This window comes from Escherichia sp. E2586 (genome assembly GCF_005781105.1).
In the GTDB taxonomy this organism is placed as follows: Bacteria; Pseudomonadota; Gammaproteobacteria; order Enterobacterales; family Enterobacteriaceae; genus Escherichia.
Genome location: NZ_VATN01000019.1, coordinates 1 through 56,055, shown reverse-complemented (window position 1 = coordinate 56,055; position 56,055 = coordinate 1). Strand labels below are relative to the sequence as shown.

The 56,055-nt window shown below is 50.2% G+C and carries 63 protein-coding genes and 1 tRNA gene (1 of these 64 only partly in view); 26 read left to right on the top strand and 38 right to left on the bottom strand.

Annotated features, from left to right (window positions below):
• The 8 genes from fabF to yceD form a co-directional block, all read right to left on the bottom strand.
• On the bottom strand, positions 1-680 hold the 5' portion of the coding sequence (gene fabF, locus FEK50_RS17570) for a beta-ketoacyl-ACP synthase II (RefSeq protein WP_130205545.1). It extends 562 nt beyond the left edge of the window; 680 of the gene's 1,242 nt are visible here — the first part of the coding sequence; it begins with the start codon at positions 678-680; its stop codon lies off the left edge, out of view.
• 89 nt (positions 681-769) lie between these two features.
• Positions 770-1,006, bottom strand: a complete 237-nt coding sequence (acpP, locus tag FEK50_RS17565) for an acyl carrier protein (RefSeq protein WP_000103754.1) — start codon at positions 1,004-1,006, stop codon at positions 770-772.
• Between the two features lie 210 nt (positions 1,007-1,216).
• Positions 1,217-1,951, bottom strand: coding sequence for a 3-oxoacyl-ACP reductase FabG (gene fabG, locus FEK50_RS17560; RefSeq protein WP_001008542.1), 735 nt, complete (start codon positions 1,949-1,951; stop codon positions 1,217-1,219).
• 12 nt (positions 1,952-1,963) lie between these two features.
• Complete coding sequence (gene fabD / locus FEK50_RS17555) at positions 1,964-2,893, bottom strand: ACP S-malonyltransferase (RefSeq protein ID WP_131162243.1); 930 nt, start codon at positions 2,891-2,893, stop codon at positions 1,964-1,966.
• Positions 2,894-2,908: 15 nt separating this feature from the next.
• Complete coding sequence (gene fabH, locus FEK50_RS17550; RefSeq protein ID WP_130205541.1) at positions 2,909-3,862, bottom strand: beta-ketoacyl-ACP synthase III; 954 nt, start codon at positions 3,860-3,862, stop codon at positions 2,909-2,911.
• Positions 3,863-3,929: 67 nt separating this feature from the next.
• Entirely contained in the window at positions 3,930-5,000 is a 1,071-nt protein-coding gene (gene plsX, locus FEK50_RS17545) for a phosphate acyltransferase PlsX (protein ID WP_074399521.1), read from the bottom strand.
• Between the two features lie 80 nt (positions 5,001-5,080).
• Positions 5,081-5,254: a 50S ribosomal protein L32 gene (gene rpmF, locus FEK50_RS17540; protein WP_000290727.1), complete on the bottom strand. Its 174-nt coding sequence runs from the start codon at positions 5,252-5,254 to the stop codon at positions 5,081-5,083.
• Positions 5,255-5,305: 51 nt separating this feature from the next.
• Positions 5,306-5,827, bottom strand: coding sequence for a 23S rRNA accumulation protein YceD (gene yceD / locus FEK50_RS17535; protein WP_001174481.1), 522 nt, complete (start codon positions 5,825-5,827; stop codon positions 5,306-5,308).
• A 198-nt stretch (positions 5,828-6,025) separates the two neighbouring features.
• Here yceD and yceF point away from each other — a divergent pair, with 198 nt between their 5' ends.
• Positions 6,026-6,610 carry a 7-methyl-GTP pyrophosphatase gene (gene yceF / locus FEK50_RS17530; protein WP_064528833.1) on the top strand — a complete coding sequence of 195 codons (585 nt, stop codon included), beginning with the start codon at positions 6,026-6,028 and terminating at the stop codon, positions 6,608-6,610.
• 111 nt (positions 6,611-6,721) lie between these two features.
• Here yceF and rluC read toward each other — a convergent pair whose 3' ends face one another.
• Entirely contained in the window at positions 6,722-7,681 is a 960-nt protein-coding gene (gene rluC / locus FEK50_RS17525; protein ID WP_024191859.1) for a 23S rRNA pseudouridine(955/2504/2580) synthase RluC, read from the bottom strand.
• Between the two features lie 572 nt (positions 7,682-8,253).
• Here rluC and rne point away from each other — a divergent pair.
• The 3 genes from rne to FEK50_RS17510 all read left to right on the top strand — a co-directional run bounded on the left by rne (position 8,254) and on the right by FEK50_RS17510 (position 12,354).
• Complete coding sequence (rne, locus tag FEK50_RS17520; protein WP_131162244.1) at positions 8,254-11,439, top strand: ribonuclease E; 3,186 nt, start codon at positions 8,254-8,256, stop codon at positions 11,437-11,439.
• Between the two features lie 133 nt (positions 11,440-11,572).
• A complete protein-coding gene (locus FEK50_RS17515; protein ID WP_130205535.1) occupies positions 11,573-11,866 on the top strand; it encodes a DUF1778 domain-containing protein in 294 nt (97 codons plus the stop codon).
• Positions 11,863-12,354 (top strand): GNAT family N-acetyltransferase, encoded by a 492-nt coding sequence (locus tag FEK50_RS17510; protein WP_131162245.1) that lies wholly within the window; start codon positions 11,863-11,865, stop codon positions 12,352-12,354. Before FEK50_RS17515 ends, FEK50_RS17510 begins: the two co-directional genes overlap by 4 nt.
• A 98-nt stretch (positions 12,355-12,452) precedes the next feature.
• Here the strand turns inward: FEK50_RS17510 and flgL are convergent, their stop codons facing one another.
• The 11 genes from flgL to flgB form a co-directional block, all read right to left on the bottom strand.
• On the bottom strand, positions 12,453-13,406 hold the full coding sequence (flgL, locus tag FEK50_RS17505; RefSeq protein WP_131162246.1) for a flagellar hook-associated protein FlgL: 954 nt from the start codon (positions 13,404-13,406) through the stop codon (positions 12,453-12,455).
• An 11-nt stretch (positions 13,407-13,417) separates the two neighbouring features.
• On the bottom strand, positions 13,418-15,061 hold the full coding sequence (flgK, locus tag FEK50_RS17500) for a flagellar hook-associated protein FlgK (RefSeq protein ID WP_131162247.1): 1,644 nt from the start codon (positions 15,059-15,061) through the stop codon (positions 13,418-13,420).
• A 65-nt stretch (positions 15,062-15,126) separates the two neighbouring features.
• On the bottom strand, positions 15,127-16,068 hold the full coding sequence (gene flgJ / locus FEK50_RS17495; RefSeq protein WP_131162248.1) for a flagellar assembly peptidoglycan hydrolase FlgJ: 942 nt from the start codon (positions 16,066-16,068) through the stop codon (positions 15,127-15,129).
• Positions 16,068-17,165 (bottom strand): flagellar basal body P-ring protein FlgI, encoded by a 1,098-nt coding sequence (gene flgI, locus FEK50_RS17490; RefSeq protein ID WP_130205525.1) that lies wholly within the window; start codon positions 17,163-17,165, stop codon positions 16,068-16,070. Before flgI ends, flgJ begins: the two co-directional genes overlap by 1 nt.
• 11 nt (positions 17,166-17,176) lie before the next feature.
• Positions 17,177-17,872 (bottom strand): flagellar basal body L-ring protein FlgH, encoded by a 696-nt coding sequence (gene flgH / locus FEK50_RS17485; protein WP_130222889.1) that lies wholly within the window; start codon positions 17,870-17,872, stop codon positions 17,177-17,179.
• 43 nt (positions 17,873-17,915) lie between these two features.
• Positions 17,916-18,698 carry a flagellar basal-body rod protein FlgG gene (flgG, locus tag FEK50_RS17480; RefSeq protein WP_096854329.1) on the bottom strand — a complete coding sequence of 261 codons (783 nt, stop codon included), beginning with the start codon at positions 18,696-18,698 and terminating at the stop codon, positions 17,916-17,918.
• Positions 18,699-18,869: 171 nt separating this feature from the next.
• Positions 18,870-19,625: a flagellar basal-body rod protein FlgF gene (gene flgF / locus FEK50_RS17475; protein WP_131162249.1), complete on the bottom strand. Its 756-nt coding sequence runs from the start codon at positions 19,623-19,625 to the stop codon at positions 18,870-18,872.
• A gap of 19 nt (positions 19,626-19,644) precedes the next feature.
• Entirely contained in the window at positions 19,645-20,850 is a 1,206-nt protein-coding gene (flgE, locus tag FEK50_RS17470; protein ID WP_131162250.1) for a flagellar hook protein FlgE, read from the bottom strand.
• 24 nt (positions 20,851-20,874) lie between these two features.
• Complete coding sequence (flgD, locus tag FEK50_RS17465) at positions 20,875-21,570, bottom strand: flagellar hook assembly protein FlgD (RefSeq protein ID WP_064528545.1); 696 nt, start codon at positions 21,568-21,570, stop codon at positions 20,875-20,877.
• 11 nt (positions 21,571-21,581) lie between these two features.
• Positions 21,582-21,986 carry a flagellar basal body rod protein FlgC gene (flgC, locus tag FEK50_RS17460; protein ID WP_131162251.1) on the bottom strand — a complete coding sequence of 135 codons (405 nt, stop codon included), beginning with the start codon at positions 21,984-21,986 and terminating at the stop codon, positions 21,582-21,584.
• Positions 21,987-21,989: 3 nt separating this feature from the next.
• On the bottom strand, positions 21,990-22,406 hold the full coding sequence (gene flgB, locus FEK50_RS17455) for a flagellar basal body rod protein FlgB (protein ID WP_130216143.1): 417 nt from the start codon (positions 22,404-22,406) through the stop codon (positions 21,990-21,992).
• A 153-nt stretch (positions 22,407-22,559) separates the two neighbouring features.
• Here flgB and flgA point away from each other — a divergent pair, with 153 nt between their 5' ends.
• From flgA to flgN, 3 genes are all read left to right on the top strand, one after another.
• A complete protein-coding gene (gene flgA / locus FEK50_RS17450) occupies positions 22,560-23,219 on the top strand; it encodes a flagellar basal body P-ring formation chaperone FlgA (protein ID WP_130259668.1) in 660 nt (219 codons plus the stop codon).
• Between the two features lie 74 nt (positions 23,220-23,293).
• On the top strand, positions 23,294-23,587 hold the full coding sequence (flgM, locus tag FEK50_RS17445; RefSeq protein WP_130205511.1) for a flagellar biosynthesis anti-sigma factor FlgM: 294 nt from the start codon (positions 23,294-23,296) through the stop codon (positions 23,585-23,587).
• 4 nt (positions 23,588-23,591) lie between these two features.
• Positions 23,592-24,008 carry a flagella biosynthesis chaperone FlgN gene (gene flgN, locus FEK50_RS17440; RefSeq protein ID WP_130205509.1) on the top strand — a complete coding sequence of 139 codons (417 nt, stop codon included), beginning with the start codon at positions 23,592-23,594 and terminating at the stop codon, positions 24,006-24,008.
• A gap of 39 nt (positions 24,009-24,047) precedes the next feature.
• On the opposite strand, the gene murJ is transcribed toward flgN, so the two are convergent.
• The 4 genes from murJ to rimJ form a co-directional block, all read right to left on the bottom strand.
• On the bottom strand, positions 24,048-25,583 hold the full coding sequence (murJ, locus tag FEK50_RS17435; protein WP_130205507.1) for a murein biosynthesis integral membrane protein MurJ: 1,536 nt from the start codon (positions 25,581-25,583) through the stop codon (positions 24,048-24,050).
• A 108-nt stretch (positions 25,584-25,691) separates the two neighbouring features.
• Positions 25,692-26,615, bottom strand: coding sequence for a Gfo/Idh/MocA family oxidoreductase (locus FEK50_RS17430; RefSeq protein WP_130205505.1), 924 nt, complete (start codon positions 26,613-26,615; stop codon positions 25,692-25,694).
• Between the two features lies 1 nt (position 26,616).
• The gene (locus FEK50_RS17425; RefSeq protein WP_064528533.1) at positions 26,617-27,264 is read right to left on the bottom strand and encodes a YceH family protein; all 648 of its coding nucleotides are present in this window, start codon (positions 27,262-27,264) and stop codon (positions 26,617-26,619) included.
• 10 nt (positions 27,265-27,274) lie between these two features.
• Positions 27,275-27,859 (bottom strand): ribosomal protein S5-alanine N-acetyltransferase, encoded by a 585-nt coding sequence (gene rimJ, locus FEK50_RS17420; RefSeq protein WP_130205501.1) that lies wholly within the window; start codon positions 27,857-27,859, stop codon positions 27,275-27,277.
• Positions 27,860-28,094: 235 nt separating this feature from the next.
• On the opposite strand from rimJ, the gene mdtH reads away from it, so the two are divergent.
• The 10 genes from mdtH to FEK50_RS17370 all read left to right on the top strand — a co-directional run bounded on the left by mdtH (position 28,095) and on the right by FEK50_RS17370 (position 35,519).
• Positions 28,095-29,303: a multidrug efflux MFS transporter MdtH gene (gene mdtH, locus FEK50_RS17415; RefSeq protein WP_131162252.1), complete on the top strand. Its 1,209-nt coding sequence runs from the start codon at positions 28,095-28,097 to the stop codon at positions 29,301-29,303.
• A gap of 63 nt (positions 29,304-29,366) precedes the next feature.
• On the top strand, positions 29,367-30,014 hold the full coding sequence (grxB, locus tag FEK50_RS17410) for a glutaredoxin 2 (RefSeq protein ID WP_130259666.1): 648 nt from the start codon (positions 29,367-29,369) through the stop codon (positions 30,012-30,014).
• Positions 30,015-30,147: 133 nt separating this feature from the next.
• On the top strand, positions 30,148-30,708 hold the full coding sequence (locus FEK50_RS17405; protein ID WP_032183927.1) for a lipoprotein: 561 nt from the start codon (positions 30,148-30,150) through the stop codon (positions 30,706-30,708).
• A gap of 105 nt (positions 30,709-30,813) precedes the next feature.
• Positions 30,814-31,860, top strand: a complete 1,047-nt coding sequence (gene pyrC / locus FEK50_RS17400; protein ID WP_131162253.1) for a dihydroorotase — start codon at positions 30,814-30,816, stop codon at positions 31,858-31,860.
• 73 nt (positions 31,861-31,933) lie between these two features.
• Positions 31,934-32,179, top strand: coding sequence for a DNA damage-inducible protein I (gene dinI, locus FEK50_RS17395; RefSeq protein ID WP_001217771.1), 246 nt, complete (start codon positions 31,934-31,936; stop codon positions 32,177-32,179).
• Positions 32,180-32,463: 284 nt separating this feature from the next.
• On the top strand, positions 32,464-32,718 hold the full coding sequence (bssS, locus tag FEK50_RS17390; protein ID WP_000414435.1) for a biofilm formation regulator BssS: 255 nt from the start codon (positions 32,464-32,466) through the stop codon (positions 32,716-32,718).
• A 114-nt stretch (positions 32,719-32,832) separates the two neighbouring features.
• Positions 32,833-33,951 (top strand): N-methyl-L-tryptophan oxidase, encoded by a 1,119-nt coding sequence (gene solA / locus FEK50_RS17385; protein WP_131162254.1) that lies wholly within the window; start codon positions 32,833-32,835, stop codon positions 33,949-33,951.
• Positions 33,952-33,998: 47 nt separating this feature from the next.
• The gene (locus tag FEK50_RS17380; protein WP_001253741.1) at positions 33,999-34,112 is read left to right on the top strand and encodes a YceO family protein; all 114 of its coding nucleotides are present in this window, start codon (positions 33,999-34,001) and stop codon (positions 34,110-34,112) included.
• A gap of 261 nt (positions 34,113-34,373) precedes the next feature.
• Positions 34,374-34,940 (top strand): cytochrome b, encoded by a 567-nt coding sequence (locus tag FEK50_RS17375; RefSeq protein WP_131162255.1) that lies wholly within the window; start codon positions 34,374-34,376, stop codon positions 34,938-34,940.
• Between the two features lie 3 nt (positions 34,941-34,943).
• Positions 34,944-35,519, top strand: coding sequence for a YceI family protein (locus FEK50_RS17370; protein WP_064528519.1), 576 nt, complete (start codon positions 34,944-34,946; stop codon positions 35,517-35,519).
• Positions 35,520-35,560: 41 nt separating this feature from the next.
• Here the strand turns inward: FEK50_RS17370 and FEK50_RS17365 are convergent, their stop codons facing one another.
• Entirely contained in the window at positions 35,561-36,613 is a 1,053-nt protein-coding gene (locus FEK50_RS17365) for a rhodanese-related sulfurtransferase (RefSeq protein ID WP_131162256.1), read from the bottom strand.
• Positions 36,614-36,836: 223 nt separating this feature from the next.
• On the opposite strand from FEK50_RS17365, the gene lpxL reads away from it, so the two are divergent.
• The 3 genes from lpxL (at position 36,837) to FEK50_RS17350 (ending at position 39,612) form a co-directional block, all read left to right on the top strand.
• Positions 36,837-37,757, top strand: a complete 921-nt coding sequence (gene lpxL / locus FEK50_RS17360; RefSeq protein WP_130205487.1) for a kdo(2)-lipid IV(A) lauroyltransferase — start codon at positions 36,837-36,839, stop codon at positions 37,755-37,757.
• Positions 37,758-37,928: 171 nt separating this feature from the next.
• A complete protein-coding gene (gene mdtG, locus FEK50_RS17355; RefSeq protein WP_130205485.1) occupies positions 37,929-39,155 on the top strand; it encodes a multidrug efflux MFS transporter MdtG in 1,227 nt (408 codons plus the stop codon).
• Between the two features lie 82 nt (positions 39,156-39,237).
• On the top strand, positions 39,238-39,612 hold the full coding sequence (locus FEK50_RS17350; protein ID WP_130205483.1) for a MysB family protein: 375 nt from the start codon (positions 39,238-39,240) through the stop codon (positions 39,610-39,612).
• On the opposite strand, the gene FEK50_RS17345 is transcribed toward FEK50_RS17350, so the two are convergent.
• From FEK50_RS17345 to mdoG, 3 genes are all read right to left on the bottom strand, one after another.
• On the bottom strand, positions 39,613-39,840 hold the full coding sequence (locus tag FEK50_RS17345; protein ID WP_130205481.1) for a YceK/YidQ family lipoprotein: 228 nt from the start codon (positions 39,838-39,840) through the stop codon (positions 39,613-39,615). It lies immediately after the preceding gene.
• 172 nt (positions 39,841-40,012) lie between these two features.
• Entirely contained in the window at positions 40,013-42,556 is a 2,544-nt protein-coding gene (mdoH, locus tag FEK50_RS17340) for a glucans biosynthesis glucosyltransferase MdoH (protein WP_130205479.1), read from the bottom strand.
• Positions 42,549-44,084: a glucans biosynthesis protein MdoG gene (gene mdoG, locus FEK50_RS17335; protein ID WP_130258319.1), complete on the bottom strand. Its 1,536-nt coding sequence runs from the start codon at positions 44,082-44,084 to the stop codon at positions 42,549-42,551. Before mdoG ends, mdoH begins: the two co-directional genes overlap by 8 nt.
• Before the next feature lie 393 nt (positions 44,085-44,477).
• On the opposite strand from mdoG, the gene mdoC reads away from it, so the two are divergent.
• Positions 44,478-45,635, top strand: a complete 1,158-nt coding sequence (gene mdoC, locus FEK50_RS17330) for a glucans biosynthesis protein MdoC (RefSeq protein WP_131162257.1) — start codon at positions 44,478-44,480, stop codon at positions 45,633-45,635.
• 7 nt (positions 45,636-45,642) lie between these two features.
• Here the strand turns inward: mdoC and clsC are convergent, their stop codons facing one another.
• The 6 genes from clsC to csgB all read right to left on the bottom strand — a co-directional run bounded on the left by clsC (position 45,643) and on the right by csgB (position 49,468).
• Positions 45,643-47,124: a cardiolipin synthase ClsC gene (gene clsC, locus FEK50_RS17325; protein WP_131162258.1), complete on the bottom strand. Its 1,482-nt coding sequence runs from the start codon at positions 47,122-47,124 to the stop codon at positions 45,643-45,645.
• Positions 47,066-47,599, bottom strand: coding sequence for an O-acetyl-ADP-ribose deacetylase (ymdB, locus tag FEK50_RS17320; protein WP_131162259.1), 534 nt, complete (start codon positions 47,597-47,599; stop codon positions 47,066-47,068). The genes clsC and ymdB overlap by 59 nt, the downstream gene beginning before the upstream one ends.
• 94 nt (positions 47,600-47,693) lie before the next feature.
• Positions 47,694-48,005 carry a type 1 fimbrial protein gene (locus FEK50_RS17315; protein WP_131162260.1) on the bottom strand — a complete coding sequence of 104 codons (312 nt, stop codon included), beginning with the start codon at positions 48,003-48,005 and terminating at the stop codon, positions 47,694-47,696.
• Between the two features lie 117 nt (positions 48,006-48,122).
• Positions 48,123-48,455 (bottom strand): curli assembly chaperone CsgC, encoded by a 333-nt coding sequence (gene csgC / locus FEK50_RS17310; protein ID WP_000992819.1) that lies wholly within the window; start codon positions 48,453-48,455, stop codon positions 48,123-48,125.
• 58 nt (positions 48,456-48,513) lie between these two features.
• Positions 48,514-48,972, bottom strand: coding sequence for a curli major subunit CsgA (csgA, locus tag FEK50_RS17305; protein ID WP_000771421.1), 459 nt, complete (start codon positions 48,970-48,972; stop codon positions 48,514-48,516).
• 40 nt (positions 48,973-49,012) lie between these two features.
• Complete coding sequence (gene csgB, locus FEK50_RS17300; protein WP_130205467.1) at positions 49,013-49,468, bottom strand: curli minor subunit CsgB; 456 nt, start codon at positions 49,466-49,468, stop codon at positions 49,013-49,015.
• A 757-nt stretch (positions 49,469-50,225) separates the two neighbouring features.
• Here csgB and csgD point away from each other — a divergent pair.
• Genes csgD through csgG form a run of 4 tightly spaced genes read left to right on the top strand, consistent with a single transcriptional unit; the run spans position 50,226 to position 52,568 of the window.
• A complete protein-coding gene (gene csgD / locus FEK50_RS17295) occupies positions 50,226-50,876 on the top strand; it encodes a biofilm master transcriptional regulator CsgD (RefSeq protein ID WP_064528493.1) in 651 nt (216 codons plus the stop codon).
• A gap of 4 nt (positions 50,877-50,880) precedes the next feature.
• A complete protein-coding gene (csgE, locus tag FEK50_RS17290) occupies positions 50,881-51,270 on the top strand; it encodes a curli production assembly/transport protein CsgE (protein ID WP_130205465.1) in 390 nt (129 codons plus the stop codon).
• 22 nt (positions 51,271-51,292) lie between these two features.
• A complete protein-coding gene (gene csgF / locus FEK50_RS17285; RefSeq protein ID WP_130205464.1) occupies positions 51,293-51,709 on the top strand; it encodes a curli production assembly/transport protein CsgF in 417 nt (138 codons plus the stop codon).
• A gap of 25 nt (positions 51,710-51,734) precedes the next feature.
• A complete protein-coding gene (gene csgG, locus FEK50_RS17280; RefSeq protein ID WP_130205462.1) occupies positions 51,735-52,568 on the top strand; it encodes a curli production assembly/transport protein CsgG in 834 nt (277 codons plus the stop codon).
• Between the two features lie 61 nt (positions 52,569-52,629).
• On the opposite strand, the gene FEK50_RS17275 is transcribed toward csgG, so the two are convergent.
• From FEK50_RS17275 to ghrA, 4 genes are all read right to left on the bottom strand, one after another.
• Positions 52,630-53,121 carry a DUF1097 domain-containing protein gene (locus FEK50_RS17275; protein ID WP_130205460.1) on the bottom strand — a complete coding sequence of 164 codons (492 nt, stop codon included), beginning with the start codon at positions 53,119-53,121 and terminating at the stop codon, positions 52,630-52,632.
• 101 nt (positions 53,122-53,222) lie between these two features.
• Positions 53,223-53,777 carry a molecular chaperone YcdY gene (gene ycdY, locus FEK50_RS17270; RefSeq protein WP_130205458.1) on the bottom strand — a complete coding sequence of 185 codons (555 nt, stop codon included), beginning with the start codon at positions 53,775-53,777 and terminating at the stop codon, positions 53,223-53,225.
• Between the two features lie 22 nt (positions 53,778-53,799).
• On the bottom strand, positions 53,800-54,537 hold the full coding sequence (ycdX, locus tag FEK50_RS17265; protein WP_130205456.1) for a zinc-binding phosphatase: 738 nt from the start codon (positions 54,535-54,537) through the stop codon (positions 53,800-53,802).
• Between the two features lie 54 nt (positions 54,538-54,591).
• On the bottom strand, positions 54,592-55,530 hold the full coding sequence (gene ghrA, locus FEK50_RS17260; RefSeq protein ID WP_130205454.1) for a glyoxylate/hydroxypyruvate reductase GhrA: 939 nt from the start codon (positions 55,528-55,530) through the stop codon (positions 54,592-54,594).
• 233 nt (positions 55,531-55,763) lie between these two features.
• On the opposite strand from ghrA, the gene FEK50_RS17255 reads away from it, so the two are divergent.
• Positions 55,764-55,851 (top strand) — tRNA-Ser (locus FEK50_RS17255).
• The last annotated feature ends 204 nt before the right edge of the window (positions 55,852-56,055 follow it).

Genomic DNA, 56,055 nt, shown 5'->3' with positions numbered 1-56,055 from the left:
CGCTCTTTATCCCACGGACGGCTAGCCGCTTGCGGGTTATCATTGCGGGTAGATAATGCACGTGCCGCGCCAAAACCACCAACGCCCAGCGGCGTACTGGCTTTCTCTGCGCCACCTGCAACCATCACGTCAGCATCGCCATACGCGATAATACGCGCAGCTTGACCGATGTTGTGCACGCCAGAAGTACAGGCGGTCGCGATAGAGATGCTTGGGCCACGCAGGCCATACATGATAGTCAGGTGACCTGCCACCATGTTCACAATCGTTGACGGAACGAAGAATGGGCTGATCTTACGCGGACCACCGTTCATCAGAGATGTGTGGTTTTCTTCGATCAGTCCGAGGCCGCCAATCCCGGAGCCAATTGCGGCACCAATGCGGGTTGCGTTCTCTTCCGTTATTTCAAGGCCAGAATCCTGCATGGCCTGAACGCCAGCGACAATTCCATATTGAATGAAGGCATCCATCTTGCGCTGTTCTTTGCGCGAGATAATGTCCTCACAGTTAAAATCCTTTACTAAGCCAGCAAATTTCGTTGCATAGGCGCTAGTATCGAAATGGTCGATTAGGCTGATGCCACTCTGACCGGCAAGCAGAGCTTTCCAGGTAGACTCTACGGTATTGCCGACAGGAGACAACATGCCCAGTCCGGTCACAACTACACGACGCTTAGACACGTTTGTCCTCCAGGGAGGGAAAAAAATGATTCTAGTGGGACAAAAAAGAAAAAACTCAGGCGGTCGAACGACCGCCTGGAGATGTTCACTTACGCCTGGTGGCCGTTGATGTAATCAATGGCAGCCTGAACGGTGGTGATTTTCTCAGCTTCTTCGTCCGGAATCTCAGTATCAAACTCTTCTTCCAGAGCCATTACCAGCTCAACGGTGTCAAGAGAATCCGCGCCCAGGTCTTCAACGAAAGAAGCATTGTTGGTAACTTCTTCCTGCTTAACGCCCAGCTGTTCGCCGATAATTTTCTTAACGCGTTCTTCGATAGTGCTCATACTCTTAAATTTCCTATCAAAACTCGCTTTCGCGATGGTTTTCGTAGTGTATAAAATGTTGAAAAATTTGCAACTAAATCCCGGCAGGTCTTACCACGATTTTACGTTATTTTGAGGCCATACCCCCCAACAACGCAAATCATTTTGCACTTATTATTACTCATAACCACGCAGACTGCGCGCAACATGAGCATTTTGTGCAAATCGCGGTCAGACCATGTACATCCCGCCGTTCACATGCAAAGTTTCACCCGTGATGTAAGCTGCTTCGTCGGATGCCAGGAATGCAACCGCGTTGGCGATTTCCTGTGCGCCGCCGAGGCGACCCGCAGGAACCTGCGCCAGGATACCCGCACGCTGGTCATCGCTCAGCGCACGTGTCATGTCCGTTTCAATAAAGCCCGGAGCAACAACGTTTACAGTAATACCGCGTGACGCAACTTCGCGCGCCAGTGATTTACTGAAGCCGATCAAACCCGCTTTCGCCGCAGCGTAGTTGGCCTGACCGCCATTTCCCATGGTACCAACCACAGAACCGATAGTGATAATACGACCATGACGCTTTTTCATCATAGCGCGCATTACCGCTTTTGACAGACGGAAAACAGATGAAAGGTTGGTTTCGATAATATCGTTCCACTCATCATCTTTCATTCGCATTAACAGGTTATCACGAGTGATACCGGCATTATTGACCAGGATATCGACTTCACCAAATTCTGCGCGAATTTTTTCCAGAACAGATTCGATAGATGCCGGGTCGGTCACATTCAACATCAGACCTTTACCGTTGGCGCCTAAATAATCACTGATCGCCTGAGCGCCGCTTTCACTGGTCGCAGTACCGATAACTTTCGCGCCACGAGCCGCGAGCGTTTCAGCGATTGCACGGCCAATCCCGCGGCTAGCACCGGTTACCAGTGCGATTTTTCCTTCAAAATTCATGTTGTTCCTCTTTTAAAGCTCGAGCGCCGCTGCCATCGCTGAAGGTTCGTTCAGCGCCGAGGCGGTCAGGGTGTCGACAATACGTTTCGTCAGGCCAGTAAGCACTTTGCCCGGCCCCACTTCATAAAGATGCTCAACGCCTTGCGCTGCCATGAATTCAACGGATTTCGTCCATTGAACCGGGTTATACAACTGACGTACCAGTGCATCACGAATGGCATCGCCATTGGTTTCGCATTTGACATCAACGTTATTGACAACCGGAACGGTCGGCGCGTTAAAGGTGATTTTCGCTAATTCAACCGCCAGTTTGTCGGCAGCGGGTTTCATCAGCGCACAGTGAGAAGGTACGCTCACCGGCAACGGCAGCGCACGTTTCGCGCCCGCAGCTTTACAGGCAGCGCCAGCACGTTCAACCGCTTCTTTGTGACCAGCAATAACCACCTGGCCCGGAGAGTTGAAGTTTACCGGAGAAACGACCTGACCTTCTGCTGCATCTTCACAAGCTTTCGCAATAGACGCATCATCCAGACCGATGATTGCCGCCATTGCGCCAGTTCCTTCCGGTACGGCTTCTTGCATGAACTTGCCGCGCATTTCAACCAGACGTACCGCATCAGCAAAATCAATCACACCAGCGCAAACCAGCGCGGAGTATTCACCCAGGCTGTGACCGGCCATCATCGCCGGTGCTTTACCGCCCTGCTGCTGCCATACACGGTACAGCGCAACAGAGGCAGTTAACAGTGCTGGCTGAGTTTGCCAGGTTTTATTCAGTTCTTCGGCTGGCCCCTGCTGGGTCAGCGCCCACAGGTCATAACCCAGCGCAGCAGAAGCTTCAGCAAAGGTTTCTTCGACAATTGGATAGCTCGCCGCCATATCAGCCAGCATGCCAACGGTTTGAGAACCCTGACCAGGGAACACAAATGCAAATTGCGTCATGTTTAAATCCTTATCCTAGAAACGAACCAGCGCGGAGCCCCAGGTGAATCCACCGCCAAAGGCTTCAAGCAGAACCAACTGCCCCGGCTTAATACGCCCGTCGCGTACGGCTTCATCCAGCGCGCACGGTACAGAAGCGGCAGAGGTATTACCATGGCGGTCCAGCGTCACGACGACATTGTCCATTGACATGCCGAGTTTTTTCGCCGTTGCGCTGATAATACGCAGGTTCGCCTGATGTGGAACCAGCCAGTCCAGTTGGGAACGGTCAAGATTATTTGCTTCCAGCGTCTCATCAACGATGTGCGCCAGCTCCGTTACCGCAACCTTGAAGACTTCGTTGCCCGCCATGGTCAGATGAATTGAATTCTCTGGATTCACGCGGTCGGCGTTTGGCAGCGTCAGCAATTCACCATAACTACCGTCGGCATGCAGATGGGTAGATATGATTCCCGGCTCTTCAGAGGCAGCCAACACCGCAGCGCCCGCGCCATCGCCAAAAATGATAATGGTCCCGCGATCTGTGGGATCGCAGGTGCGCGCCAGTACATCGGAACCGACGACCAGAGCATACTTCACCGCGCCAGATTTCACGTATTGATCGGCCACGCTCAATGCATAGGTGAAACCTGCGCAGGCTGCGGCAACGTCAAACGCCGGGCAGCCTTTAATGCCCAGCATGCTTTGGATCTGACATGCTGCGCTCGGGAAGGCGTGGGTGGCAGAAGTCGTTGCCACAACAATCAGGCCAATCTGGTCTTTATCGATGCCTGCCATTTCAATTGCACGCGTTGCCGCTTCAAAACCCATGGTTGAAACGGTTTCGTTTGGCGCAGCAATATGGCGTTCGCGAATACCGGTACGAGTAACAATCCACTCGTCAGAAGTATCCACCATTTTTTCCAGATCGGCGTTTGTCCGCACTTGTTCGGGCAGATAGCTGCCAGTACCAATAATCTTCGTATACATGTACGCTCAGTCACTTTTCGGTTATATACCGTCACTTGCAAACTGCGAGTTCGCTGGCAGCGCCCTGCTACCGCAGAGTTCCGCTTTTGCCATCGTCCAGCAGCTCAAAACCAGCTGGGTATACAGATTTCAGGCGAGCGGCAATTCGCTGAGGAACTTGTCGCTGCACCGCCTGCACTGCCTGTTCAATCGCGACCGCAAAAGCTCGCTGATTGGCCGCACCATGACTTTTTATCACCGTGCCGCGCAATCCTAACAGACAGGCGCCGTTATACTGGTCGGGGTTGAGGTGACTGAATCGCCTCGTCAGGCTCTTTTGTAGCCAACGCTTTAATAACAGTAGCCACCACGACCGTTTTTTTCCTTCACCCTGAGATTTCAGCAGAGAAAGGAACATCCTGACAACACCTTCCATCGTCTTTAATGTGACATTTCCTGTAAAGCCGTCACAGACCAGCACATCTGTCTTGCCAGTTAATAACTCATTGGCTTCAAGATAGCCGATGTAATTGATAGAAGGGATTGTTTTCAGCACAGCAGAGGCATCCTGAATGCTGTCAAGACCCTTCACTTCTTCTTCACCAATATTGAGCAACGCCACGCGAGGATTGGGAATTTCCACCACCTCTTCAGCCAAAACAGAGCCCATAATGGCGAATTGCACCAACATTGTGCTATCACAATCGACGTTGGCCCCTAAATCAAGGACCACCGTTTTGCCCTTTTGTTGATGCGGCAACACCGTCACCAACGCCGGACGCTCAATCCCCTCAAGGGGCTTGAGTAATAATTTTGCCAGTCCCATCAACGCTCCGGTATTACCAGCGCTGACGCAGGCTTGTGCTCTACCTTCTTTAACCAACTCCAGCGCCACGCGCATTGAGCTACCACGACTGGCGCGAATAGCTTGCGAAGGCCGGGCATCACTGGCGATAACTGACTGCGCAGGGATAATCTGCAGACGCGAACGTTGTTCAAAGTCAGCTTTAGCAAGTAATGGCGTGATGGCGTCGGGATTACCGACTAAAAGAAGAGTGAGTTGCGAATTAGAATTCAGTGCCTGCAAAGCTGCAGGCACTGTCACGGAAGGACCGAAATCCCCTCCCATGACATCTAACGCCAGGGTTAGACGTGTCAAGGTATCGTCGCCGCCCGGTTTGGTCTTTCCCCAGTTGCCTGGGGAAAATCCTCACTAAGCTTCATCACGCAGACGCGTGATTACTTAGCGATGACCTTGCGGCCGCGGTAGTAACCGTCGGCAGTGATGTGGTGACGCAGGTGTTTTTCACCAGAAGTTTTGTCTACAGACAGGCTGGTGACTGCGGTCAGCGCGTCATGGGAACGACGCATGCCACGTTTGGAACGGGTTGGTTTATTCTGTTGTACGGCCATGGACCTTACTCCTCAATTACGGTTTATCCCCGATCCAACGGGGAGCACCAATTACTTACGCTTTAAGCTGGCTAATACGGCAAATGGGTTTGGCTTTTGCGCTTCTTCAGGCAGTTCACCAAAGACCATGTCCGCTTCGGACACTTCACAGTGTTCAGAATCATGCACCGGAACTACCGGCAAGGCGAGGATGATTTCATCTTCAACCATTGCAAGCAGATCGATTTCACCGAATTCGTTAACCTCAATCGGTTCATACGCTTCCGGCAGTGCTTCAGCCTGTTCGTCTGAACGCACAGGACTAAAACAATACGTTGTGTAGACCTGATGAGTAAACGGCTTCCCGCAACGCTGACACTCGAGCGTTACCGTCACCTTCGCATCGCCGTTTAACACCGCGAGACGTTGGTTATCGATAGCGAACGACATGGAGCATTCCACATCACTGTCCACACTGACCACAGATTCGGCGACGCGCTCAACCTGATCAGGAGTATAAATACCCTGGTAATCAAGGCGTTTTTGAGCCGTACGAACCGGATCGAGAGTCAGGGGTAATTTTACCTTTTGCATAGGGCGCGCATATTAACTTTGTAACGTCATAGAGTCAAAGAAAAAGGCAGCCTGTGGTTGCCTTTTGCCAATAATTCGCACACATTGCGGGTTACTGCTTTATTTTCGTTCAGTGCTGACCACGAACATCAACCTGCAAAACGAAGCGCATAGTTTAAAATGGCTATCATCAATACGCTATATCTGATGGAAAAAAATATGCCTAAACTTATTTTAGCCTCCACATCGCCCTGGCGCCGCGTCCTACTGGAAAAACTGCAAATCTCTTTCGAATGTGCCGCGCCGGAGGTCGACGAAACCCCGCGCAGCGATGAATCACCGCGCCAGTTGGTGCTTCGACTGGCGCAGGAAAAAGCGCAATCTCTGGCGTCACGTTATCCGGATCATTTAATTATTGGTTCTGATCAGGTGTGTGTACTGGACGGTGAAATCACTGGCAAACCGTTAACGGAAGAAAATGCCCGTCTGCAATTACGTAAAGCCAGTGGCAATATTGTCACCTTCTATACCGGGCTGGCGCTGTTTAATTCGGCGAATGGGCATCTGCAAACAGAAGTTGAACCTTTTGACGTCCATTTCCGTCACCTGAGCGAGGCGGAGATTGATAATTACGTGCGTAAAGAGCATCCTCTGCACTGCGCAGGCAGCTTTAAGAGTGAAGGGTTTGGTATTACGCTGTTTGAGCGCTTAGAGGGGCGTGACCCTAACACGCTGGTTGGTTTGCCGCTTATCGCGCTCTGTCAGATGTTGCGCCGGGAAGGGCAAAACCCGCTGATGGGATAATTTTATGGGCCGGACGCGTTTACGCCGCATCCGGCAATTGGTGCTGACTGCCTGATGCGGCGTAAACGCCTTATCAGGCCAACCGCCTACTAGCAGGTTTATATGCTCGCATTAACGCGTGTTACGCAGTTTCTGCAAACAACGCTTCAAACCATCATCCATTGGCGCTTCGATACGCATCACCTCACCGGTCCCCGGATGGGTAAACTTCAGCGCCGCCGCATGCAGGAACAAGCGATTTAACCCCGTTCCCGCTTCAGTCAGTTGTTTATCGAATTCACGGTCGCCGTAACGATCGTCAAACGCTATAGGATGACCGGCATACTGAGTATGCACTCGGATCTGATGAGTACGTCCGGTAACCGGGCTACAACGCACCAGAGTGGCAAACGCATAGCGTTCCTCCACTTTAAAACGCGTTTCGGATGGTTTACCTTCCTGGCTCACACGCACAATACGCTCACCGCTTTGCAAAATATTCTTCAGCAACGGCGCTTGTACACTCTTCACGTGTGACTGCCACTGACCACGCACCAGCGCCAGGTAATCTTTCTGCATGCCTTTTTCACGTAACTGCTCATGCAGCGAACGTAACGCCGAGCGTTTTTTCGCCACCAGCAGCACGCCTGAAGTGTCCCTGTCGAGTCGATGCACCAATTCGAGGAACCGCGCTTCAGGGCGCAACGCCCGCAAACCTTCAATAACGCCGAAACTTAAACCACTGCCGCCATGTACCGCCGTGCCGGACGGTTTATTCAGCACCAGAATATGATCATCTTCATATAAGATGACATCCGCCAGCGCCGCCACTTTTTGCAGATGTGGCGACACCGCATCTTCTTCCCGTTCGGCAACGCGAACTGGCGGAATACGCACTTCGTCGCCAGCTTCGAGTTTATATTCAGGTTTAATACGTTTTTTGTTCACCCGTACTTCACCTTTACGCAAAATACGGTAGATCATACTTTTTGGTACGCCTTTCAGTTGGGTACGCAAAAAATTATCGATACGTTGCCCTGCTTCGTCAGCAGTGATAGCAACGATTTTTACGGATGGAGTCTCTGTTTTCATGGTGGGCGATTCTAAATAGCCAGCAGGATTCGCGCCACTCATTTTTCTATGCTTATATTTAGTTTTGCACCTTATTACTTCGCAGGGTGATCACCTAATTGGTGGTTATTAAACCAATCGCCAGCAAGAAGTGAAAAAACTGTGAGTAAGTGGGTGATAAATGGTAAAAGTCATCTTGCTATAACAAGGCTTGCAATGGAATAATGAGAACGTTTCCGTGTCCAACCTTGTTAAAACAAGAAATTTTACGGAATAACCCATTTTGCCCGACCGATCATCAACGCAGCAATGGCGTAAGACGTATTGATCTTTCAGGCAGTTAGCGGGCTGCGGGTTGCAGTCCTTACCGGTAGATGGAAATATTTCTGGAGAGTAATACCCAGTCTGTTTCTCTGATAATTGCGCTGTTTTTCCGCATGAAAAACGGGCAACCGACACTCTGCGCCTCTTTGAGCTGACGATAACCGTGAGGTTGGCGACGCGACTAGACACGAGGCCATCGGTTCACACCCGGCAAGGCGTTACTTTGCCCGCAGCTTAGTCGTCAATGTAAGAATAATGAGTAAGTTACGATGAAAAGAATGTTAATTAACGCAACTCAGCAGGAAGAGTTGCGCGTTGCCCTTGTAGATGGGCAGCGTCTGTATGACCTGGATATCGAAAGCCCGGGGCATGAGCAGAAAAAAGCTAACATCTACAAAGGTAAAATCACCCGCATTGAACCGAGTCTGGAAGCTGCTTTTGTTGATTACGGCGCTGAACGTCACGGTTTCCTCCCTCTTAAAGAAATTGCCCGCGAATATTTCCCAGCTAACTATAGTGCTCATGGTCGTCCCAACATTAAAGATGTGTTGCGTGAAGGCCAGGAAGTTATTGTTCAGATTGATAAAGAAGAGCGCGGCAACAAAGGCGCGGCATTAACTACCTTTATCAGCCTGGCGGGTAGCTATCTGGTTCTGATGCCGAACAACCCGCGCGCGGGCGGCATTTCTCGCCGTATCGAAGGCGACGACCGTACCGAATTAAAAGAAGCACTGGCAAGCCTGGAACTGCCGGAAGGCATGGGGCTTATCGTGCGCACCGCAGGCGTCGGTAAATCTGCTGAGGCGCTGCAATGGGATTTAAGCTTCCGTCTGAAGCACTGGGAAGCCATCAAAAAAGCGGCTGAAAGTCGCCCTGCTCCGTTCCTGATTCACCAGGAGAGCAACGTAATCGTTCGCGCATTCCGCGATTACTTGCGCCAGGACATCGGCGAAATTCTTATCGATAATCCGAAAGTGCTCGAACTGGCACGTCAGCATATCGCTGCATTAGGTCGCCCGGACTTCAGTAGCAAAATCAAACTGTACACCGGTGAAATTCCGCTGTTCAGCCACTACCAGATTGAATCGCAGATTGAGTCCGCCTTCCAGCGTGAAGTCCGTCTGCCGTCTGGTGGCTCTATTGTTATCGACAGCACCGAAGCGTTAACCGCCATCGACATCAACTCCGCACGTGCAACTCGCGGCGGCGATATCGAAGAAACTGCGTTTAACACCAACCTGGAAGCTGCTGATGAAATTGCTCGTCAGCTGCGTCTGCGTGACCTCGGTGGTCTGATTGTTATCGACTTCATCGACATGACGCCTGTACGCCACCAGCGTGCGGTAGAAAACCGTCTGCGCGAAGCGGTGCGTCAGGACCGTGCTCGTATTCAAATCAGCCATATTTCTCGCTTCGGCCTTCTGGAGATGTCCCGTCAGCGCCTGAGCCCGTCGCTGGGTGAATCCAGTCATCACGTTTGTCCGCGTTGTTCTGGTACTGGCACCGTGCGTGACAATGAATCCCTGTCACTCTCTATTTTGCGTCTGATTGAAGAAGAAGCGCTGAAAGAGAACACTCAGGAAGTTCACGCCATTGTTCCTGTACCAATCGCTTCTTACCTGCTGAACGAAAAACGTTCTGCGGTAAATGCCATTGAAACTCGTCAGGACGGCGTGCGCTGTGTGATTGTACCAAACGATCAGATGGAAACTCCGCACTACCACGTGCTGCGCGTGCGTAAAGGGGAAGAAACGCCGACCTTAAGCTACATGCTGCCAAAACTGCATGAAGAAGCGATGGCGTTGCCGTCTGAAGAAGAGTTCGCTGAACGTAAGCGTCCTGAACAACCTGCACTGGCAACCTTTGCTATGCCGGATGTGCCACCAGCGCCAGCTCCGGCTGAACCTGTAGCGCCTGCAGCAGCCCCGGCACCTAAAGCTGCACCAGCAACGCCTGCAGCTCCGGCACAACCGGGTCTGTTGAGCCGCCTTTTCAGTGTACTGAAATCGCTGTTCAGTGGCGGTGAAGAAACCAAATCGGTCGAGCAACCTGCACCAAAAGAGGAAGCGAAACCGGAACGTCAACAGGATCGCCGTAAGCCTCGTCAGAACAACCGCCGTGACCGTAATGAACGCCGCGACACGCGTAGCGAACGTACGGAAGGTAGCGATAATCGCGAAGAAAACCGTCGTAATCGTCGCCAGGCGCAGCAGCAAACGGCTGAGACGCGTGATAGCCGTCAGCAGGCTGATGTAACGGAAAAAGCGCGTACCACTGACGAACAGCAAGCGCCGCGTCGTGAGCGTAGCCGCCGCCGTAACGATGATAAACGTCAGGCGCAACAAGAAGTGAAGGCGCTGAATGTTGAAGAGCAATCTGTTCAGGAAACCGAACAGGAAGAACGTGTACGTCCGGTTCAGCCGCGTCGTAAACAACGTCAGCTGAATCAGAAAGTGCGCTATGAACAAAGCGTTGCAGAAGAAGTGGTAGCCGCACCGGTGGTTGAAGAAACTGTCGCTGCCGAGCCTGTTACTCAGGAAGCACAAGCCCCGAGCACTGAACTGGTGAAAGTACCGCTGCCAGTCGTAGCGCAAACTGCGCCGGAACAGCAAGAAGAGAACAACGCCGATAACCGTGACAACGGTGGCATGCCGCGTCGTTCTCGCCGTTCGCCTCGTCACCTGCGCGTGAGTGGTCAGCGTCGTCGTCGCTATCGTGACGAGCGTTATCCGTCCCAGTCACCGATGCCGTTAACCGTAGCGTGCGCATCTCCGGAACTGGCCTCTGGCAAAGTATGGATCCGTTATCCGGTTGTACGTCCGCAAGATGTACAGGTTGAGGAGCAACGCGAACAGGAAGAAGTGCAGGTGCAGCCGATGGTGACAGAAGTCCCTGTTGCTGCCTCTGTCGAACCGGTTGTTGCTGCGCCGGTTGTTGAAGAGGTGGCTGAAGTTGTAGAAACACCTGTTCAGGTTGCAGAACCGCAACCAGAAGTTGTTGAAACAACGCATCCTGAAGTGATTGCCGCAGCGGTAACAGAACAGCCTCAGGTGATTGCCGAGGCCGATGTTGCCGTAGCGCAGGACGTTGCAGAGCACGCAGAACCGGTAGTTGAACCGCAGGAAGAGACGGCAGACATTGAAGAAGTTGCCGAAACTGCCGAGGTTGTGGTTGCCGAACCTGAAGTTGTCGCTCAACCTGCCGCCCCGGTCGTCGCTGAAGTCGCAGCTGAAGTTGAAACGGTAGCTCCTGTTATATCCGAGGCAATCGTTGAACATAACCACGCCACTGCGCCGATGACACGCGCTCCGGCACCGGAATATGTTCCGGAAGCACCACGTCACAGTGACTGGCAGCGCCCAAGCTTTGCCTTTGAAGGTAAAGGTGCGGCAGGTGGTCATGCAGCAACACATCATGCATCTGCTGGCCCTGCGCGTCCGCAACCTGTTGAGTAAAACTTAACTCAAAGTGATCAAGCCCTGGCAACCGCCGGGGCTTTTTATTTCAGGGGCAGTGCCTTTGCTGTAATGACATTAGCGTTACATATGTTGTATAATTATTATCCATATAAAGCTGAAGGATTTTTTTATGCCAGCCGCCAACAACATTCCAGCCAGGCGCGAATCTTTAAATCTGCGCATAAAACCCGCAGAACGCGATCTTATCGACCGGGCCGCTAAAGCCCGAGGAAAAAATCGCACCGAATTTGTCCTTGAGGCCGCCAGAGCCGCAGCTGAAGAGGCGCTCATTGAGCAGCGAATTTTCAGGATGGATTCTGATGATTATCAGCTATTTTTGAATCGGCTGGATCAGCCACCCGCGCCCAATTCTGCATTACGCAAAACCATGCAAACACCCGCGCCGTGGGAACAGAAAAAATGATTCAGGCCCCCGAACCACTCCAGGCAAAGCATCAATTCACCTATTTTTGCTCGGGGGTAGAAACGATGGATAACTGGCTAAAGCAGAGGGCCCTAAAAAATCAGCTTGCAGGTGCATCACGTACATTTGTTGGCTGTGATACTCATAGCAACGTTTTGGCTTATTATTCGCTTGCCTCAAGCGCCGTCGAAATGCATGTCGCAACAGGACGATTTCGCCGTAATATGCCAGAACCGATCCCTGTTGTAGTACTTGGTCGTTTGGCAATAGATAAATCATTACAGGGTCAGGGTATCGGTCGCGCGATGGTCAGAGATGCCGGTCTACGAGTACTACAGGCAGCTGAAGTCATTGGTATTCGCGGAATGTTGGTCCATGCGTTATCAGACCAGGCCCGCGAATTTTATCTGCGAGTGGGTTTTGAGCCGTCACCTGTCGATTCTATGATACTGATGGCAACATTGGCTGATTTGCAGGCATGTCTGTAATAGTTCTTTATGCCTCATAGCAAAAAAATGCCCGCCCCGGCGATCCCAGAGCAGGCAGACAAAACATACCCAGTTTCAAGATATGCTTAAAAACGAGCTTATTTGTTGAGCTGGAAAAGCGACAATCCTTGCATATCTGTAAACGCTTTGTACGACGCCTGCAACGCCGTTTGCTGCATGATGTAAGATGAAATAGTCGCATTCCAGTCCACATCAACCAGATCGCTCATCTGCTGCGTTTGCCCTAAAGCGCGATCGCTACCTAATGAATCCAGCGACTCCAGTTCATTCAGTTGCGTGCCGAGTTCCGCGCGTACGGTCAGGACATTATTCAGTGAGTTTTTCAGACCACGGTTGGTTTTATCCAATGCCGCAGCGGCGGTTTCTTTATCCGCTTCGCTATCTGCGACTGGCGTTTTTAGCGCCGCGATGGCGCTATCCAGCATAGCAAACAGGTTAGTTTCAGAATCGCTACCGTCAGGTTCCGCTACCGCGTTGCTGGTGATGCTGTTGAAAATTTTGTCACCTGTATGCCCTATCACCATTGAGCGAGAGGCATCGACCTGCTGCTTAATACTTTCTGTTCCGCCGACATAATCACCGTCAACCTCACTAAACGGCGCGGATTCTGTTTTATAACCGGCAAAAATGTAACGCCCGTTCCCATCCGTGGTATTCGCCAGGTTTAACAACTGGTCGCGAATCCCCTGAATATCCGTTGCCAACGATGCCCGGTCATCATCACTTAACGTGCCGTTGCTGGCATAAACAATTTTTTCCTGGGCATTCTGGATTGCCGTCGTCACCTGGCCAAGCACGCTTTCTTCCAGCGACACCTTTTGGGTCGCGAAAGTCCGCGCCAGTGTGTACTGGCTGTTTTGCGCCTGCGCCTGGGAGAGAACCACGGCTTGTGATGCTGCAATGGGATCGTCAGAAGGGTTAACGACTCGCTTACCCGTCGACATCTGTTCGCCGTACTTCATCCATTCCGCCTGAGAATTGGTGATACCGCGCATATTTTGCTGGTACATCATCTGGGTACTGAAACGCATCTTATCTCCCCTTAGCGAATGTTAATCAGCGCATCAAAAATGGCATTCGCCGTCTGCAGAACCTGGGCATTGGCCAGATAATACTGCTGAAAACGTTGCAGATTGCCGTACTCTTCGTCGAGATTGACGCCAGAGATAGACTGCTGCTGATTAGAAAGTTGCGTCACCACATTACTTTGAGTCGTGCTGCTGGTTTTCAACGTAGTGGTTTTATTCCCGATATCGCTAACCAACGAGGCATAGGCATCGTTAAAGGATTTCCCCCCGCCGACCGTTTTGCCATTAGTTTGCAAATCCAGCAGCGCCTGACCATTGCGGTTGTCGCTTTCACCGGCAGTTTCGTCGCTTGCCATGGCGATCTTCGCTTCGTCAGTGATTAGTACATCCATATTGACGATGGCATCGCTTACCGGTTTCAAGGTGAAGCTGTCGTTTGGTTTTGGCGTTCCGGTGAAGGTTAGTTCCAGACCATCAAATGAGACTTTACCGTCGGCATCCGGCACCACCGTAAAAGTGGTATTGCTGGCCAGACGGGTGACCTGCCACTGATTATCTTTGAACGAGATTTTGTAATCTGTCGCCAGCACAGCGGAACTATCGGTTACCGTAGCACCGATCGCGGAGCTTCCTTTGTTTTTGCTATTTTCCAGAACAGCGGGCTTACCAATAGCAAAGAAATCCTCCCCTTCTTTACCATTGGCATCATACCCCTTGTTATGTTGGGCATTGAAAGCCTCGGCAAATGCCAGCGCCAGTTGCCCGAGCGTATTGCGCGTCTGATCAAGATCCTGAGAACGAAATGTCAGAATGCCGCCCAGCGACCCCGTATTCAGCAATTTCTCCGGGATCTCGATATTTTCCGCCGTCCCATCAACATAAGCGACTGTCGTACGAGAAGGATCGGCACTGGATGGGACTGCTGCAAGCTGACGTGCCGAACTGCCTTGAACCAGCGAATACCCATTGGCCATGGTGATATTGTAAGTACCGCCATCCTGAACACTGACCTCAACACCAACGATCTGGTTTAATTCACTCACCAGTTGATCGCGTTGATCAAGGAGATCGTTGGGTGAAGCCCCTGCTCCCACACCTGTTAAACGGGAGATCTGATCGTTCAGGCTGGCGATTTGTTTGGCATAATTATTGATCTGGTCAACGCTGGCACCTATCGCGATATTGACCTGTTTGTCCTGGTCGCGCAGATACTGGTCGGTGGTTTTAAACTGATTTACCAGACCTTCCGCCTTGCCAATCAGCGCCTGCCGCGCAGCCGGATCCTCTGCGTTACTGACCAACGTTTGCAAACTGGTAAAGAAGTCCTGCATTTGCGTTGCCAGCGACGTGGTGCTGCCAGAGAGCATATTGTCGATTTTCGACATTTGCTCATAACGGGAAGTCAGGCCGCTACTCTGGGTCTGGGCCGCACGTAACTGATTGGTAATAAACGCATCGTATTCACGTTGCACGCCAGAAACATAAACGCCATTGCCTCCCCAACCGCCCGCACCTAACGTACTGTTAGCCTGCGCCATAATGGTGGTTTGTCGGGTATATCCGGCAACGTTATAGCTGGAAATATTATTACTCGCCGTATTTAACGCCGCCTGGGCAGCGTTAAGTCCGCTCATGGCGTTATTAATCAAGCTGGACATGGAGGTTCCTTGTAAGCCTTCAATTACCAAGCATTATCGGCAGACACCCGCCGGACTTGAATTATTCAGAACAGATTATCGATACTCATACTGTAGGTTTTGCTCACCTTGTCGCTTACCGATTTCAATTGCTGAATCATATTGGTGAGTTTGCGGGCATATTCAGGATCGGTGGCATAACCTGCATCCTGTAATGCCTGCGCCCCCTGCTCGGCGCTGGCAGCGCGAGTCACGGCGGCGTAGCGTGGATTACGGGTTAACAGCCCAACGTAATCTGACAATGCTTCGAAATAAGAACTGTAAACACGAAACTTCGCCTTTACTTTCTTCGCTTCGCCGTTTTCATATTCGGTGGTAGTGATTTCAGTAACTGGCCCTTTCCAGTTACCTGACGCTTTTACACCAAACACGTTGTAGCTCGGCTCGCCATTTTCGCGACGAATTTGTCGTTGTCCCCAGCCGGATTCCAGCGCAGCCTGGGCGAGAATCAGATGATGTGGCACACCGCTTTGCTGGCTTGCCAATTGAGCTGGCTGCGAGAGCTGTGCAAGGAACGCTTTGCTGTCACCAGGCAACAAAGCATCGAAATTGTGCGGTAAAGCTTTTTGCACCATCTGCTTGAGCGCTTTATTTTGAAAACTCATCACTGTTTCAAGTGGGAATTTCATCGGTCCGGCAGGCATTTCTTCTGCTGGCAATGGCTGCTCTGGCGTCATCTGTTTTACCATCATCTCCGCAAGTCCCAGACCTTTGCCTGCTGTCATCTGTTGGGCTATCTGCTGGTCATACATGCTGGTGTAGAGCCGGGTATTCTCGCTGCTGAACATGCCATCTTTCGGTAAGGCTTCACGCATGCTTTTTAGCATCATCTGCACAAACATCCCTTCCACCTGGCGAGCTACCGGGCGAATATTTGCTGCTGGATCTTCGCCCGCTTTCGCTTTCAGATCGTTAAGTGATTGTGCATCCCAGGCGGCGCTCGCCAGCAGCTTGCTGTCGCTAATCATCAGATGATTTCCAGTTTTGCCCGCAGACATCCCGCGCTTTGCATAGATTGCAGTATGGACATTAAATCCATCGGGGTGGCTCCCAAGGCGTTGAGCGCGCGCACTACGTTATTGAGGCTGGCACTGGAACGCACGCTTTGCAGCGAACCGCCGCTCTGGCGTAAGTCGATCTGCGTTTGTGGCGTTACCACGGTCTGTCCGCCGCCAAACGGTGTATCTGGTTGGCTGACATTGGCCTGACGATTTACCGTAACCGAGAGATTGCCCTGCGCCACCGCGCAGCTGTCGAGGGTCACTTCACGATTCATCACCACCGAACCGGTGCGCGAGTTAATCACGACTTTGGCGTCCTGCGGGGTGACATTGACCTGCATATTCTGGATATCGGCAAGGAAACGCACCTGGGAACTATTACCGCTCGGCACACGTACCTGAATAGTTCGGGCATCTAACGCCGTGGCACTGCCGAATCCTCGGGTGCGGTTGATGGTATCGGCGATCTGCTGCGCCATCGCGAAGTCTTCGTCATTTAGCTGCAAATTGAGGGTATTGCCAGTGCCGAATTGGCTGGGCAATTCGCGCTCAATAATCGCACCGTTGGTGATCCGCCCGCCATTCAGTTGGTTAACCTGAACGCTGCTACCTCCCGCTGATGCCCCCGCGCCACCGACCAGAATATTGCCCTGCGCCAGCGCATAAACCTGGCTGTCGACGCCCTTAAGCGGTGTCATCAACAACGTACCGCCACGTAAGCTTTTGGCATTACCCATGGAAGAAACCACCACATCGATGGTTTGCCCCTGGCGTCCAAACGGCGGAAGTGACGCTGTCACCATCACCGCAGCGACGTTTTTTAGCTGCATATTGGTGCCAGTCGGAACGGTAATTCCCAACTGTGAGAGCATGTTATTAAGCGTTTGAGTGGTAAACGGCGTCTGGGTCGTCTGGTCGCCCGTACCGTCAAGGCCAACAACAAGGCCATAACCAATCAGCGAGTTTTGCCGTACGCCCTGTACGCTGGTGAGATCGCGAATGCGGTCAGCCTGAGCAACGGTCGCTACCAGCAGAAGAATGAATACAGAGAGAAATTTAATCACCACAGCCTCACTTACATTGGCGACAGGTTAAGGAAGAAACGCTGTAACCAGCCCATGTTTTGTGCTTCGTTAATGTAGCCATTGCCAACGTACTCAATGCGCGCGTCTGCCACCTGGGTTGACGGTACAGTGTTGCTGCCACTGATGGTGCGTGGATTGACCACGCCGGAGAAACGAATAAATTCCGTACCCTGATTAATGGCTATCTGTTTTTCGCCCACCACATGCAGGTTGCCGTTGACCAGCACCTGATCAACCGTCACGGTCAAGGTGCCGCTAAAGGTATTGCTGGCATTTGCCCCGCCTTTACCATTGAAGCTATTACCGCCAGAGGCATCGACGTCGGCACGGGCATTACCAAACAGCCCCTGCAAATAGCGCGGCACAGTATCAAACCCGAAGTTGGTTTTTCCGTCGCGGCTGGCATTAGCAGACGAACTCTTGCTGGCGCTGACGTTTTCCTGCAACACAATAGTCAGCGTATCGCCGATATTGCGTGGTCGGCGATCTTCAAATAACGGCTGATAGCCATAATTAATCGGCTGGGCAGACTGAAAAATGGAACCATTGGCGACGGGCGTCGGGCCGGGTACAGGTTGTGCCGTGGTCACCCCCTGCACCAGCGGGGTAGACGGGATCCAGGCGCAGCCGGTCAGTGAAAGCACCAACAAGGTGGAAATGCCGTATTTTTTTCGCATGGCTATCATCTTCAAAAATCAATAAACCGGTAAGTTGCCCTACCGGTATGCTTTAGAGTTGCGTCAGTTTTTGCAGCATCTGGTCGGTGGTGGATACCGCTTTACTGTTGATTTCGTAGGCGCGCTGTACCTGAATCATGTTGACCAGTTCCTCCGCCACGTTGACGTTAGACGTTTCAACATATCCTTGATACAACAGCCCAGCGCCGTTCAGACCTGGCGTGCTTTCGTTCGGTGCGCCGGAGGATTGTGTTTCGGTGTAGAGGTTTTCGCCAATGCTCTCCAGGCCAGTGTCGTTCATAAACGTGGTCAGATTGAGTTGTCCAACCTGAACCGGAGCGGCCTGTCCTTGCTGGGTAACGCTGACCACGCCATCACGACCAATGGTAATGCTTAACGCATTCACCGGAATGGTGATTGCTGGCTGCACCTGAAAACCGCCCGCCGTCACCAGTTGCCCGTTCTGATCCACCTGGAAAGAGCCGTCGCGGGTATACGCTGATGAGCCATCCGGCAGCATGACCTGGAAAAAGCCCTGCCCTTTAATCGCCACATCTTTGCTGTTATTGGTTTGCGACAGGTTGCCCTGGCTGTGTAAGCGTTCAGTGGCGACCGGACGCACCCCCGTACCGATTTGTAACCCGGATGGCAAGGTAGTTTGTTCGGAAGACTGTGCGCCAGGCTGGCGAATGGTTTGATAAAGCAGATCTTCAAACACCGCCCGCTGGCGCTTGAAACCATTGGTACTGACGTTTGCCAGGTTGTTGGCAATGACGTCCATATTGGTTTGCTGGGCGTCAAGGCCCGTTTTGGCGATCCATAATGAACTGATCATAAAATGTCCTGTAGTGGATTGCTGACAAATCGCATATGTCTTCTTGCCGGATGCGGCGTAAACGCTTTATCCGGCCTACAAGAGCTCGCAAAATCAATAAATTGCGATTTATCCCGTAGGCCCGATAAGCTTGCGCTTCGGGCAACTTATGCTTGTCATTTATCCTTTCAATTAACTCATCGACAGCAGTTGGTTGGCGCGACCAGCGTTATCATCGACGCTGCTTATTACCTTCATCTGCATTTCAAAACGCCGCGCACTGGCAATCATGTCGCTCATTGCCGAAATGGCATTGACGTTGCTACCTTCCAGCACGCCCGACATCACCCGTAACGTTGGGTCAGCCTGTAACACCGGACCACGCGTGGCCTGACTTTCCACACTCAAACGAAAGATCCCGTCATCACCACGCTGCACTTCACTGCCCATGGCTTTCACCAGTTTCAACCGTCCTACTGGCGCAACGGTATTTGCCGGATCGCCCGGATTGAGCGCCGAAATGGTGCCATCGGCGGCGATAGTAATTTCCGCCCCTTCCGGCACGGCAATCGGCCCCGCCTCGCCAATCACCGGATACCCCTGAATCGTCAGTTGTCCACCGGGATCAACCTGAATGCTGCCATTACGCGTATACCCCTCGCTGCCGTCAGCGGTCTGCACGGCCAGCCAGCCATCCTGCTGCAACGCAACATCCAGGGGGCGCGAGGTGTAATCCATCTTGCCGGACGTCATATCTGCACCTGGCGTAGATGCCGTCACCAGAGTGCGTGTGGGCAGAGAAAGCCCTTCCACCGGCACTGCGCGCAAGGCGTTTAACTGCGCGCGAAAACCGGGCGTGGAGGCATTCGCCAGATTGCTGGCGGTCACCGCCTGTTGATTCAGCGTCTGGCTGGCGGCGCCCATCGCGGTATAGATTGCGTGATCCATCGAGCTATCCCGTCAGCAATTAGCGTAAGTTAACCAGCGTGTTGAGGATCTGGTCCTGAGTTTTGATGGTCTGGGCGTTAGACTGATAGTTACGCTGGGCGACAATCATATTGACCAGTTCTTTGCTGAGATCGACGTTGGACGCTTCCAGGGCGCCGTTGGTCAGTGCGCCAAAATTACCGGTCCCGGCGATTCCCAGCAGCGCGACACCAGAAGATTGCGTTGCAGACCAGACGTTGTCCCCCTCTGATGCCAGCCCTTCGTTGTTGGCAAAGTTGGCCAGCACAATCTGCCCCAGCAATTGGGTTTGTTCGTTCGAATAGTTCCCAACTACCGTGCCGTCATCGTTGATTTGATAACTCACCAGATCGCCCGGTTTGTAACCGTTCTGGGTGGTTGCCACAATATTGTTAGCGCCGGTGTTTTGCTGCATAGAGTTGAGGAAGCTGAGGGAGAATGTCGCAGGATCTGCGCCGTTAATCGCGCCAGTGGTAATATCCTTTGTTGGATCCGACGTCAGAAGACCATTGGCATCAAATTCCAGTGTTGTCGCTATCGTTGCAATGCTGTTTGGAGCACTACTATCCTGGGTGTAGACATACCAGGTATTATCTTGCGTCTTCACAAAGTAGACGCTCATGTCATGGGCATTACCCTGACTGTCATACACCGTTACCGAACCTTTTTTGTTATAGCTATCGGCATCACTGGCGCTGAATGGCGTAACGGTAGGAAGCGTATCACTGGAGTTAAGGTTAATCTGCATGGACGCCGTGGTCGTGGTCTTCGCCGCCATCAAGGTATTTGGAATCGAAATATTGCCCGGATTCGCCCCTTGCTGGATGGTCGGAGGCGTACCGGTTGCCGGATACCCAGTCAACTGTAAACCTTGCATATTCACAAGGTTACGGTTTTCATCCAGTTTGAATTGCCCGTTACGGCTGTAAAACACCGAACCGTTACTGTCTACCAGACGGAAAAAACCGTTCTGGCTGATAGCAACGTCCAGCCCACGACCAGTATTTGTGGTAGTGCCATCGGTAAAATCCTGAGTGATGCCTGCAACTTTCACCCCCAGTCCCACTTTCGAACCAGCAAACATATCAGCAAAAGAAGCCGTGCCGGATTTAAAGCCATAGGTGGCGGAGTTGGCGATATTGTTGCCAATGACATCGAGATTGGTGGCAGCAGCGTTTAATCCGCTAACCGCTTGAGAAAAGGCCATGACTGACTCCTGAAATGTGAAGGCTTAAATTATCTGCCGTACTTCGTCGAGGGTGGTGGTGCCGTAAGTGCCGAGATCCAGCGTGTTACCGTTATTGCCGCGAATCACGCCCTGTACCAGCGCAAACTGCAATGGCTGGGCAACCAACTGCGTACCGCCGTTGCTGGCACTAATTGCCACGTTATAAGAACCGTTCGGCGCGGTCGTACCATCGGTCAACGTGCCGTCCCAGGTGAAACTGTGGACTCCGGCGCTGAGCTCACCAATATCAATGGTGCGCACAACTGCGCCATTTTTATCGGTTATGGTTGCGGTCACTTTGTCTGCGGCCTGTTGCAGTTCAACACCAAACGGCGTGGTGGTGGTCACCGCCCCTTCTTCACTGCCAGTACCGGCAAGAATGGTGGTGCCGGGGATCATCACGCCGTGACCAATCAGGTTGCTGGCCTGTAGCGACTGGCTGTTATCAATCTGCCCGGAAATCGAACCGAGTGTGGTGTTGAGCTTTTCAATCCCGCTGACCGTGCTGATTTGCGCCAGTTGTGACGTCAGCTCGTTGTTTTCCATTGGATTGGTCGGATCCTGGTTTTTCAGTTGCGCCACCAGCAAAGTCAGAAAGCTGCTCTGTAAATCGGCGGCGTTACTGCCCGTAATCGAACTACTGCTGGTAGTGCTGACGCCGGTATTTGTCGGATCGGTGGTGGTTACCGCAATGGACATGACTTTCTCCTTTATTGACCGAGCGTGAGGGTTTTCAGCATCATGCTTTTCACCGTATTGAGTACTTCAACGTTGGCCTGATAGCTGCGCGACGCCGACATGGTGTTAACCATCTCGCCTACCACATCGACGTTTGGCATTTTCACGTAGCCCTTCGCGTCCGCCAGCGGATTACCCGGTTCATAGACCAGTTTGTCCGGGGCCTGGCTTTCAATCACGTCAGCCACGTTGACTCCGCCCGTCGCTGCCCCTGGCGCGGCGTTCACCTGGAACACCACCTGTTTTGCCCGATACGGCTGACCATCTGGCCCCGTCACGCTGTCGGCGTTGGCCAGGTTGCTGGCAGCCACGTTCAGACGCTGAGACTGAGCGGTTAACGCCGATCCGGCGATATCAAAAATATTCAGCAGTGCCATCCGTTAATTTCCGCTTTGTAATACGTTCATCATGCCTTTGATTTGTCCGCTCAACGCGCTAAGGCTCATCTGGTATTGCAGGCTGTTATCGGCAAACTGGGTGCGTTCGCGATCCATATCCACGGTATTGCCGTCCAGTGAAGGCTGGTCCGGAATACGGTATTGCAATTCTGTGGCAGGAGGTGACAACGCCTGTGCTGGAATATGCTGCGACGAGGTCAACGTCAGCGCGACCACGCTGGTTTCATCTCTCCCGCGCTGCATCACTTTTTTAAGTTCACTGGCAAAATCCATATCGCGCGCCTGATAACCAGGGGTATCGGCATTGGCGATATTTGCCGCCAGCACTTCCTGACGCTGGGCGCGCAGATTGAGTGCCTCTTGTTGAAAACGTAAGGCGGCGTCGAGCTTATCGAGCATATCTCCTCCGCAGATATCAAAATTCTGCCGTCAGCTTAAAGACTTTACGCGCGCGTTATCGGTGGAATAAAAGCAAAATGGGTTGCTATTTATGCCGTTGATGGTCATTGCGTACGGGTACAATTCAGGCTGTGAAAATAGCCGGGGGCAAAAATGCTGACAATAATGCGCTGTGTGGCGATCATCACGATGTTGTTCAGTCCACTTAGTGCGGCTGGCGATTTCCCCTCACAATTGCAAACCTTTTTCGTTGCACAACTAGCAGGGCTAAGTGATGAGGTCCACGTCTCTATTCGTACTGCACCCAATTTATTGCCGCCATGCGAACAGCCGCTGCTTTCCATGACTAATAACGCCCGCCTGTGGGGCAATGTGAATGTGCTGGCACGTTGTGGCAACGATAAGCATTACGTGCAAGTGAATGTACAGGCGACAGGGAATTATGTTGTTGCAGCAATGCCAGTTGTGCGTGGGGGAAAGCTTGACGCAGGCAGTGTAAAACTTAAACGTGGCAGACTGGATACACTACCGCCGCGTACCGTTCTGGATGCTAATCAACTGGTTGATGCGGTTAGCCTGCGCGATTTGGTCCCCGGACAACCTATACAGCTGACTATGCTGCGTCAGGCCTGGCGGGTAAAAGCAGGACAACGCGTTAACGTGATTGCCAGTGGCGATGGGTTCAGTGCAAATGCTGAAGGTCTGGCGCTGAATAACGCTTCCGTCGCGCAAAAAGCCCGCGTGAGAATGATATCGGGTCAGGTAGTCAGTGGCGTAGTGGATGCCGATGGGAATATTCTTATAAACCTGTAAGCTATTAAAGATTGCCCGTCCATTGCCGATAAATAAGCAACAAATGATAAAGCGCCCTCAATGAGGAATAAACCATGAGTATTGACCGCACTTCCCCCCTGAAGCCTGTAAGCACCGTTCAGCCACGTGAAACCAGTGACGCTCCGGTAGCCAATACCCGCGCAGCAAAAACGACGGCTACCGCCAGTACTAACGTCAAGTTAAGCGATGCGCAGGCAACACTGATGCAACCGGGCAGCAGTGATATCAATCTTGAACGCGTTGAAGCATTAAAATTGGCGATTCGTAATGGTGAACTAAAAATGGATGTCGGCAAAATTGCCGATGCGCTGATCAACGAAGTGCAACAAGATTTAATGAGTAAATAATCAGATGCCGCGTCTTGCTGAGATTCTCAACCAGATGTCTGTGGTGCTTAACGAGCTTAATATAGTGATGGTCCAGGAGCAGCAACATCTCTCTATGGGGCAGTTCACCGGTAGCCAGCTGCAACATATTACAGAACAAAAAAGCTCAATGCTGGCGACTCTGGATTACCTGGAACAGCTGCGTCGACAGGCACCGGATACAGAAATAAGTGAAGATATTGCGCAATGCTGGCAGGAAATCACCGAGAAAACGCAGCAATTGCGCCAGTTAAATCAGCATAACGGCTGGCTACTGGAAGGGCAGATTGAGCGCAATCAACAGGCACTGGAAATGCTGAAACCGCATCAGGAGCCGACACTGTACGGGGCGAACGGTCAGACCTCAACACCCTGGCGCGGTGGTAAAAAGATTTCTATTTGAAGATTTTCTCCGGCCTGCGATGCAGGCCGGAATTCTACGTTAAGCAGTACGACGAGCAAATTCTTTTACTTTGAAGCCCAACACGGCCAGTGCGGCAAAGTATGCTGCAATTCCCGCGACAACGACCGCCATCAAACGCAGTAAACGCCAGGGCATAGTGCCCAACGACCAGTCCGGCATAATATGCAACATGCCTAAAAGCACACCAGACATCACCAGAACCGCCACGAGTAAACGCAGCAGAAACGCAGTCCAGCCGGGTTGTGGGGTAAAGATTTTCTGCTTACGCAACTGCCAGTAAAGCAGCGAAGCATTCAGACACGCCGCCAGACCAATGGAAAGCGACAGTCCGGCATGTTTCAACGGGCCGATAAATGCAAGGTTCATCAATTGCGTCAAAATCAGCGTGACGATGGCAATTTTCACCGGCGTTTTAATGTCCTGCCGTGAATAAAAGCCCGGAGCCAGCACTTTCACCACAATCAGGCCAATCAAACCTACCGAGTAGGCAATTAACGCCCGCTGGGTCATCAGCGCATCAAAGGCGGTAAATTTACCGTACTGGAACAGCGAAACAGTTAACGGACCGGAGAGGATGCCCAGCGCCACCGCACTTGGCAGCGCCAGCAGGAAACAAAGACGCAGCCCCCAGTCCATCAGACGGTTGTATTCATCGTGATTACCACTGGCAAAACTTTTCGACAGCGACGGCAGCAAAATGGTCCCCAGCGCCACGCCCAGTACACCGGACGGAAACTCCATCAAACGGTCGGCATAATACATCCATGACACCGAGCCGGAGGCAAGAAATGAGGCAAAAATAGTGTTGATGATTAAGGAAATCTGGCTAACAGAGACGCCAAGAATCGCCGGCCCCATCTGTTTCACTACGCGCATCGCCCCGGCATCGTGGAAGTTAATGCGCGGCAATACCAACATGCCAATCTTCTTCAGATGCGGCAGCTGATAAACCAGTTGCAGGATGCCGCCCACCGTAACTGCCCACGCCAGCGCCAGCACGGGTGGATTAAAGTACGGCGCAGCAAACAGCGCAAAGCCAATCATGCTGATGTTGAGTAACGTTGGGGCAAATGCCGGAATCGAGAAACGGTTCCAGGTATTCAGAATTGCCCCCACCAGCGATGCCAGTGAAATCAATAAGATATAAGGAAAAGTAATCTGTAATAACTGGCTGGTAAGTGCGAATTTGTCGGCAGTATCCGCAAAGCCCGGCGCGGTTACCATGATCACCCACGGCGCGGCGAGCATGCCGGCGACCGTCACAACCGCCAGCGCCAGTGTCAGCAGACCAGAGACATAAGAGACAAAGACCCGCGTGGCGTCTTCGCCCTGCTTGCTTTTATATTCCGCCAGAATCGGCACGAAAGCCTGGGAGAATGCCCCTTCAGCAAAGATACGGCGTAACAAGTTAGGAAGTTTGAACGCGACAAAAAAGGCGTCGGTTGCCATCCCTGCGCCAAAGATTCTGGCGACAATAGCGTCGCGTGCGAAGCCAAGCACACGCGAAAACATGGTCATCGAGCTGACGGCGGCCAGCGATTTTAATAAATTCATCGGTGTTCTAATCCAGACCCACGGCAAAACGCCTGCAAGGCAGGCGCTGAAAGAGGCGAATAGTCTACCTGGATTATGGTGAATTGCTACCGCCAGATGTTACAGGGTTTATTCACTCATCGCATCGCGCCAGATCTTATCAACGATGCGCTGCGCCAGCACCGCCTGTTCACCCGCGGTTTGCGGAACTGTCTGATTTTGCACGCATTCAATGAAATGGCGCGCACAACCGACAAATCCACGCTGCTCGAGGGTACTTTGCCAGCCAGGAATCGGTTTATGCACCACGCCCTGCCCACGCTCCTCACGCCATTCACGCATATCGGTGATGTCGATTAATGCCCCTTCAGTCACTGCCAGCACCGCTTCACGCTGACTTCCGGCACGACGATGCATAGAGGTGGTGATTTGTAACTGACCTGCCGAAAAATGGTGCTCGGCAAACAGCATTTCGCCAGACTCATTGGTCAGCAACGTACCGCTTTCGAGAGTTGCATTGCCGCCAGACAACCACAACGCGGTATCAACCACATGCAAATAATCATCCAGCAAGGTGAAATAAAGATCGTGTGGCCCGACGCTATTGGTACGATGTTTATCCATTCTTAGCGAGGCTGCGCTGGCAAGCTGCGTTTTTAACTCACTGTACAGCGGCGCGAAACGACGGTTAAAGCCGACCATCAGTGTCAGTTTTTTGCGCGCTGCAAGTTCAACCAGTCGCTCGGCATCGCGCAGATTTTCCGCCAGCGGTTTATCGACACAGACATGTACACCTGCATTTAATAACGCACTGACCACCTCAAAATGACTGGCGGTGCTGGAGTGGACAAATACCGCATCGCAACTGGCGGCAAGGTTAGATAACGAATCGGCGTAAGGAATGCGCCAGCTTTCACAAATTGAGATGGCTTTCTCACGCGTTGGCGACCACGCCCCCTGTAGCGTCCAGTCAGACGCTGCTGCCAGCACTGGCAGCCACGCTTTTTGCGCGATGCCGCCTAAACCCACTACGCCGATACGTAATTTTTTCACGTTAATCTCCCAGATGGGCCAGCAACGAATCAAGACGCTGTTTCAGTTCTGCCACCTCGATTTCCAGGGCTTCGACGCGGGATTGTAAATCACCACCAACCGCGTCCGACGTTTCTGTAAGCACAGGCTGATCATCCACCTCGCCACTGAAAAGATGCATATAGCGGCTTTCGCGTTTACCCGGTTCGCGAGCCAGACGAACGACAAAAGGCCCATCTTCGCGATTAGCCAGTTGTTCCAGCGTCGTTTCTACTTCCGTCATATCGCTGAATTCATACATCCGCGCCGCGCGACTGCGCAGTTCACCTGGCGTCTGAGCACCGCGCAACAACAAGGTGGTAATTAATGCGACTTCCGCGGCGCTAAGTTTCAGGTCACCAAACTCAGAGTTGCAGAAACGTTGTTCATATTTGGTGACTCGATTACCAAAGCCACTCACCGTGCGCAGATAATGGCGTTTTACCAGATTATCCAGTTGCTCCTGTACCTCGGATTCGCTCAGATTCATTACCGGTTCACGGTTTGTTTTCTGGTTACAGGCCGTTACCACGCCATTCACGGAAAGCGGGTATTGCTCTGGCGTCGTCACCTGTTTTTCCAGCAAACAGCCAATCACACGGGCTTCCAGTGCGGTAAGTTGATACTTCATGAAATTCTCCTTAGCGGCCGGGCGTCCAGTCCGGGGTGGTTAATGCCGTCAGTACGTGATCGCGCCATTTTCCATCAATCAACAAATAATCTTTCGCATAGCCTTCTTTTTCAAACCCCAACCGCGCCAGCAAATCACCGCTGCGTTTATTGTGCGGCATATAGTTGGCCATAATGCGATGAATATGTTGGGTACGTTGCATATAGCGAATGGCGGCGGTCAGAGCTTCAAACATCAGTCCTTTACCCTGCCATTTTTGTCCGATCGAATAACCGAGATAACAGGCGTGAAAAGAGCCGCGTACCACATTGGAAAAATTTGCTACGCCAATAATCTCTTTCTCATCTGGATCAAATAATCCAAAGTAAAAGGCTGAGCCCTGTTTATGAAATTCGTTAATCATGCTTAACCTGGCCTGCCAGCCTGAAGGATAGCAGTGGCTTTCATCGCGCACCGGCTCCCAAGGCTTCAGGAAATGGCGATTCTCTGCGTAATAATCCGCCAGTCGCCAGGCATCACGTTCATGCACCAGACGCACGACCAGTCGGTCGGTGGTTAAGCGCACTTTTGGCACGTTACTGCGATAGCCAAACATTCTATACCTACTCCTTCCCGTAACGTCTTTAATACGCTGTAAGTATTACTATACCTGCGCAACCAGAGCCTGTGAAAAGTCCAAAATACCATTTTCTGCATTATTCACATATTTGATAAAAACTCTCTATCAAAGCGACGTTTTGATAAAAAAATATTGTCCCCGATATGATGGGAAAAATCTTAGCAGCAATGCAGAATAGAAAGTGCTCATCTTTTATTTCCCGGGAGGGGAAATGTCGCGCGTATCGCAGGCGAGGAACCTGGGTAAATATTTCCTTCTCGTCGATAATATGCTGGTCGTGCTGGGGTTCTTTGTTGTCTTCCCGCTGATCTCTATCCGCTTCGTTGATCAAATGGGCTGGGCCGCCGTAATGGTCGGTATTGCCCTCGGTCTGCGTCAGTTCATTCAGCAAGGATTAGGCATTTTCGGCGGTGCTATTGCCGACCGTTTTGGCGCTAAACCGATGATCGTTACCGGTATGCTGATGCGCGCCGCCGGATTCGCCACCATGGGCATCGCCCATGAACCCTGGATGCTGTGGTTTTCTTGTTTGCTCTCGGGCCTCGGCGGTACGTTATTTGATCCGCCGCGTTCGGCGCTGGTGGTGAAATTAATTCGTCCGGAACAACGGGGCCGTTTTTTCTCCCTGTTGATGATGCAGGACAGTGCCGGTGCGGTCATTGGCGCGCTGTTGGGGAGTTGGTTATTGCAATACGATTTTCGCCTGGTCTGCGCCACGGGGGCAATTCTGTTTGTATTGTGTGCAGCGTTTAACGCCTGGTTGTTGCCTGCGTGGAAACTCTCTACCGTTCGCACGCCAGTCCGCGAAGGCATGACCCGCGTGATGCGCGATAAACGTTTTGTCACCTATGTCCTGACACTCGCGGGCTACTACATGCTGGCGGTGCAGGTGATGTTGATGCTGCCGATTATGGTCAACGACGTTGCCGGAGCGCCCTCTGCCGTTAAATGGATGTATGCCATCGAAGCGTGTCTGTCGTTAACGTTGCTCTACCCTATCGCCCGCTGGAGCGAAAAGCGTTTTCGTCTGGAACATCGGTTGATGGCGGGGCTACTGGTGATGTCATTAAGCATGATACCCGTGGGCATGGTCAGTGGCCTGCAACAACTTTTCACCCTGATTTGTCTGTTTTATATTGGCTCGATCATTGCCGAACCTGCGCGTGAAACTCTTAGCGCCTCGTTAGCGGATGCACGAGCGCGCGGCAGTTATATGGGGTTTAGTCGGCTGGGCCTGGCGATAGGCGGCGCTATTGGCTATATCGGCGGAGGCTGGCTGTTTGACCTGGGTAAATCCACGCAACAACCGGAGTTGCCGTGGATGATGTTGGGCGTTATTGGCCTCATCACCTTCCTTGCATTGGGCTGGCAATTTAGCCATAAACGTGCCGCGCGTCGGTTGCTGGAACACGACGCCTGATTTGATACTCCCCCCTGACTCCTCCATACTGAAAGTGAACTGACAGCCAAATGGAGGAGTCACGTGAAGCTATATATTTACGATCACTGCCCTTACTGCCTCAAAGCCCGCATGATTTTCGGCCTGAAAAATATCCCCGTCGAATTACACGTTCTGCTCAACGACGATGCAGAAACACCCACCCGGATGGTCGGTCAAAAACAGGTTCCCATTCTGCAAAAAGATGACAGCCGATATATGCCAGAAAGCATGGACATTGTTCACTATGTGGATAAGCTCGACGGCAAACCGTTACTGACGGGTAAACGCTCCCCTGCCATTGAAGAGTGGCTGCGCAAGGTCAACGGCTATGCCAATAAACTGCTGTTGCCGCGTTTTGCCAAATCGGCGTTTGATGAGTTTTCTACTCCCGCCGCGCGCAAATACTTCATCGACAAGAAAGAGGTCAGCGCGGGTAATTTTGCCGAGCTTCTCTCACATTCTGATGGGTTAATTAAAAATATCAGCGATGATTTACGTGCACTGGATAAACTCATCGTCAAGCCAAACGCCGTGAATGGCGAGCTTTCGGAAGATGACATTCAACTTTTTCCGCTGCTGCGTAATCTGACGCTGGTTGCCGGAATAAACTGGCCAAGCCGCGTCGCTGATTACCGCGATAACATGGCCAAACAGACGCAAATCAATTTGCTATCATCAATGGCGATTTAACCCTGGCCTGCCGCGGCAGCCTGTATTCGCGGGTTGCCGCTGTTTTCAGTTTTTTCTGCTGGCGAGTTTATCGCTGGTGACACATGCTGCGTTGTGTCAGGATATTGACGCAGATTTCATGTCGAGGACTACCATGAACAAGTTTTTATTTGCCGCTGCATTAATCGTCAGTGGCCTGCTCGTTGGCTGTAATCAACTCACCCAATACACCATCACCGAACAAGAGATTAACCAGTCGCTTGCGAAACATAATAATTTCTCAAAAGATATCGGTTTGCCCGGCGTGGCTGACGCCCATATAGTTCTGACAAACCTGACCAGCCAAATTGGTCGTGAAGAACCTAATAAGGTTACCCTAACCGGGGACGCCAATCTGGATATGAACTCTCTGTTCGGTAGCCAAAAAGCAACCATGAAACTGAAGCTGAAAGCGCTGCCTGTGTTTGATAAAGAGAAAGGCGCCATCTTCCTGAAAGAGATGGAAGTGGTCGACGCGACCGTGCAGCCGGAAAAAATGCAAACCGTGATGCAAACGTTACTTCCCTATTTGAATCAGGCATTACGCAATTACTTTAACCAGCAGCCGGCTTACGTCCTGCGCGAAGATGGCAGCAAAGGCGAAGCAATGGCTAAAAAACTGGCAAAAGGCATTGAAGTGAAACCAGGTGAAATAGTCATTCCGTTCACTGATTAATTACGAGGGCGTATTTGCGCCCTTTATTTTTCGTGCAAAGGAAAACGTTTCCGCTTATCCTTTGTGTCCGGCAAAAACATCCCTTCAGCCGGAGCATAGAAATTAATGACTGCACCATCCCAGGTATTAAAGATCCGCCGCCCAGACGACTGGCACCTTCACCTCCGCGATGGCGACATGTTAAAAACTGTCGTGCCGTATACCAGCGAAACCTATGGTCGGGCCATCGTTATGCCCAATCTGGCACCGCCTGTAACAACAGTTGAGGCTGCTGTGGCTTATCGCCAACGTATCCTTGACGCCGTACCGGACGGACACGATTTCACCCCGCTGATGACCTGTTATTTAACAGACTCGCTGGACCCCAATGAGCTGGAGCGTGGATTCAACGAAGGCGTGTTCACCGCCGCAAAACTTTACCCCGCGAACGCCACCACCAACTCCAGCCACGGCGTGACGTCGGTTGACGCAATCATGCCAGTACTTGAGCGCATGGAAAAAATCGGTATGCCGCTGCTGGTGCATGGTGAAGTGACCCATGCTGACATCGACATTTTTGACCGTGAAGCGCGTTTTATTGAGACGGTCATGGAGCCACTACGCCAGCGCCTGACCGCGCTGAAAGTCGTTTTCGAGCACATCACCACCAAAGATGCTGCTGACTATGTTCGTGACGGAAATGAACTATTGGCCGCCACCATTACTCCCCAGCATCTGATGTTTAACCGTAACCATATGCTGGTTGGCGGTGTGCGTCCGCATCTCTACTGTCTGCCGATCCTCAAACGCAATATTCACCAACAGGCGCTGCGTGAGCTGGTCGCCAGTGGTTTTGATCGCGTTTTTCTGGGTACCGATTCCGCACCACATGCCCGTCATCGTAAAGAGAGTAGCTGCGGCTGTGCAGGTTGCTTTAATGCGCCATCGGCGCTGGGTAGTTACGCCACCGTATTTGAAGAGATGAATGCACTACAGCATTTTGAAGCATTCTGTTCTTTAAACGGGCCGAAATTCTATGGATTGCCGGTCAATGAATCGTTTATTGAACTAATACGTGAAGAGCAGCAAATTGCTGAAAGCATCGCTCTGACAGACGACACGCTTGTTCCTTTCCTGGCTGGGGAAACTGTACGTTGGTCTTTTAAGCAATAAAAAACGTAGCCACCTGTTGTCTTTAGCTTATTTTGCCTGTATAAATAACCAGTATATTCAACAGGGGGCTATTATGCGAATTGAAGTCACCATAGCGAAAACTTCTCCACTACCCACTGGGGCCATTGACGCTCTGGCGGGTGAACTTTCTCGTCGTATTCAGTATGCGTTTCCGGACAATGAAGGTCACGTATCGGTACGATATGCTGCGGCAAATAATTTATCGGTTATTGGCGCAACAAAAGAAGATAAACAGCGCATTAGCGAAATTCTACAAGAAACGTGGGAAAGCGCCGATGACTGGTTTGTTAGCGAATAATATGCAGTGATGTTTGTTTTTGCCGGGTCGCCCCGGCTTTTTTATATTTTAAGATTGTTTGTACAAATTTTACACTCCCTCAAAATAATTGCACAATATGCTAAAAAAATATGAACGACATGCTGTTTTATTGTTCATATAAATCTTAAAAGAAAAAAAATATCTCACTACCCCTTTAAAATTTCGGTGAATACCCATATTTATTGATATACTGAAGTTGCTTCAGATAAAAACGCATTGAACCTCGAATAACGTTGTCTAGTAACACGAATTAGGGGGCCATGATGGAAAAAAACAATGAAGTCATTCAGACTCATCCGCTCGTAGGGTGGGACATCAGCACCGTTGATAGCTATGATGCGCTGATGTTGCGTTTGCACTACCAGACCCCAAATAAGTCCGAGCAGGAAGGGACTGAAGTTGGTCAGACACTCTGGTTAACTACTGATGTTGCCAGACAATTTATTTCGATATTAGAAGCAGGAATCGCCAAAATTGAATCTGGTGATTTCCATGTCAATGAGTATCGGCGTCATTAACATGACATGACCATCCACCCAAAAGGCACCTTAACGGTGCCTTTACCATTTCTGGGTTGTATATCGTTTGTTACTTATTTACTCTGCTTAAACCATGAGAGCAGAGAGAAAAAAATGAAATACGATCTCATCATTATTGGCAGCGGTTCCGTAGGCGCTGCAGCCGGGTATTATGCCACCCAGGCCGGTTTGAAAGTGCTGATGACCGACAGCCATATGCCGCCACATCAACACGGCAGCCACCACGGAGATACGCGATTAATTCGCCATGCTTATGGCGAAGGCGAAAAGTATGTCCCGCTAGTACTCCGTGCGCAAACCCTGTGGGAAGAACTCTCCCGTCACAACGAAGAAGACCCCGTTTTTGTGCGCTCCGGCGTCATCAACCTCGGCCCTGCTGACTCCGAGTTTCTCGCCAATGTCGCCCACAGCGCGGAACAATGGCAACTCAACGTCGAAAAACTGGATGCACAGACAATTATGGCCCGCTGGCCGGAAATACGCGTCCCTGACAACTATATCGGGCTATTTGAGGCCGATTCCGGTTTTTTACGCAGCGAACTGGCGATTAAAACCTGGATCAAACTGGCGAATGAAGCTGGCTGCGCACAACTGTTTAACTGTCCGGTCACCGCAATTCGTCATGACGATAACAGCGTAACTATTGAAACGGCGGACGGCGAGTACCAGGCAAAGAAAGCGATCGTCTGTGCAGGTACCTGGGTAAAAGAGCTGCTACCAGAACTGCCCATCCAGCCCGTACGTAAAGTATTCGCCTGGTATCAGGCCGATGGCCGCTATAGCGTGAAGAATAAATTCCCGGCCTTTACCGGTGAATTGCCCAATGGCGATCAATACTACGGTTTTCCGGCGGAAAACGATGCTCTGAAGATTGGGAAACATAACGGTGGTCAGGTCATTCATTCAGCGGATGAACGTGTTCCGTTTGCGGAAATCGACAGTGACGGTTCCGAAGCTTTCCCATTCTTACGTAGTGTGTTGCCAGGTATCGGCTGCTGCCTGTATGGCGCTGCTTGCACCTATGATAATTCGCCTGACGAAGATTTTATTATCGATACCCTACCAGGACACGCTAATACGCTACTGATTACCGGCCTGAGTGGGCATGGCTTTAAATTTGCTTCGGTATTAGGGGAAATAGCCGCTGATTTTGCGCAAGACAAAAAAATCGATTTTGATTTAACGCCATTCCGGCTTTCCCGCTTCCAATAATCATCATCACGGCCTCTAAGTTGAGGCCGTTTTTACAGGAGCTTTTAATGCGTCGCCTGGTGAACTATCTCATCAATAATATTCGCGAACATCTCATGCTTTATCTTTTTCTCTGGGGGGTATTGGCGATTATGGATCTGATCTATGTGTTTTATTTTTAATCACCAGGCGCTGACACAAACTGACAAAAATTTAATCTCCCTTTCATTTGGCGTGAAAATTTGAATAAGCTTATTCCAGTCGCAACAGCATTCACCAGACATCCCTCAGCCTGGAACCACTAAACTTATGAAGATTCTTTCATTATTAAATCAAAATTATTGAAATAAAAATAAATATCATTCGGATTGTTGTTTTTAAGTTGCAATTCATCTCATGACAGGCCATTTTCATTACCTCGTGAATATGTTCTGGATGCAGTTATGCAATTCATAAATTCCCCTCAACGCTATGGTGTTATTTCTGCCGCTTTGCATTGGCTAACGGCAATTATTGTCTATGGCATGTTTGCTTTAGGTTTGTGGATGGTAACGTTAAGTTATTACGACGGTTGGTATCATAAGGCGCCAGAGTTGCATAAAAGCATCGGTATTCTATTAATGATGGGGCTGGTTATTCGCGTTCTCTGGCGTTTAATTTCTCCTCCGCCTGGCCCACTGAAAAGCTATTCTCCCGGTATACGCTACGGAGCGAAAGCAGGCCATCTGGCACTTTATCTTTTGCTCTTTGCTATTGGCATGAGCGGCTACCTTATCTCGACCGCCGATGGCAAACCCATCAGCATCTTTGGTTGGTTTGAAATCCCCGCAACGCTTGCCGACGCAGGCACGCAAGCTGACTTAGCAGGCGCTCTACATTTCTGGTTTGCCTGGAGTGTCGTCGTCCTGTCAGTTATGCACGGATTTATGGCGCTGAAACATCATTTCATCGATAAAGACGACACCCTGAAGCGCATTCTGGGAAAGTCGTCATCTGACTATGGAGTATAAAAAATGAAAAAAAGCCTGCTTGGTTTAACCTTCGCTTCCCTGTTGTTCTCTGCCGGTTCAGCTATCGCTGCCGATTACAAAATTGACAAAGAAGGCCAGCACGCCTTTGTCAATTTCCGCATTCAACATCTGGGCTACAGCTGGGTTTACGGCACTTTTAAAGATTTCGACGGTACTTTTACGTTTGATGAAAAGAATCCGGCTGCCGATAAAGTCAATGTCACCATTAACACCACCAGCGTAGATACCAACCATGCCGAGCGCGATAAACATCTGCGCAGCGCGGATTTCCTCAACACAGCAAAATATCCGCAGGCAACCTTTACGTCCACTAGCGTAAAAAAAGACGGTGACGAGCTGGATATCACAGGTGATCTGACACTGAATGGCGTAACTAAACCAGTAACGCTGGAAGCGAAGTTGATTGGTCAGGGCGACGACCCATGGGGTGGTAAACGTGCAGGCTTCGAAGCTGAAGGTAAAATTAAGCTGAAAGACTTCAATATCAAGTCAGATTTAGGTCCGGCCTCTCAGGAAGTTGATCTGATTATTTCGGTGGAAGGTGTACAGCAGAAATAATGCTGAAATGTTGCCGGATGACGCGCATCCGGCAATGATGTTTATTCCGCAGGATCAGGTATGCCCAGTGTCGTATTCAGGCGTCCCCGCGACTTATTGAAGATTTTATTGCCATTTTCTCGCCCGGCTCGACGGCGTCGTTGTTCTTCTGGCGGTAATGCGCTCTCTTCGCAGCAAATCTCACTACAACACCCCTTGAATTTCTCAGCACACGTCGGACACTGGATAAACAGCAAGTGACAGCCATCATTTTTACAGTTGGTATGGCTGTCGCATGGCGTGCCGCACTGATGGCAATGTGCAATAATTTCATCAGAGATGCGCTCGCCCATCCGTTCGTCAAAAACGAAATTTTTGCCAACAAAACGCACTGGTAAGCCTTGTTCACGCGCCTTACGGGCGTATTCAATAATGCCGCCTTCAATATGCCAGACTTTATTAAAGCCGTTATGCTTCATCCAGGCACTGGCCTTTTCGCAACGAATGCCACCAGTGCAGTACATGACGATTTTTTTATCTTTATGCGTCTGCATCATCTCAACCGCTTTCGGCAGTTGTTCACGAAAGGTATCAGCCGGAATTTCCAACGCATTTTCGAAATGACCGACTTCATATTCATAGTGGTTGCGCATGTCGATAAACAGCGTATCGGGATCATCAAGCATGGCATTCACTTCCGCCGCTTGCAGATATTCCCCGACATTGGTGGCATCAAATTGAGGATCGTCAATCCCGTCGGCGACAATCCGCTCGCGGACCTTCATGCGCAGCACCCAGAAGGATTTCCCATCATCATCCAACGCGATATTCAGGCGTAAACCATCTAACGCAGGATCAAAAGCATAAAGCTGTGCACGAAATGTCTCGACGTTGCTCGCTGGTACACTAATTTGCGCGTTGATCCCCTCATGTGCCAGATAGACCCGGCCAAAAACATCCAACGAAGCAAATAGCTGATATAAAGCATCGCGGGTCACTTTAGGATCGGCAATATGGAAATATTTATAAAACGAAATGGTGGTGCGCGGTTCACTCTCGGCCAGCATTTTGGCTTTCAGTGCGTCGTTGGAAATTCGGTTGTGTAACACTGGCATGGTGTACGGTTCCTGCGAGGTGGGAAAGTAAAATCCGGCGCATGATATAGCAATAATCGCAAATTAACATCCACACATTTTACGCTACATTTGCGCATTAAAAATTATTAATAGTTTACATGCGCGGCATTTTCGCCCAGTCTTCAGCCTCAAATTTTGGTTGAGGGCGAAAAAATGCGACAATACATACAATTGCCCGTATAGGTTGAAAGACAGGATTGATATGACGAATCTACCCAAGTTCTCCACCGCACTGCTTCATCCGCGTTATTGGTTAACCTGGTTGGGTATTGGCGTACTTTGGTTAGTCGTTCAGTTACCCTACCCAATCATCTACCGCCTTGGCATTGCGACGGGGCGACTGGCGTTACGTTTAATGAAACGACGCGCCAAAATTGTGCATCGCAACCTGGAACTGTGCTTCCCGGAAATGAGCGAACAAGAGCGCCAGCAGATGGTGATTAAGAATTTTGAATCCGTTGGCATGGGACTGATGGAAACCGGCATGGCATGGTTCTGGCCAGAAAGTCGGGTTGCCCGCTGGACGGAAGTTATCGGCATGGAGCATGTCCGTGACGTGCAGGCGCAAAAGCGTGGCATCCTGTTAGTTGGCATCCATTTTCTGACGCTGGAACTCGGTGCACGACAATTTGGAATGCAGGAGCCGGGGATCGGGGTTTATCGCCCGAATGACAACCCATTGATCGACTGGCTGCAAACCTGGGGCCGCCTGCGTTCGAATAAATCGATGCTCGATCGCAAAGATTTAAAAGGGATGATTAAAGCACTTAAAAAAGGTGAAGTCGTCTGGTATGCGCCGGATCACGATTACGGTCCGCGCTCGAGCGTTTTTGTGCCGTTGTTCGCCGTTGAGCAGGCGGCAACCACTAGCGGTACCTGGATGTTGGCACGAATGTCCGGCGCATGTCTGGTGCCATTTGTCCCTCGTCGTAAGCCGGACGGCAAAGGTTATCAGTTGATCATGCTACCGCCAGAGTGTTCACCGCCTCTGGATAACGCTGAAACCACCGCCGCGTGGATGAACAAAGTGGTCGAAAAATGCATCATGATGGCGCCAGAACAATACATGTGGTTGCATCGCCGCTTCAAAACGCGCCCGGAAGGCGTTCCTTCACGTTACTAACCTTCTTTATGCCGGATGCGCAGCATCGCATCCGGCACATCAGCATCAAATTCCCTGATTTAGCGATAAAAGCTCTCTGCATTGCGTCACTTATAAGTCAGGCGCATAATTAGTGTGCTTATCTTTTATTCTCTTGTTCACCGCGCCCTGGCGCACCAACAGCGGATTGCTATGTCACCCTGTGAAAATGACACTCCCATAAACTGGAAACAAAACCTGCTCGTTGCCTGGCTTGGCTGTTTTCTTACCGGCGCCGCCTTCAGTCTGGTAATGCCGTTCTTACCCCTCTACGTTGAGCAACTCGGCGTTACGGGCCACTCGGCGCTAAATATGTGGTCAGGGATTGTCTTCAGTATTACCTTTCTATTTTCTGCCATTGCTTCTCCGTTCTGGGGAGGATTAGCTGACCGCAAAGGTCGAAAAATTATGCTCCTGCGCTCTGCCCTCGGGATGGGTATCGTGATGGTGCTGATGGGGGTAGTGCAAAATATCTGGCAATTTCTGATCCTGCGAGCATTGCTGGGTCTGCTCGGTGGATTTGTCCCTAATGCCAACGCACTAATCGCCACTCAGGTTCCACGCAATAAAAGCGGCTGGGCGCTGGGTACGCTCTCTACCGGTGGGGTTAGCGGCGCGCTGCTCGGCCCCATGGCTGGCGGCCTGCTCGCCGATAACTACGGCTTACGTCCGGTATTTTTTATTACCGCCAGTGTGCTAATACTCTGCTTTTTCGTCACCCTATTTTGTATCAAAGAGAAATTCCAGCCAGTCAGCAAAAAAGAGATGCTGCACATGCGGGATGTCGTGACATCGCTTAAAAACCCGAAGCTGGTACTTAGCCTGTTTGTCACAACATTAATCATCCAGGTCGCCACCGGTTCAATCGCGCCAATCCTGACACTCTATGTCCGCGAACTGGCGGGGAATGTCAGTAATGTTGCTTTTATCAGCGGCATGATTGCCTCGGTCCCCGGCGTGGCTGCGCTACTTAGCGCGCCACGACTTGGCAAACTGGGGGATCGTATCGGGCCAGAGAAGATCCTGATAACGGCGCTGCTCTTTTCTGTGCTGCTGTTAATCCCTATGTCTTACGTCCAGACACCATTCCAACTGGGGGTTTTACGCTTTTTACTCGGGGCCGCCGATGGTGCGTTACTCCCCGCAGTACAAACGCTACTGGTCTATAACTCAACAAACCAAATCGCCGGACGAATTTTCAGCTACAACCAGTCATTTCGTGATATTGGCAACGTTACGGGACCATTGATGGGCGCGGCTATCTCGGCAAACTATGGTTTCCGCGCAGTGTTTCTGGTCACCGCAGGAGTTGTGTTGTTTAACGCGGTTTATTCCTGGAACAGTTTGCGTCGCCGCCGATTGCCCCAAGTGACAGGCTGATTTTTCGCCTTTCATACTTGCAAAAGCGCATAATCAGCTATTCTTTCCCTGAATACATCATCAAATCAAAGGGAGAATCGTGATGACTATGTACGCAACGCTTGAAGAAGCCATTGATGCCGCACGGGAAGAATTTCTTGCTGACAACCCCGGAATCGATGCAGATGAAGCAAATGTGCAACAGTTCAATGTCCAGAAATATATTCTGCAAGATGGCGACATTATGTGGCAGGTTGAGTTTTTTGCTGATGAAGGCGAAGAAGGTGAATGTCTGCCAATGTTCAGCGGTGAAGCTGCACAAAGCGTCTTTGACGGCGATTATGATGAAATTGAAATCCGCCAGGAATGGCAGGATGAAAATACGCTGCATGAATGGGACGAAGGCGAATTTCAGCTTGAGCCGCCTCTGGATACTGAAGAAGGACGCGCTGCCGCCGATGAATGGGATGAGCGCTAATTACTCATATGGCCCATGTTGAATATCAATGGGCAGCAGTAAGGTATCAAAGACGAGGGAGAACGGCAGATCGAGGATCGTAACATAGCGCCATGCCGAGTCACGAACATCCCATTGCACCCCGGGATAATATTGGTTGCCATGCCCCTGCCCCGGTAAAGTGCGGCTAATGATGCTGCCACAGCCACTCAGTAAGGTAACCATGATGCCTACCACAATGAAACGCATTTGATACCTCTTTCCTAAAAAAATACCGGCATTACGCCGGTATTTTTATTGGCTCGTTGTTTTTGCCGGATGCGGCGTGAACGCCTTATCCGACCTACAAAATCTTGCAAACTCAATATATTGCAGGAACGATGTAGGCCTGATAAGCGTAGCGCATCAGGCAACTACGTTTTTATTGCGAAGCCGCATCCGGGTTACGCAATGCCTGTGGATTCAGCTTTATCCCTTCATAGTAACTCACCCATGAAGAATATTTCTCCGGAGAGTTCCATACGCGGAAATGCAAACGTGCCATCGTTACCGGATCGCTCAAAAGCACCAGACGACGATCGCGGTTCAGCTTCTCTGGCGTCTCGTTCAGCGCCTGTTCAACGTGGCGGTCACGGGCGATTTCCAGCACCTTACTGGCGCGGTGACGAGCGGTCGCCATTGCCGTTGCCAGGGCGTTAAACGACGGGTTAAATACCGCGTGCATAAAGCCATCGTCGAGAGAACGTTGACGGTTCATCTCAAGGAAACGATCGGTATCTACCAGCACCTGCGGCGGTGAATACTCTTCCGGGATCAGGAACAGTTTCCAGCGTTTAGCACGCAGCCCCACGGTCGCACGACTGGAGATCACCGAAACAAACGGTGACAGGATCAGCGAGAAGACAATCGGCGCCAGCCAGAACAGGAATCTCAGATCCAGCCATGCCATGCCAACCGCCCACACCAGGCCCAGTAACAGTTGCGAACCGTGACGTTTAAACGCTTCTCCCCAGGAAGTGGAGTCATCATCACGTTGCGGTGAATTCCACACCACCTCCCAGCCGAGGAAGGCACTAACCACGAATACCGTATGAAACAGCATGCGCACCGGCGCCAGCAGTACGGAGAACAGAACTTCCAGCAGCAGCGACAAAGTGACGCGCCAGAAGCCACCATACTCTTTAGTCCCTTTGCACCAGATGAGCAAAATACTCAACAATTTTGGCAGGAACAGCAGCACCATTGTTGAGGCAAACAGTGCAATCGCCAGTTCAGGACGCCATTGCGGCCACACTGGGAACAACTGCCGTGGTTGCAGGAAGTATTGCGGTTCGGTCAACGCATGCACTACCTGCAATGCGGTCGAGAGCGCGAGGAACATAAACCACAGCGGCGCAGAGAGATAAGACATTACCCCCGTCAGGAACACCGCACGGTGTACCGGGTGCATCCCTTTGACCAGGAACAGGCGGAAGTTCATCAGGTTGCCGTGACACCAGCGACGGTCACGCTTTAGCTCGTCCAGCAAGTTTGGTGGCAACTCTTCATAAGAGCCCGGGAGATCGTACGCAATCCATACTCCCCAACCTGCACGGCGCATCAGTGCCGCTTCTACAAAGTCGTGCGACAGGATTGAACCGGCAAAAGAGCCTTCACCCGGCAACGGCGCCAGCGCGCAGTGCTCGATAAAGGGTTTCACGCGGATAATCGCGTTATGCCCCCAATAGTGCGACTCGCCAAGTTGCCAGAAGTGCAGACCGGCAGTGAACAATGGCCCATAAACACGGGTCGCAAACTGCTGGCAGCGCGCGTACAGCGTATCCATACCAGATGCTTTCGGCGAAGACTGGATAATCCCGGCGTTCGGGTTGGCTTCCATCAGGCGCACCAGGCCGCACAAGCAATCACCGGTCATCACTGAATCGGCATCCAGCACTACCATGTAGCTGTACTGACTGCCCCAGCGACGGCAGAAGTCATCGATATTACCGCTTTTACGCTTTACACGACGGCGGCGGCGGCGATAGAAAATCTGCCCTTCGCCGCCGACTTCAGCGATAAGCTCCATCCAGGCTTTTTGCTCTGCGACGCAGATATCCGGGTTGTAACTATCACTCAGAATGTAGACATCAAAGTGTTTAGCATTGCCGGTGGCTTTTACCGATTCCCACGTTGCGCGCAAGCCTGCAAAGACGCGATTCACGTCTTCATTACAGATGGGCATGATCAATGCCGTACGATGCTCCGGATTTAGCGGTTCATCGCCAACGGTCGACGCAGAAATACTGTATTTATCGCGACCAATGAGCAGTTGCAGGAACCCCATCAACGCGGTCCAGAAACCGGCAGACACCCAGCAGAAAAGAACAGCAAAGAGGATCAGAATGCCGGTTTGCAGCATATAGGGCAGGAGCTGCATAAAGGAAACCCACAGATCCTGATCGACCATATCAACCGGATTAATAAACGCCCACCCCTGGTACGGCAGAATCGTCTTCATGTACCAGGTAGCGACAACGGTTTGCGCCAGTGTCAGGATAAGCAGGATATAACGACGGATTGTCCCGACGGTACGCCACTTTTGCTCGCTTTCCTGTTCTTCTTTGGTCAACCGAGCCAGATAGCGCGGTGTCACATCGCGTCCGCGCAGACGATCCCAGAATCGCCCTACCGGGTTAGTTCGCCACGGGTCGGGAAACATAGAAGAACGTTTTGCTTTCGGCATGGCCTGCAGCTGATCGCGTCCTTCGTCGTCTTTAATTAACTGCCCATCAGCCAGTGAATCCGGCCAGGCTTGTTCAAGACGCGCCTTCACCGACCCTTGCGGGGAGTCATCCTCCCGCGCATAGATGCGGTGTTCGGCATCCAGCGCCTGATGAACGGCGCGGATATCGGTCTTCGGCAATGCCGCTTTCTCACTGGCGGAGATGGGCATTGCGTCAATGTACTCAGTTGTTTTATTCATTGGCAGGTAACTGGTAGCTCCAGGTTTCACTCAACGTCTGATCGGCATTCACCAGCGCAGCACGCATTTCAGTGGTTTTCTTGGCATCTTTCACTTTCACGCGCATTACCAGACGCCAGCCTTTGGTGACCGGGTTATAACGCACTGTACTCTCTACAATCTCACCATTATCGCCAATACTGGTTTGTGCGGTGACTGGCGTATCCGCTGGCAGTTTTTTCATTTCTGCACCAGTAAAATCGACCACAAAGGCGATAGTACCGTCAGGTTGACGAATCAGGTTTGATTGTTTCACATCCCCCGTTGAACGACGCGTCTGCTGTACCCAGGCGTTATCTGGCGCATGCAATTTGTCTTCGTCCCGGCTGAAGGTAATGGTGTATTTAAAGTTCATCTCTTTACCCGGTTCCGGCAGCTGGTCCGGCGTCCAGTAAGCGACGATGTTATCGTTAGTTTCATCGTTAGTCGGGATTTCTACCAACTCAACGCTACCTTTGCCCCACTCCCCTTTCGGTGTTACCCAGGCGCTTGGACGCAGATCGTAACGGTCGTCGAGATCTTCAAAACGAGAGAAGTTGCGGCCACGCTGTAACAGACCAAACCCTTGCGGATTCTCCATAGAGAAGCTGCTAACCGCCAGATGTTTCGGGTTATTCAGCGGACGCCAGATCCACTCGCCGTTACCGGCATGGATAGACAAGCCGTTTGAGTCGTGCAATTCCGGACGATAGTTATTCGCCGGAGACGGCTGGTTCGGTCCGAACAGGAACATACTGGTTAGCGGCGCAACACCCAGTTTGCCGACTTTGTCGCGCAGATAAATTTTAGACTGCACATCAACAACCGTGTCACGTCCTGGCATAACCACAAACTTGTAAGCGCCTGTCGCTCGCGGTGAGTCAAGCAATGCATAAATGGTTAAACGTTTATCAGTCGGTTTTGGTCGCTCGATCCAAAACTCTTTAAAGCGCGGAAACTCTTCACCGGATGGCAACGCGGTATCAATTGCCAGGCCGCGGGCAGAAAGGCCATAAACCTGACCTGCACCAATCACGCGGAAATAGCTGGCCCCGAGCATGCTGACGATTTCATCGTTTTTATCTTTGCTGTTGATCGGGTAAAGCACTTTAAAACCGGCAAAACCAAGGTCTTTTACCGTGTCTTTGTCATGCTGAACATCGCCGAATGTAAAATAATCCGGACTGTATTTGATTCTTTTTACTGCCGTTGCAGTAACTTCATTGATTTTGACCGGCGTGTCGAAGTACATACCCTGATGGTAGAACTCGAGCTTGAATGGGGTCTTCAGATTGTTCCAGTAGGCTTTGTCATGATTAAACTGGATCTGCTGATAGTCCGCGTATTTCATGTCGCGGAAAACGGAGGGCAAGTTGCTTTTAGGCGCCTCATAGCCTTTTCCGGCTAAGGATTGAGCTTGCTTTGCAACATCGTCAATGCTGAACGCCCAGCTTGAAGAGGTATACAGGGTTAACATTACTGCAGCACTCAACCAACGCATTTTCATCATTTGTAGTTTATGTTTCATAATAAGTAAGCACTTCCCCCTTTGTGTGCTTATATCGATCCGATCTATTTTAATGGATAACCAGCCATTACGACAACAGAATCCCGGCGTTATTCAGCATGCTGGCTCATGGATTAAGCACTTGATTGCGGCCGTTTTCACTTTCCGTGCTTCTCCTAAAGACAGAAGCAGCGAGTTCGTGTAGGGTTTGCCAGCAAATTTATTTATCAACAGTCTTACAGACGCTTCCATTTTGGTTAGTGGTAGTGACTATGCCGCGCAAAAACACCCGCGAAGCCTGTGCCAGATGCGGTCAGGTCGATGTTGTTATGGCAAAAGCCTAAAGGCATTCCCCGGCAGGGATAAGACGAAAAATCCGAGATTAGTTAACCATATATGAATCCAGTACCCGCGCAGCGTGAATATTTCCTCGACTCCATCCGCGCCTGGTTGATGTTGTTAGGGATCCCTTTTCATATTTCTTTAATCTATTCAAGCCACACCTGGCATGTGAATAGCGCAGAGCCGTCCTGGTGGCTGACACTTTTTAACGATTTCATCCACTCGTTCCGCATGCAGGTATTTTTCGTTATTTCTGGTTATTTTTCCTACATGCTTTTTTTGCGCTACCCATTGAAAAAATGGTGGAAAGTTCGTGTCGAACGCGTGGGGATCCCGATGTTAACGGCCATTCCTCTGCTGACCTTGCCGCAATTCATTATGCTGCAGTATGTCAAAGGCAAAGCAGAAAGCTGGCCTGGCCTGTCATTGTATGACAAATATAATACACTGGCCTGGGAATTAATTTCGCACCTGTGGTTTTTACTGGTATTGGTGGTCATGACGACACTTTGCATATGGATATTTAAGCGCATCAAAGACAATTTAGATAATTCCGATAACAAAAATAAAAAATTCTCAATGGCTAAACTATCGGTGATCTTCTTATGCCTCGGCATCGGCTATGCGGCAATAAGAAGAACGCTCTTTATCGTTTATCCGCCCATTTTAAGCGATGGCATGTTCAATTTTATTTTCATGCAGACGCTGTTTTATATGCCGTTTTTTATCCTTGGTGCATTAGCTTTTATTTTCCCTAATCTTAAAGCCTTGTTTACCACACCTTCTCGTGGTTGCACACTCGCTGCAGCAATGGCATTTGTCGCCTATTTGCTCAATCAACGTTACGGTAGCGGCGATGCCTGGATGTATGAAACCGAGTCGGTGATCACGATGGTACTCGGCTTGTGGATGGTGAATGTGGTTTTCTCCTTTGGTCACCGTTTGCTCAATTTTCAGTCGGCGCGGGTGACCTATTTTGTAAACGCATCGCTGTTTATCTACCTGGTTCACCACCCGTTAACGCTGTTTTTCGGCGCATACATCACCCCGCATATCACCTCAAATTGGCTTGGTTTTCTCTGCGGCCTGATATTTGTGATAGGGATTGCGATAATTCTGTATGAAATTCATTTACGCATTCCGTTGTTGAAGTTTTTGTTCTCCGGAAAACCGGCCACTAAGCGCGAGAATGATAAAGCGCCAGCCCGCTGAGCCACACTTACAATAACCATTCAACGGGTAATATTGACGCCAGTCTGACCAAAACCCGCTTCCAGAAACTGGTTGCGGGTTCTTTTTTGAGAATAATTTCTTCCTTCCCGCGACGATCGACCCAGTTAATCCGCCCCCATCGATCCAGACGCAGCTGCCAGGCCGCATCATACTGACTCTGAATAAAGCGTTTATCGATCAGTTGCGCCAGCATTTTGCTCTCTATTACCAGGCCCATTTCAGTGTTGAGTAATGTTGAACGCGGGTCGAAATTGAATGAACCAATAAATACGGTTTTGCCATCGACACTGAAGGTCTTGGCATGCAGACTGGCACCGGAATTCCCGGTTATTCCGCGGTCGTGCAGTGTACCGGGTTGTTCCTGCGTCGGCTTTAGTTCATAGAGTTCCACGCCATAACGGAGCAATTTTTTGCGCCAGCGTGCGTAGCCAGCATGCACCACAGCGACATCATTGGCGGCAAGTGAGTTGGTTAAGATTGCTATCTTTACCCCTTTTCTTACCATCCGTAACAGTTGCGCTACACCTGCACGCGTCGGCACAAAATAGGAAGAGATAATATCAATCCGCTCGCCGGGTGACCCCATGATATCGAACAGACGCTGCGGCAGAAGGGAATGGCGTTTTGCTTTGCCCTCCCCTTTCGCAGGATCATCACTTAATAAACGCGTTTTTGCCCAAATAAGCGGTAACGCCCCCTCAACGAGTTGATTCATAAAAGGGCTTGATTCCAGTTTACGCAAATAGCGATGCGTGATGCTGTCATTATGCCAGGATGCGGGGAGTTCAATACGATCAGCCATTTCACCTTCTGGCACATCCAGAACATGCTGCAAGGGTGAAACTGATTTGCAATACCAGTAGCGGGCAAAATCATCAGCGACGTCCTCAACAACCGGCCCCATTGCCATCACATCTAAATCTGAAAAAAGCGGTTCTTCTCCTGCACCAAAATATGCATCGCCAATGTTTCTCCCCCCCACCAGCGTCACCACGCCATCGACGGTAAAACTCTTATTGTGCATACGTCGATTGAGACGGGAAAAATCGGTGATATAGCCAAGCGGACGCAATAAGCGAAATGAGAAAGGATTGAAAAGTCGAACTTCAATCCGCGGGTGGCTATTGAGCAAGCGTAAAATGTCATCAAGTCCGGGGGTATTGTTGTCATCAAGCAACAAACGAACGCGAACGCCACGCTTCGCGGCGGCTAACAGAGCGGAAAACAGTAACCGCCCCGACATATCGTCCTGCCAGATGTAATACTGAACATCCAGCGTATGTTCCGCCATTTCTGCCAGGCGATAACGTGCGGCAAACGCATCCAGACCTTTATCAAGGGGGAAAATGCCGCACAGTCCTGGATGTTGCGAACACAAGTGCAACACCGCGCTCGCCAGCCGAGGCAAATCATTCATCTCCTTGTTGGGTAAGGAGTCTTTCGTAGAGATGGGCGTTTTCTTCATCATAACAGACAAAGTATACCTGCTCGGGTAAAGCGTGACGGATAATAAATTCCGAAACGGTTTTTACTGCTATTTCAGCTGCTGCTGCGCGTGGGTATCCATAAACACCAGTACTAATGGCAGGGAAAGCTACCGATGTATAACTGTTCGCCGCCACCAGTCGCAGACTATTGAGATAGGCATCCTGCAATAGCTGATCTTCATTTTGTTCTCCGCCGCGCCACACGGGTCCAACAGTGTGTACAACAGCTTTGGCGGGGAGATCGCCTGCGAGGGTAATTACTGCGTGTCCCGTAGGGCAATCGCCCTGTTGTTGTCTGACTTTTAAACAGGCATCCAGCAGCGCCGGACCGGCAGCGCGATGTATAGCGCCATCGACGCCGCCTCCCCCCATCAACGATGGATTTGCCGCATTAACAATCACATCAACAGCCAGTTTGGTAATATCGCCCTGTACAACATGAATACGCGATTTCATAACGCCTCCTTACACCATCTTGTTTCTTAAGTGTACAGCAGGGTTTTTAGAGAAATCGCATTTTTCTTGTCGGCGACGTGAGTGGTTCAGAAACTTAGTTATATTCGATATTCATCACAGCCAGCTTTTTCTGCTCATCAAGATACTGCACTTTTACTGAGGCAATTTGCGCATTTTTAACTTTGCCGCTCATTAGCTCTTTGCTGGAATACGTTTCGCTCTGTACAGGACCATTTTGCATACAGGTCATTTCAACTGGCGCTTGTAGGGAGCTCACGTCACACGCCGGTTCCACAATTTGACCATAAAAATGAATCACGCCACCTTGCGCATTGCTTTCCGCTGTTGCAAAAAAAGGAAAAACCAGGCTGCCAAGCATAAGGGAGTTTAATAACGGTCTGAACATCTCTTCTATTTCCTCAATGATTAATCATCCTTGAGGGTGTGTTATCCATGCTTTCAGGTGGTCGATTCGTATCAGACCATTCTCTTCCGGCTCATTTTATGCTCAACTATCAATACATTAAGACTTTCCTGAAGAGGGCGGCCATTGTTGTGATAAATGAAGTGACTGTCCATCAGAAACAGTAACAACTATTTTCACCCGATCGTCCGGGGAAATATTTAAACTCAACTTCGTCAAGGCAATGGGTTGATTAGCGGGTAATGAAAGGGTTTTTTCTTGCTTCGTCTGACTTTGTCCCGAACTGCCTTCACGCAGAGATAATATTTGCACCCGGCACAAGCATGATTGCGTCAGAGTAACCTCAGGAATAATGGTGTACATGTCACCTTGCTGGGTTGTATTAAAGGTTATCTGGCTGGAAAGCGCCGCGAGAAGTAATAACGCGTTCATACTATTCTCCCGAAAAAAAACAGGGCTTGCGCCCTGTTTCTGTAATACAAATTCTATATTAGTACTGATGAGCGGTCGCGTTGTTACCAAAGCCAACCTGAGTTACGTTGACGCTGGAGTTAGATGCAGTCTGGTCAACTGCTGCACCGTTGCCGCCACCGAACTGTTTAACAGTCATTTCAGAGTTTTTACCGTTCCACTGATCCAGTGTCGCGCTGTTACCAAAGCCACGTTGGGTCAGTTCAATTGAGCTGTCATCAGAACCTTGTCCCACGTCTGCGCCGTTACCGCCGCCGTGCTGGGTAATAGTCAGATCAGAGTTGCGGGCATCAGCCTGCAATGCAACAGCAGAGTTACCGCCACCGTATTGGTAAATATTCAGTTCAGAATTCGGGCCGCTGTTATTACCGCCACCACCGTGGTTGCCGCCGCCACCGCCGTACTGAGGAATAGAACCTGCCAGAGCGCTACCGGAGAATACGATTGCTGCAATTGCTGCTACTTTTAAAAGTTTCATGTAAAACCCCCATCGGATTGATTTAAAAGTCGAATGGAAATTAACGCTGTGTTACGCGAATAGCCATTTGCGACTGTCTCTGCACTACAATTGCCGTTTTTTGAGTACCATACTGCGTAATATTTGCTTTATTACCAGAACCTTTCTGGATAATCATTGCTGTATTACCATATGCGCCCTGCGAAATACTGGCATCGTTGGCATTGCCCGCCTGATCAATATACGCAAGGTTATAATCTCCTGTCTGGTCAATCTTTGCCCGGTTGTTATTACCATCTTGCGAAACAACCGACAAAAGTTTAGAGCCTCCCTGCCGTAACTGTGCACTATTATTAGCACCAGCTTGACCAATTATGGCTGCCTGATTAAATGAAGACTTACTCAATTCATTTACCGCAAAGTTATACTCTGAATTAGCTAAATCATAACCTGCCGCGGCTGCAATCCCAGGCGCACCCAGTACTGTTAACATCATAAATAACAATCTGTTTTTCATGTTGTCACCCTGGACCTGGTCGTACATTTAAGAAATTTAAATCATTTCAACTTGGTTGTTAACGCAAACCGTTTTTTGTTAACGCTGCGTTACGATGGAAAGTATGTCTGCGGAAATATTTTTAATAACTCACCCGCGCGTTGTATTTTTCTTTTTTTACTCATGCCAAAGTATTAAAACTCGCGTAAATACGCTGTTATTTACGCAAAAATTATTTTGTTTACTTTTAAACCGTCGTTTTTTGACCGCGAAAATTCGACAAACTATCTCTCCTCATGATTCACGAAGATTCTGTCGATATGTTTGCCTGACAAGCCGTCACAAACATCGTTTATTTGCAGCCAAAAATTGTCCATGAAGAGAATCTGAAAATGCAGACAATTTTAGCGCAACAAAAGGACCAGAGATAAATAACATTTATTAAAATAATCATGTAGTTACGTGTATTTGTATGACTTTTCAAAATTGTGCAATAAAAGCCATATGTACAACTTTTCTATCATTACCAAACTTAACAATCCCTTAATGTTAACAAATTTAATTACCAGATTACATTTTGTTACATGTTTAACACTTGATTTAAGATTTGTAATGGCTAGATTGAAATCAGATGTAATCCATTAGTTTTATTTTTTACCCATTTAGGGTTGATTTATTACTACACACAGCAGTGCAACATCTGTCAGTACTTCTGGTGCCTTTATTGAATAAAGGCAGCTGTCAGGTGTGCGATTAATAAAAAGAGCGGGGTTTCATCATGTTTAATGAAGTCCATAGTATTCATGGTCATACATTACTGTTAATCACTAAACCTTCCTTGCAAGCAACTGCGTTATTGCAGCATTTAAAACAATCGCTGGCAATCACAGGAAAACTACATAACATTCAACGTTCTCTGGACGATATATCTTCTGGCTGCATTATTTTGTTGGATATGATGGAAGCAGATAAAAAACTCATCCATTACTGGCAAGATACATTAAGCAGAAAACACAACAACATCAAAACACTGTTGTTAAATACTCCAGACGATTACCCGTACCGCGACATTGAAAACTGGCCTCATATCAACGGTGTTTTTTACGCCCTGGAGGATCAAGAACGCGTCATCAATGGGTTGCAAGGCGTCTTACGCGGGGAATGCTACTTTACGCAAAAACTTGCCAGCTATCTGATTACACATTCAGGTAACTATCGTTATAACAGCACGGAATCTGCCCTCCTTACTCATAGGGAAAAAGAGATCCTTAATAAACTGCGTATCGGCGCCTCCAATAACGAGATTGCTCGTTCGCTGTTCATCAGCGAAAATACGGTTAAAACGCATCTTTATAATCTTTTCAAGAAGATAGCAGTCAAAAACCGGACTCAAGCAGTCTCATGGGCAAACGATAACCTCAGGCGATAAAGCCATGAAACGTTATTTATGCTGGATTGTAGCAGCGAATATTTTCTTCGCTGCGGGGAATGTTCACGCCGTAGAGGTAGAAGTACCGGGATTGTTAACTGACCATACTGTTTCATCCATTGGACATGATTTTTATCGTGCCTTTAGTGATAAATGGGAAAGTAGCTATACCGGGAACTTGACGATTAATGAAAGGCCCAGTGCACGATGGGGAAGCTGGATCACCATAACGGTAAATCAGGACGTTATTTTCCAGACTTTTTTATTCCCATTGAAAAGAGACTTCGAGAAAACTGTTGTCTTTGCACTGGCACAAACTGAAGAAGCACTGAACCGTCGACAGATTAGTCAGGCTTTACTGAGTACGGGCGATTTAGCGCCTGATGAATTTTAAATTAAATTGTCCGGAGGCTGCAATGCGTGTCAAACATGCAGTAATTCTACTCATGCTAATTTCGCCAATAAGTTGGGCCGGGAATATGACCTTCCAGTTCCGCAATCCTAATTTTGGTGGCAACCCCAATAATGGTGCTTTTTTACTAAACAGCGCCCAGGCACAGAACTCGTATAAAGACCCTAGCTATAATGATGACTTTGGTATTGAAACACCCTCGGCGTTAGATAACTTCACCCAGGCCATTCAGTCACAAATATTAGGTGGGCTGCTGACAAATATTAATACAGGTCAGCCAGGACGAATGGTGACTAACGAATATATCGTCGATATTGCCAACCGGGATGGTCAGCTGCAACTGAACGTAACCGATCGTAAAACGGGTCAAACGTCCACGATTCAGGTTTCGGGATTACAAAATAACTCAACCGATTTTTAAGCCCCAGCTTTGTAAGGAAAATAATATGCAGCGCTTATTTGTTTTGGTTGCAGTCATGTTGCTGAGTGGATGCTTAACCGCACCACCAAAAGAAGCCGCCAAGCCGACATTAATGCCTCGAGCTCAAAGCTACAAAGATTTAACCCATTTACCTTCGCCAACGGGCAAAATCTTTGTCTCGGTATACAACATCCAGGATGAAACTGGACAATTTAAACCCTATCCGGCAAGTAACTTCTCCACCGCAGTTCCGCAAAGCGCGACCGCTATGTTGGTCACCGCATTGAAAGATTCGCGTTGGTTTGTACCGCTGGAGCGTCAGGGCCTACAAAACTTACTGAACGAACGTAAGATTATTCGTGCGGCACAGGAAAATGGCACCGTTGCGCTCAATAACCGGATCCCGCTACAGTCGCTGACGGCAGCCAATATCATGGTTGAAGGGTCGATTATTGGTTATGAAAGTAACGTGAAATCGGGCGGTGCCGGGGCGAGATACTTCGGTATTGGCGCCGATACGCAGTACCAACTTGACCAAATCGCGGTGAACTTGCGTGTCGTTAATGTCAGCACCGGTGAAATCCTGTCATCAGTGAACACCAGTAAGACCATTCTTTCCTATGAAGTCCAGGCCGGCGTCTTCCGCTTTATCGACTACCAGCGGCTACTGGAAGGGGAAGTAGGATATACCTCAAACGAACCCGTTATGCTATGCCTGATGTCGGCGATTGAAACCGGTGTTATCTTCCTGATTAATGATGGTATCGACCGCGGTCTGTGGGATTTGCAGAATAAAGCAGATCTGCAGAATGACATTCTGGTGAAATACCGCCATCTGTCAGTACCGCCGGAATCCTGATCCATAAAAAAGCCGGAGTATTAATCCGGCTTTTACGTATTCAATATAAAGCGTGATTCTCTCACGCTTTATTTTTTACTTGTTGCTCATGGTTAGCGGTCTTAGCACTGCGCGCCGCCAACCAAAGCCCACTGTTTTTCATCGCGTAACCAAACACCAGCCCAAGCGCCAGAGATGGCAATACCAGTTTCCAGTTTCCCTGCGCGGCAAACGTCGCACACGCACCGATAAATGTACCCGGAACAAATGACAGCAATAGCTGTTTGGCCTGAATACACATCAGGAAAGCGACAATGCCAGTCATGACATAGCCAACTATTTCCAGATGGGGTGCCAGCGCACTACCGTAAATAATGACCATTGCCCACACCACACCGCTAAGCAGCGTCGCAGCGGAGATCGCCAACCCTTTCAGGCCACCTTGCGGACAGGCAAAGTAGGCCGTGCAGCCAAGGAAACCCGCCCAGCTGAGTAAACCAAGGGAAACGGCCACCCATCCCCAGATACCGGAGAGAATGCCTGTTGTGATTGCAATAGAGAGAAGTATGTTCATGCCGCGAATGATAGCAGAAAACGCGGCCATGAATGAGATCGAGCACACATTTTATGCAACGTAGAGTTTGATGTTGCATTCATTAGTGATCAAGATCACACTTATTCTTCTTTTTCTTCCTCAAGTTCATCCCACATTGCGCCGATAGCATCGCGGGTCAGTGGTGCCATAGTGCGCCAGAACGGCGTGGTTGCATGGGCCTCAATTTTACCGAGAAATGCGCCACACCACGGCAACAGATACTCGCTGAACAACGTTTCCAGAGCTTCGCTTTCATCTTCCGTTGACTGATCCTCCAGCCAGGAAGCCGCAAGCAGTAACGTGCCGATGTGATCGGCTGGCGTATCTGCTAACGGCATCCCGCGTTCTGAAAGAAAAGCACGCACTTCCGCTTCCGTCGCGCCCTCAACCCAGGCACTGCGGTAAGGCGGTACTGCACATTCATCGCCGATAAACAGCGCATTGTAATCGGCAGATACTTGCGCCATATCACAACTTTTCTGCAAGCGTGCCAGCAACTCATCCTGCTCCAGAGGCCAGCTCGCTGCCAATTTTCCCTCACGAATCAGGGTAAACAGCGGAACCAGTAAAGGGTCCTGCGGTTGGCGGTAATAAAGTGACCCCAGTACACGACACAGGATAGAAAACTCGTTCATTTATTTATTTCCATAAAAGCAATTAAAGTTCAGCAAATTCCGCAATCGGCGCCATACCGCGGGATTCCAGGAAGTTGAGTAAACGGCGCGGTGAAACATTCAAAATGCGTTCTTCTGGAAAATCAACCGCGTCAAGAATTTTACGACACTCTTCAAAATCACCCATAGTAAACGCGGTATGAGAATCCGAGCCTAATGCCACCCAACCGCCAGCATCGCGCACCGCAGCGGCAACTGCACGGCAGTTATCTTCACTGCCTTTGCGCGAGTGTAGGAAGGACGAATTATTGATTTCCAGCGCGACCTGGTGTTTCGCGGCTGCTTCCGCAACTGCTTTGAAATCAATGGAATATTTCGGATTGCCCGGATGGCTTATTATGTGCACATTGCCGCTGGCGATAGTCGCGATCATCGCTTGCGTATTGGTCGCTTCATCATGTGGTGCAAAAACCGGTTCATGAAAACCAGCAATGATTAAATCCAGCGACTCAAACATTTTGCCGCTACAGTCAATTTCACCGTCAACATTTTTAATGTTGGCTTCAATGCCGCGCAGGATCCCTACCCCATCAACCACTCGTGGCCAAATACGCATATTAATGAAATGCCAGTGATGCGGCGCATCTTCCATATCCGGGCCGTGATCGGTAATTGCAAAAAGCTTGATTCCCTTCTGTTTAGCCTGGGCAATGTAGTCACTTAATGTGCTGTATGCATGCGTGCTGGCAACGGTATGCATATGTAGGTCGACGGGATACATAACTCTCTCCTGTATTCAATTCTTGCCAAGGATAGCAGGAATCCTGGCGCTTTATTAGTAGCCTCGAACTCGGTCGACTTGCCCGCTGACAGCCTCACCTCTTTCTAGCTGGGAAATGGTGCGCGAAATATACTCCACTGCTTCGACGGGGCGAGTAATAGCTGCCACATGTGGCGTTATCGTGACGCGTGGATGTTGCCAGAGCGGGCTTTCCGGCGGTAAAGGTTCACGATTAAAAACATCCAGCATTGCTCCTTTAATCTTGCCACTTTCCAGCGCCGCGAGCAGGTCATCTTCCACCACATGGACGCCACGCGCCAGATTGAGAAGATACGCGCCATCTGGTAATTGATTGAATAATTGTTGATTAATAATGCCGACGGTTTCGGGCGTATTCGGTAACAGATTAATCAGTACCCGGCATTGACTCAGAAATGCCTTCAGCTCTTCGCCTCCAGCAAAGCTTTGTACATCTGGCCAGGATTTACGACTGCGACTCCAGCAACGCAGCGGAAAGCGCCATGTTTGTAGACTCTGTGCGACTTTACTGCCCAACACGCCAGCGCCCAGGATGCCAATTGTAAAATCTTCCCGATGATATTCAGGCAGCGGTTGCCAGTGTGAAGCATTTTGCTGGATTCGATAATCGTCAAAACGTCGGAACCAATGTAGCACCTGGCTGACAGCATATTCCTGCATTTGCTCGCCCATACCGGTATCTTCCAGGCGGAAAAGCGGAATGGAGGGTTTAAGCATTTCAGGGTGTGCCTGTAGTTTACTCAATATAGAATCCACACCGGCGCCTAGTGCAAACACAGCTTTAAGATCGCGTCCTGCCAGCATTTCAACTGGAGGATGCCAGACTAACGCATAATCCGCGCCCTGGTTATCTCCGTTTTTCCAGGCTCTGACCCTGGCATGAGGTATCGCTTTACTCAGCGCCTCAATCCACCATTTTGAGTCAAAGGTTGGGTGATAAAAGATGATATCCATATTGGCTCCCGAAAAGAGTTGAGCGGAATTTATTCGCGCTTATTGTTATGATCTGCAAGGAACATCAGAATAGCAAATCTGCTGTCGGTGGCAAAAAAAGCGAAACTTGCTTATTTAAGCCGCAAATTGATTGAAGTTTGAATAAACGCACTTTTTTTTAAAAAAGTTTGTTGACCCGAGGCGACTATTTCCCTAAATTAGCGCCCGTTCCAGCAAGACAGGAACAACAATTTGGTGAGGTGTCCGAGTGGCTGAAGGAGCACGCCTGGAAAGTGTGTATACGGCAACGTATCCGGGGTTCGAATCCCCGCCTCACCGCCATATTTAAAGAAGAGCTCGTACGAAAGTACGGGCTTTTTTTTCGCATATTGCACAACCTGGCGGGGATGAGAATCCCGGACCGGGTTCGACAACTGGCGACAGCCAGTTGGACAGACCGCGAACGTAGTGAGCGGGCTGCCCGCAGGGCGAGCGAAGCGAGTCAATCCCCGCCTCACCGCCATATTTAAAGAAGAGCTCGTACGA

Bases quoted from the DNA above. Each gene is read 5' to 3' on its own strand.
- mdoH (WP_130205479.1), bottom strand. From the start codon at position 42,556: ATGAATAAAACAACTGAGTACATTGACGCAATGCCCATCTCCGCCAGT.
- flgA (WP_130259668.1), top strand. From the start codon at position 22,560: ATGCTGACAATAATGCGCTGTGTGGCGATCATCACGATGTTGTTCAGT.
- FEK50_RS17380 (WP_001253741.1), top strand. From the start codon at position 33,999: ATGCGTCGCCTGGTGAACTATCTCATCAATAATATTCGCGAACATCTC.
- flgJ (WP_131162248.1), bottom strand. From the start codon at position 16,068: ATGATTAGCGACAGCAAGCTGCTGGCGAGCGCCGCCTGGGATGCACAA.
- flgH (WP_130222889.1), bottom strand. From the start codon at position 17,872: ATGATAGCCATGCGAAAAAAATACGGCATTTCCACCTTGTTGGTGCTT.
- flgN (WP_130205509.1), top strand. From the start codon at position 23,592: ATGCCGCGTCTTGCTGAGATTCTCAACCAGATGTCTGTGGTGCTTAAC.
- mdtG (WP_130205485.1), top strand. From the start codon at position 37,929: ATGTCACCCTGTGAAAATGACACTCCCATAAACTGGAAACAAAACCTG.
- rluC (WP_024191859.1), bottom strand. From the start codon at position 7,681: ATGAAAACAGAGACTCCATCCGTAAAAATCGTTGCTATCACTGCTGAC.
- FEK50_RS17375 (WP_131162255.1), top strand. From the start codon at position 34,374: ATGCAATTCATAAATTCCCCTCAACGCTATGGTGTTATTTCTGCCGCT.
- mdtH (WP_131162252.1), top strand. From the start codon at position 28,095: ATGTCGCGCGTATCGCAGGCGAGGAACCTGGGTAAATATTTCCTTCTC.
- solA (WP_131162254.1), top strand. From the start codon at position 32,833: ATGAAATACGATCTCATCATTATTGGCAGCGGTTCCGTAGGCGCTGCA.
- flgK (WP_131162247.1), bottom strand. From the start codon at position 15,061: ATGTCCAGCTTGATTAATAACGCCATGAGCGGACTTAACGCTGCCCAG.
- flgE (WP_131162250.1), bottom strand. From the start codon at position 20,850: ATGGCCTTTTCTCAAGCGGTTAGCGGATTAAACGCTGCTGCCACCAAT.
- fabD (WP_131162243.1), bottom strand. From the start codon at position 2,893: ATGACGCAATTTGCATTTGTGTTCCCTGGTCAGGGTTCTCAAACCGTT.
- pyrC (WP_131162253.1), top strand. From the start codon at position 30,814: ATGACTGCACCATCCCAGGTATTAAAGATCCGCCGCCCAGACGACTGG.
- rpmF (WP_000290727.1), bottom strand. From the start codon at position 5,254: ATGGCCGTACAACAGAATAAACCAACCCGTTCCAAACGTGGCATGCGT.
- csgA (WP_000771421.1), bottom strand. From the start codon at position 48,972: ATGAAACTTTTAAAAGTAGCAGCAATTGCAGCAATCGTATTCTCCGGT.
- csgD (WP_064528493.1), top strand. From the start codon at position 50,226: ATGTTTAATGAAGTCCATAGTATTCATGGTCATACATTACTGTTAATC.
- csgE (WP_130205465.1), top strand. From the start codon at position 50,881: ATGAAACGTTATTTATGCTGGATTGTAGCAGCGAATATTTTCTTCGCT.
- bssS (WP_000414435.1), top strand. From the start codon at position 32,464: ATGGAAAAAAACAATGAAGTCATTCAGACTCATCCGCTCGTAGGGTGG.
- flgL (WP_131162246.1), bottom strand. From the start codon at position 13,406: ATGCGTTTCAGTACCCAGATGATGTACCAGCAAAATATGCGCGGTATC.
- mdoG (WP_130258319.1), bottom strand. From the start codon at position 44,084: ATGATGAAAATGCGTTGGTTGAGTGCTGCAGTAATGTTAACCCTGTAT.
- flgG (WP_096854329.1), bottom strand. From the start codon at position 18,698: ATGATCAGTTCATTATGGATCGCCAAAACGGGCCTTGACGCCCAGCAA.
- FEK50_RS17275 (WP_130205460.1), bottom strand. From the start codon at position 53,121: ATGAACATACTTCTCTCTATTGCAATCACAACAGGCATTCTCTCCGGT.
- rne (WP_131162244.1), top strand. From the start codon at position 8,254: ATGAAAAGAATGTTAATTAACGCAACTCAGCAGGAAGAGTTGCGCGTT.
- FEK50_RS17345 (WP_130205481.1), bottom strand. From the start codon at position 39,840: ATGCGTTTCATTGTGGTAGGCATCATGGTTACCTTACTGAGTGGCTGT.
- FEK50_RS17425 (WP_064528533.1), bottom strand. From the start codon at position 27,264: ATGAAGTATCAACTTACCGCACTGGAAGCCCGTGTGATTGGCTGTTTG.
- flgF (WP_131162249.1), bottom strand. From the start codon at position 19,625: ATGGATCACGCAATCTATACCGCGATGGGCGCCGCCAGCCAGACGCTG.
- FEK50_RS17315 (WP_131162260.1), bottom strand. From the start codon at position 48,005: ATGTTCAGACCGTTATTAAACTCCCTTATGCTTGGCAGCCTGGTTTTT.
- FEK50_RS17510 (WP_131162245.1), top strand. From the start codon at position 11,863: ATGATTCAGGCCCCCGAACCACTCCAGGCAAAGCATCAATTCACCTAT.
- csgF (WP_130205464.1), top strand. From the start codon at position 51,293: ATGCGTGTCAAACATGCAGTAATTCTACTCATGCTAATTTCGCCAATA.
- FEK50_RS17515 (WP_130205535.1), top strand. From the start codon at position 11,573: ATGCCAGCCGCCAACAACATTCCAGCCAGGCGCGAATCTTTAAATCTG.
- murJ (WP_130205507.1), bottom strand. From the start codon at position 25,583: ATGAATTTATTAAAATCGCTGGCCGCCGTCAGCTCGATGACCATGTTT.
- yceD (WP_001174481.1), bottom strand. From the start codon at position 5,827: ATGCAAAAGGTAAAATTACCCCTGACTCTCGATCCGGTTCGTACGGCT.
- flgC (WP_131162251.1), bottom strand. From the start codon at position 21,986: ATGGCACTGCTGAATATTTTTGATATCGCCGGATCGGCGTTAACCGCT.
- dinI (WP_001217771.1), top strand. From the start codon at position 31,934: ATGCGAATTGAAGTCACCATAGCGAAAACTTCTCCACTACCCACTGGG.
- ycdY (WP_130205458.1), bottom strand. From the start codon at position 53,777: ATGAACGAGTTTTCTATCCTGTGTCGTGTACTGGGGTCACTTTATTAC.
- FEK50_RS17350 (WP_130205483.1), top strand. From the start codon at position 39,238: ATGACTATGTACGCAACGCTTGAAGAAGCCATTGATGCCGCACGGGAA.
- flgD (WP_064528545.1), bottom strand. From the start codon at position 21,570: ATGTCCATTGCGGTAACCACCACCGATCCGACAAATACCGGCGTCAGC.
- fabH (WP_130205541.1), bottom strand. From the start codon at position 3,862: ATGTATACGAAGATTATTGGTACTGGCAGCTATCTGCCCGAACAAGTG.
- csgB (WP_130205467.1), bottom strand. From the start codon at position 49,468: ATGAAAAACAGATTGTTATTTATGATGTTAACAGTACTGGGTGCGCCT.
- acpP (WP_000103754.1), bottom strand. From the start codon at position 1,006: ATGAGCACTATCGAAGAACGCGTTAAGAAAATTATCGGCGAACAGCTG.
- fabG (WP_001008542.1), bottom strand. From the start codon at position 1,951: ATGAATTTTGAAGGAAAAATCGCACTGGTAACCGGTGCTAGCCGCGGG.
- flgM (WP_130205511.1), top strand. From the start codon at position 23,294: ATGAGTATTGACCGCACTTCCCCCCTGAAGCCTGTAAGCACCGTTCAG.
- mdoC (WP_131162257.1), top strand. From the start codon at position 44,478: ATGAATCCAGTACCCGCGCAGCGTGAATATTTCCTCGACTCCATCCGC.
- csgG (WP_130205462.1), top strand. From the start codon at position 51,735: ATGCAGCGCTTATTTGTTTTGGTTGCAGTCATGTTGCTGAGTGGATGC.
- FEK50_RS17370 (WP_064528519.1), top strand. From the start codon at position 34,944: ATGAAAAAAAGCCTGCTTGGTTTAACCTTCGCTTCCCTGTTGTTCTCT.
- csgC (WP_000992819.1), bottom strand. From the start codon at position 48,455: ATGAACGCGTTATTACTTCTCGCGGCGCTTTCCAGCCAGATAACCTTT.
- FEK50_RS17365 (WP_131162256.1), bottom strand. From the start codon at position 36,613: ATGCCAGTGTTACACAACCGAATTTCCAACGACGCACTGAAAGCCAAA.
- rimJ (WP_130205501.1), bottom strand. From the start codon at position 27,859: ATGTTTGGCTATCGCAGTAACGTGCCAAAAGTGCGCTTAACCACCGAC.
- clsC (WP_131162258.1), bottom strand. From the start codon at position 47,124: ATGATGAAGAAAACGCCCATCTCTACGAAAGACTCCTTACCCAACAAG.
- flgB (WP_130216143.1), bottom strand. From the start codon at position 22,406: ATGCTCGATAAGCTCGACGCCGCCTTACGTTTTCAACAAGAGGCACTC.
- ghrA (WP_130205454.1), bottom strand. From the start codon at position 55,530: ATGGATATCATCTTTTATCACCCAACCTTTGACTCAAAATGGTGGATT.
- yceF (WP_064528833.1), top strand. From the start codon at position 6,026: ATGCCTAAACTTATTTTAGCCTCCACATCGCCCTGGCGCCGCGTCCTA.
- lpxL (WP_130205487.1), top strand. From the start codon at position 36,837: ATGACGAATCTACCCAAGTTCTCCACCGCACTGCTTCATCCGCGTTAT.
- ymdB (WP_131162259.1), bottom strand. From the start codon at position 47,599: ATGAAATCGCGTATTCATGTTGTACAGGGCGATATTACCAAACTGGCT.
- ycdX (WP_130205456.1), bottom strand. From the start codon at position 54,537: ATGTATCCCGTCGACCTACATATGCATACCGTTGCCAGCACGCATGCA.
- FEK50_RS17405 (WP_032183927.1), top strand. From the start codon at position 30,148: ATGAACAAGTTTTTATTTGCCGCTGCATTAATCGTCAGTGGCCTGCTC.